This is a genomic window from Bacillus sp. ISL-34 (assembly GCF_018613325.1).
GTDB lineage: Bacteria > Bacillota > Bacilli > Bacillales > DSM-1321 > Peribacillus.
This window is the reverse complement of the sequence record NZ_JAGGQJ010000035.1, coordinates 1-56,980: the sequence shown is the minus strand read 5'-3', so window position 1 is coordinate 56,980 and position 56,980 is coordinate 1. Positions and strand designations below refer to the sequence as shown.

Annotated in this window: 61 protein-coding genes and 1 pseudogene (1 of these 62 cut by a window edge); 39 read left to right on the top strand and 23 right to left on the bottom strand. The window is 40.6% G+C overall.

Annotated features, from left to right (window positions below; translation table 11 throughout):
• On the top strand, positions 1-563 hold the 3' portion of the coding sequence (locus tag J7E52_RS22755) for a quinone oxidoreductase family protein (RefSeq protein ID WP_214750659.1). It extends 415 nt beyond the left edge of the window; 563 of the gene's 978 nt are visible here — the last part of the coding sequence; its start codon lies off the left edge, out of view; the stop codon is at positions 561-563.
• Between the two features lie 60 nt (positions 564-623).
• Here J7E52_RS22755 and J7E52_RS22750 read toward each other — a convergent pair whose 3' ends face one another.
• Positions 624-959, bottom strand: coding sequence for a DUF3905 domain-containing protein (locus J7E52_RS22750; protein WP_214750658.1), 336 nt, complete (start codon positions 957-959; stop codon positions 624-626).
• 124 nt (positions 960-1,083) lie between these two features.
• Between J7E52_RS22750 and J7E52_RS22745 the strand changes: the two genes are divergently transcribed.
• Together J7E52_RS22745 and J7E52_RS22740 are read left to right on the top strand one after the other, a co-directional pair.
• The gene (locus J7E52_RS22745) at positions 1,084-1,242 is read left to right on the top strand and encodes a hypothetical protein (protein WP_094246584.1); all 159 of its coding nucleotides are present in this window, start codon (positions 1,084-1,086) and stop codon (positions 1,240-1,242) included.
• Positions 1,242-1,388 carry a hypothetical protein gene (locus J7E52_RS22740; RefSeq protein ID WP_214750657.1) on the top strand — a complete coding sequence of 49 codons (147 nt, stop codon included), beginning with the start codon at positions 1,242-1,244 and terminating at the stop codon, positions 1,386-1,388. The genes J7E52_RS22745 and J7E52_RS22740 overlap by 1 nt, the downstream gene beginning before the upstream one ends.
• 44 nt (positions 1,389-1,432) lie before the next feature.
• On the opposite strand, the gene J7E52_RS22735 is transcribed toward J7E52_RS22740, so the two are convergent.
• Positions 1,433-3,193, bottom strand: a complete 1,761-nt coding sequence (locus tag J7E52_RS22735) for a B12-binding domain-containing radical SAM protein (protein ID WP_214750687.1) — start codon at positions 3,191-3,193, stop codon at positions 1,433-1,435.
• Positions 3,194-3,379: 186 nt separating this feature from the next.
• Positions 3,380-4,405 carry an acyltransferase family protein gene (locus tag J7E52_RS22730; RefSeq protein ID WP_214750656.1) on the bottom strand — a complete coding sequence of 342 codons (1,026 nt, stop codon included), beginning with the start codon at positions 4,403-4,405 and terminating at the stop codon, positions 3,380-3,382.
• Between the two features lie 280 nt (positions 4,406-4,685).
• On the opposite strand from J7E52_RS22730, the gene J7E52_RS22725 reads away from it, so the two are divergent.
• Both J7E52_RS22725 and J7E52_RS22720 read left to right on the top strand, forming a co-directional pair.
• Positions 4,686-6,845 (top strand): PAS domain-containing sensor histidine kinase, encoded by a 2,160-nt coding sequence (locus J7E52_RS22725; RefSeq protein ID WP_214750655.1) that lies wholly within the window; start codon positions 4,686-4,688, stop codon positions 6,843-6,845.
• Positions 6,846-7,369: 524 nt separating this feature from the next.
• Complete coding sequence (locus J7E52_RS22720) at positions 7,370-7,612, top strand: aspartyl-phosphate phosphatase Spo0E family protein (protein ID WP_286198030.1); 243 nt, start codon at positions 7,370-7,372, stop codon at positions 7,610-7,612.
• Between the two features lie 298 nt (positions 7,613-7,910).
• On the opposite strand, the gene J7E52_RS22715 is transcribed toward J7E52_RS22720, so the two are convergent.
• The 4 genes from J7E52_RS22715 to J7E52_RS22700 form a co-directional block, all read right to left on the bottom strand.
• On the bottom strand, positions 7,911-8,642 hold the full coding sequence (locus J7E52_RS22715; RefSeq protein WP_214750654.1) for a ZIP family metal transporter: 732 nt from the start codon (positions 8,640-8,642) through the stop codon (positions 7,911-7,913).
• 114 nt (positions 8,643-8,756) lie between these two features.
• Positions 8,757-9,980, bottom strand: a complete 1,224-nt coding sequence (locus tag J7E52_RS22710; RefSeq protein WP_214750653.1) for an MFS transporter — start codon at positions 9,978-9,980, stop codon at positions 8,757-8,759.
• Between the two features lie 142 nt (positions 9,981-10,122).
• Positions 10,123-10,392 (bottom strand): ATP-binding protein, encoded by a 270-nt coding sequence (locus tag J7E52_RS22705; protein WP_214750652.1) that lies wholly within the window; start codon positions 10,390-10,392, stop codon positions 10,123-10,125.
• Positions 10,371-11,612: a histidine kinase dimerization/phospho-acceptor domain-containing protein gene (locus tag J7E52_RS22700; RefSeq protein WP_214750651.1), complete on the bottom strand. Its 1,242-nt coding sequence runs from the start codon at positions 11,610-11,612 to the stop codon at positions 10,371-10,373. Before J7E52_RS22700 ends, J7E52_RS22705 begins: the two co-directional genes overlap by 22 nt.
• A 156-nt stretch (positions 11,613-11,768) precedes the next feature.
• On the opposite strand from J7E52_RS22700, the gene J7E52_RS22695 reads away from it, so the two are divergent.
• The 3 genes from J7E52_RS22695 to J7E52_RS22685 all read left to right on the top strand — a co-directional run bounded on the left by J7E52_RS22695 (position 11,769) and on the right by J7E52_RS22685 (position 15,413).
• Positions 11,769-12,206, top strand: coding sequence for a MarR family winged helix-turn-helix transcriptional regulator (locus J7E52_RS22695; RefSeq protein WP_034314147.1), 438 nt, complete (start codon positions 11,769-11,771; stop codon positions 12,204-12,206).
• A gap of 219 nt (positions 12,207-12,425) precedes the next feature.
• A complete protein-coding gene (locus J7E52_RS22690) occupies positions 12,426-14,120 on the top strand; it encodes a M3 family oligoendopeptidase (RefSeq protein ID WP_214750650.1) in 1,695 nt (564 codons plus the stop codon).
• Positions 14,121-14,372: 252 nt separating this feature from the next.
• Positions 14,373-15,413 carry a YkvI family membrane protein gene (locus J7E52_RS22685; RefSeq protein ID WP_214750649.1) on the top strand — a complete coding sequence of 347 codons (1,041 nt, stop codon included), beginning with the start codon at positions 14,373-14,375 and terminating at the stop codon, positions 15,411-15,413.
• Between the two features lie 52 nt (positions 15,414-15,465).
• Here the strand turns inward: J7E52_RS22685 and J7E52_RS22680 are convergent, their stop codons facing one another.
• Both J7E52_RS22680 and J7E52_RS22675 read right to left on the bottom strand, forming a co-directional pair.
• Entirely contained in the window at positions 15,466-16,080 is a 615-nt protein-coding gene (locus J7E52_RS22680; protein WP_214750648.1) for a hypothetical protein, read from the bottom strand.
• Positions 16,081-16,271: 191 nt separating this feature from the next.
• Entirely contained in the window at positions 16,272-16,448 is a 177-nt protein-coding gene (locus tag J7E52_RS22675) for a YkvS family protein (protein ID WP_064505160.1), read from the bottom strand.
• A 452-nt stretch (positions 16,449-16,900) separates the two neighbouring features.
• Here J7E52_RS22675 and J7E52_RS22670 point away from each other — a divergent pair, with 452 nt between their 5' ends.
• The gene (locus tag J7E52_RS22670) at positions 16,901-17,095 is read left to right on the top strand and encodes a hypothetical protein (protein WP_214750685.1); all 195 of its coding nucleotides are present in this window, start codon (positions 16,901-16,903) and stop codon (positions 17,093-17,095) included.
• A gap of 49 nt (positions 17,096-17,144) precedes the next feature.
• On the opposite strand, the gene J7E52_RS22665 is transcribed toward J7E52_RS22670, so the two are convergent.
• Positions 17,145-17,636: a sigma-70 family RNA polymerase sigma factor gene (locus tag J7E52_RS22665; RefSeq protein WP_214750647.1), complete on the bottom strand. Its 492-nt coding sequence runs from the start codon at positions 17,634-17,636 to the stop codon at positions 17,145-17,147.
• A gap of 113 nt (positions 17,637-17,749) precedes the next feature.
• On the opposite strand from J7E52_RS22665, the gene J7E52_RS22660 reads away from it, so the two are divergent.
• Positions 17,750-17,983: a hypothetical protein gene (locus J7E52_RS22660; protein WP_214750646.1), complete on the top strand. Its 234-nt coding sequence runs from the start codon at positions 17,750-17,752 to the stop codon at positions 17,981-17,983.
• 613 nt (positions 17,984-18,596) lie between these two features.
• On the opposite strand, the gene J7E52_RS22655 is transcribed toward J7E52_RS22660, so the two are convergent.
• Complete coding sequence (locus J7E52_RS22655; RefSeq protein ID WP_214750645.1) at positions 18,597-19,382, bottom strand: thermonuclease family protein; 786 nt, start codon at positions 19,380-19,382, stop codon at positions 18,597-18,599.
• A 184-nt stretch (positions 19,383-19,566) separates the two neighbouring features.
• On the opposite strand from J7E52_RS22655, the gene J7E52_RS22650 reads away from it, so the two are divergent.
• From J7E52_RS22650 to J7E52_RS22620, 7 genes are all read left to right on the top strand, one after another.
• Complete coding sequence (locus J7E52_RS22650) at positions 19,567-20,199, top strand: ABC transporter ATP-binding protein (protein WP_286198029.1); 633 nt, start codon at positions 19,567-19,569, stop codon at positions 20,197-20,199.
• Positions 20,199-20,984 carry an ABC transporter permease gene (locus J7E52_RS22645; protein WP_214750644.1) on the top strand — a complete coding sequence of 262 codons (786 nt, stop codon included), beginning with the start codon at positions 20,199-20,201 and terminating at the stop codon, positions 20,982-20,984. The genes J7E52_RS22650 and J7E52_RS22645 overlap by 1 nt, the downstream gene beginning before the upstream one ends.
• 215 nt (positions 20,985-21,199) lie before the next feature.
• A complete protein-coding gene (locus J7E52_RS22640) occupies positions 21,200-21,466 on the top strand; it encodes a phosphocarrier protein HPr (RefSeq protein WP_034314127.1) in 267 nt (88 codons plus the stop codon).
• Positions 21,466-23,184, top strand: coding sequence for a phosphoenolpyruvate--protein phosphotransferase (gene ptsP / locus J7E52_RS22635; RefSeq protein WP_214750643.1), 1,719 nt, complete (start codon positions 21,466-21,468; stop codon positions 23,182-23,184). Before J7E52_RS22640 ends, ptsP begins: the two co-directional genes overlap by 1 nt.
• Positions 23,185-23,496: 312 nt before the next feature.
• Positions 23,497-24,282 (top strand): SDR family oxidoreductase, encoded by a 786-nt coding sequence (locus tag J7E52_RS22630; RefSeq protein WP_214750642.1) that lies wholly within the window; start codon positions 23,497-23,499, stop codon positions 24,280-24,282.
• Between the two features lie 38 nt (positions 24,283-24,320).
• Positions 24,321-25,190 carry an NAD(P)-dependent oxidoreductase gene (locus tag J7E52_RS22625; protein ID WP_214750641.1) on the top strand — a complete coding sequence of 290 codons (870 nt, stop codon included), beginning with the start codon at positions 24,321-24,323 and terminating at the stop codon, positions 25,188-25,190.
• Positions 25,191-25,255: 65 nt separating this feature from the next.
• Complete coding sequence (locus J7E52_RS22620) at positions 25,256-25,621, top strand: hypothetical protein (protein WP_034314117.1); 366 nt, start codon at positions 25,256-25,258, stop codon at positions 25,619-25,621.
• A 99-nt stretch (positions 25,622-25,720) separates the two neighbouring features.
• Here J7E52_RS22620 and J7E52_RS22615 read toward each other — a convergent pair whose 3' ends face one another.
• Positions 25,721-26,869 (bottom strand): aminotransferase A, encoded by a 1,149-nt coding sequence (locus J7E52_RS22615; protein WP_214750640.1) that lies wholly within the window; start codon positions 26,867-26,869, stop codon positions 25,721-25,723.
• 156 nt (positions 26,870-27,025) lie between these two features.
• Here J7E52_RS22615 and corA point away from each other — a divergent pair, with 156 nt between their 5' ends.
• On the top strand, positions 27,026-28,000 hold the full coding sequence (gene corA / locus J7E52_RS22610; RefSeq protein WP_214750639.1) for a magnesium/cobalt transporter CorA: 975 nt from the start codon (positions 27,026-27,028) through the stop codon (positions 27,998-28,000).
• 356 nt (positions 28,001-28,356) lie between these two features.
• The gene (locus tag J7E52_RS22605) at positions 28,357-29,262 is read left to right on the top strand and encodes a chemotaxis protein (protein ID WP_214750638.1); all 906 of its coding nucleotides are present in this window, start codon (positions 28,357-28,359) and stop codon (positions 29,260-29,262) included.
• 54 nt (positions 29,263-29,316) lie between these two features.
• Here J7E52_RS22605 and J7E52_RS22600 read toward each other — a convergent pair whose 3' ends face one another.
• Positions 29,317-29,823 carry a YkyB family protein gene (locus J7E52_RS22600; protein WP_214750637.1) on the bottom strand — a complete coding sequence of 169 codons (507 nt, stop codon included), beginning with the start codon at positions 29,821-29,823 and terminating at the stop codon, positions 29,317-29,319.
• A gap of 291 nt (positions 29,824-30,114) precedes the next feature.
• Positions 30,115-30,411 carry a penicillin-binding protein gene (locus J7E52_RS22595; RefSeq protein ID WP_396020307.1) on the bottom strand — a complete coding sequence of 99 codons (297 nt, stop codon included), beginning with the start codon at positions 30,409-30,411 and terminating at the stop codon, positions 30,115-30,117.
• Positions 30,412-30,573: 162 nt separating this feature from the next.
• Between J7E52_RS22595 and J7E52_RS22590 the strand changes: the two genes are divergently transcribed.
• The gene (locus J7E52_RS22590; RefSeq protein ID WP_214750635.1) at positions 30,574-30,954 is read left to right on the top strand and encodes a fluoride efflux transporter FluC; all 381 of its coding nucleotides are present in this window, start codon (positions 30,574-30,576) and stop codon (positions 30,952-30,954) included.
• Positions 30,951-31,313 carry a fluoride efflux transporter CrcB gene (crcB, locus tag J7E52_RS22585; protein WP_214750634.1) on the top strand — a complete coding sequence of 121 codons (363 nt, stop codon included), beginning with the start codon at positions 30,951-30,953 and terminating at the stop codon, positions 31,311-31,313. Before J7E52_RS22590 ends, crcB begins: the two co-directional genes overlap by 4 nt.
• Before the next feature lie 171 nt (positions 31,314-31,484).
• Here the strand turns inward: crcB and J7E52_RS22580 are convergent, their stop codons facing one another.
• Entirely contained in the window at positions 31,485-32,348 is an 864-nt protein-coding gene (locus tag J7E52_RS22580) for a metallophosphoesterase (RefSeq protein WP_214750633.1), read from the bottom strand.
• Positions 32,349-32,508: 160 nt separating this feature from the next.
• Between J7E52_RS22580 and J7E52_RS22575 the strand changes: the two genes are divergently transcribed.
• The 4 genes from J7E52_RS22575 (at position 32,509) to J7E52_RS22560 (ending at position 36,751) form a co-directional block, all read left to right on the top strand.
• Complete coding sequence (locus J7E52_RS22575; RefSeq protein WP_214750632.1) at positions 32,509-34,368, top strand: SLC13 family permease; 1,860 nt, start codon at positions 32,509-32,511, stop codon at positions 34,366-34,368.
• Positions 34,369-34,567: 199 nt separating this feature from the next.
• The gene (locus J7E52_RS22570; RefSeq protein WP_214750631.1) at positions 34,568-35,773 is read left to right on the top strand and encodes an EAL domain-containing protein; all 1,206 of its coding nucleotides are present in this window, start codon (positions 34,568-34,570) and stop codon (positions 35,771-35,773) included.
• Between the two features lie 74 nt (positions 35,774-35,847).
• Complete coding sequence (locus J7E52_RS22565; RefSeq protein ID WP_137018849.1) at positions 35,848-36,075, top strand: hypothetical protein; 228 nt, start codon at positions 35,848-35,850, stop codon at positions 36,073-36,075.
• A gap of 181 nt (positions 36,076-36,256) precedes the next feature.
• Positions 36,257-36,751 carry a DUF3993 domain-containing protein gene (locus J7E52_RS22560; protein WP_214750630.1) on the top strand — a complete coding sequence of 165 codons (495 nt, stop codon included), beginning with the start codon at positions 36,257-36,259 and terminating at the stop codon, positions 36,749-36,751.
• A gap of 81 nt (positions 36,752-36,832) precedes the next feature.
• On the opposite strand, the gene J7E52_RS22555 is transcribed toward J7E52_RS22560, so the two are convergent.
• Entirely contained in the window at positions 36,833-37,066 is a 234-nt protein-coding gene (locus tag J7E52_RS22555; RefSeq protein WP_214750629.1) for a glutaredoxin family protein, read from the bottom strand.
• 91 nt (positions 37,067-37,157) lie between these two features.
• Entirely contained in the window at positions 37,158-38,117 is a 960-nt protein-coding gene (locus J7E52_RS22550) for an MBL fold metallo-hydrolase (RefSeq protein WP_214750628.1), read from the bottom strand.
• 183 nt (positions 38,118-38,300) lie between these two features.
• Between J7E52_RS22550 and J7E52_RS22545 the strand changes: the two genes are divergently transcribed.
• From J7E52_RS22545 to J7E52_RS22530, 4 genes are all read left to right on the top strand, one after another.
• Positions 38,301-38,540: a YkuJ family protein gene (locus tag J7E52_RS22545; RefSeq protein WP_034314086.1), complete on the top strand. Its 240-nt coding sequence runs from the start codon at positions 38,301-38,303 to the stop codon at positions 38,538-38,540.
• 117 nt (positions 38,541-38,657) lie between these two features.
• Positions 38,658-38,804, top strand: coding sequence for a hypothetical protein (locus J7E52_RS22540; protein WP_094246583.1), 147 nt, complete (start codon positions 38,658-38,660; stop codon positions 38,802-38,804).
• Between the two features lie 122 nt (positions 38,805-38,926).
• Entirely contained in the window at positions 38,927-39,367 is a 441-nt protein-coding gene (cbpB, locus tag J7E52_RS22535) for a cyclic-di-AMP-binding protein CbpB (protein WP_063232001.1), read from the top strand.
• A gap of 119 nt (positions 39,368-39,486) precedes the next feature.
• Positions 39,487-40,995 carry an MDR family MFS transporter gene (locus tag J7E52_RS22530; RefSeq protein ID WP_214750627.1) on the top strand — a complete coding sequence of 503 codons (1,509 nt, stop codon included), beginning with the start codon at positions 39,487-39,489 and terminating at the stop codon, positions 40,993-40,995.
• Positions 40,996-41,041: 46 nt separating this feature from the next.
• On the opposite strand, the gene J7E52_RS22525 is transcribed toward J7E52_RS22530, so the two are convergent.
• Entirely contained in the window at positions 41,042-41,623 is a 582-nt protein-coding gene (locus J7E52_RS22525; RefSeq protein WP_286198025.1) for a sulfite exporter TauE/SafE family protein, read from the bottom strand.
• A gap of 259 nt (positions 41,624-41,882) precedes the next feature.
• On the opposite strand from J7E52_RS22525, the gene J7E52_RS22520 reads away from it, so the two are divergent.
• The 4 genes from J7E52_RS22520 (at position 41,883) to J7E52_RS22505 (ending at position 45,523) form a co-directional block, all read left to right on the top strand.
• Entirely contained in the window at positions 41,883-42,767 is an 885-nt protein-coding gene (locus tag J7E52_RS22520; protein ID WP_063231999.1) for a transcriptional regulator CcpC, read from the top strand.
• A 124-nt stretch (positions 42,768-42,891) separates the two neighbouring features.
• A complete protein-coding gene (gene dapD / locus J7E52_RS22515) occupies positions 42,892-43,602 on the top strand; it encodes a 2,3,4,5-tetrahydropyridine-2,6-dicarboxylate N-acetyltransferase (protein WP_214750626.1) in 711 nt (236 codons plus the stop codon).
• Positions 43,603-43,671: 69 nt separating this feature from the next.
• The gene (locus J7E52_RS22510) at positions 43,672-44,802 is read left to right on the top strand and encodes an N-acetyldiaminopimelate deacetylase (protein WP_396020306.1); all 1,131 of its coding nucleotides are present in this window, start codon (positions 43,672-43,674) and stop codon (positions 44,800-44,802) included.
• Between the two features lie 58 nt (positions 44,803-44,860).
• Positions 44,861-45,523, top strand: coding sequence for a potassium channel family protein (locus J7E52_RS22505; RefSeq protein WP_284702805.1), 663 nt, complete (start codon positions 44,861-44,863; stop codon positions 45,521-45,523).
• A 67-nt stretch (positions 45,524-45,590) separates the two neighbouring features.
• On the opposite strand, the gene rnjA is transcribed toward J7E52_RS22505, so the two are convergent.
• Both rnjA and J7E52_RS22495 read right to left on the bottom strand, forming a co-directional pair.
• Positions 45,591-47,261 carry a ribonuclease J1 gene (gene rnjA, locus J7E52_RS22500; RefSeq protein WP_214750625.1) on the bottom strand — a complete coding sequence of 557 codons (1,671 nt, stop codon included), beginning with the start codon at positions 47,259-47,261 and terminating at the stop codon, positions 45,591-45,593.
• A gap of 3 nt (positions 47,262-47,264) precedes the next feature.
• Positions 47,265-47,474, bottom strand: coding sequence for a DNA-dependent RNA polymerase subunit epsilon (locus tag J7E52_RS22495; protein WP_214750624.1), 210 nt, complete (start codon positions 47,472-47,474; stop codon positions 47,265-47,267).
• A gap of 889 nt (positions 47,475-48,363) precedes the next feature.
• Between J7E52_RS22495 and J7E52_RS22490 the strand changes: the two genes are divergently transcribed.
• Positions 48,364-49,131: a Cof-type HAD-IIB family hydrolase gene (locus J7E52_RS22490; protein WP_309476929.1), complete on the top strand. Its 768-nt coding sequence runs from the start codon at positions 48,364-48,366 to the stop codon at positions 49,129-49,131.
• Between the two features lie 47 nt (positions 49,132-49,178).
• Here the strand turns inward: J7E52_RS22490 and def are convergent, their stop codons facing one another.
• Together def and J7E52_RS22480 are read right to left on the bottom strand one after the other, a co-directional pair.
• Positions 49,179-49,730, bottom strand: a complete 552-nt coding sequence (gene def / locus J7E52_RS22485) for a peptide deformylase (RefSeq protein ID WP_214750623.1) — start codon at positions 49,728-49,730, stop codon at positions 49,179-49,181.
• Between the two features lie 239 nt (positions 49,731-49,969).
• Complete coding sequence (locus J7E52_RS22480) at positions 49,970-50,125, bottom strand: YjcZ family sporulation protein (protein WP_214750622.1); 156 nt, start codon at positions 50,123-50,125, stop codon at positions 49,970-49,972.
• A 210-nt stretch (positions 50,126-50,335) separates the two neighbouring features.
• On the opposite strand from J7E52_RS22480, the gene J7E52_RS22475 reads away from it, so the two are divergent.
• From J7E52_RS22475 to lpdA, 5 genes are all read left to right on the top strand, one after another.
• Positions 50,336-50,995 (top strand): YkyA family protein, encoded by a 660-nt coding sequence (locus J7E52_RS22475; RefSeq protein WP_214750621.1) that lies wholly within the window; start codon positions 50,336-50,338, stop codon positions 50,993-50,995.
• Between the two features lie 646 nt (positions 50,996-51,641).
• Positions 51,642-52,757, top strand: a complete 1,116-nt coding sequence (gene pdhA, locus J7E52_RS22470; protein WP_214750620.1) for a pyruvate dehydrogenase (acetyl-transferring) E1 component subunit alpha — start codon at positions 51,642-51,644, stop codon at positions 52,755-52,757.
• 3 nt (positions 52,758-52,760) lie between these two features.
• Entirely contained in the window at positions 52,761-53,738 is a 978-nt protein-coding gene (locus J7E52_RS22465; protein WP_034314063.1) for an alpha-ketoacid dehydrogenase subunit beta, read from the top strand.
• A 120-nt stretch (positions 53,739-53,858) separates the two neighbouring features.
• Positions 53,859-55,217 carry a dihydrolipoamide acetyltransferase family protein gene (locus J7E52_RS22460; RefSeq protein WP_214750619.1) on the top strand — a complete coding sequence of 453 codons (1,359 nt, stop codon included), beginning with the start codon at positions 53,859-53,861 and terminating at the stop codon, positions 55,215-55,217.
• 3 nt (positions 55,218-55,220) lie between these two features.
• Positions 55,221-56,633 carry a dihydrolipoyl dehydrogenase gene (gene lpdA, locus J7E52_RS22455; RefSeq protein WP_133348424.1) on the top strand — a complete coding sequence of 471 codons (1,413 nt, stop codon included), beginning with the start codon at positions 55,221-55,223 and terminating at the stop codon, positions 56,631-56,633.
• 150 nt (positions 56,634-56,783) lie between these two features.
• Here lpdA and J7E52_RS22450 read toward each other — a convergent pair.
• Positions 56,784-56,980: pseudogene (locus J7E52_RS22450) on the bottom strand (transposase); the annotation flags it as partial.

Here is a 56,980-nt window from a genome sequence, read left to right as displayed (position 1 = left end):
AGGGGGATACGGTATTGGTCCATGCTGCTGCAGGTGGAGTGGGAACGATTGCAGTCCAGCTAGCCAAAATCTTCGGGGCTGGAAAAGTGATTGCCACCGCCAGCACAGTGGAAAAGTTGGAACTGGCTAAAGAGATGGGGGCAGATGAACTCATCGATTACACGAAAGAAGGATGGGAAATGGAAGTACGAGAGGTCACTGGAGGAAAGGGAGTCGACGTGGCGCTTGAAATGGCTGGAGGGGATATTTTCAATAAAACATTGAAATGTTTGGCACCATTTGGACGTCTTGTTGTTTTTGGTAATGCCAGTCGTAAGCCTTACACGATGAACCCGCAGCAATTAATGAGGCGCAATCAATCCGTCGTAGGTTTTTTCCTGCCACAGATCATGAAACGCCCAGAGTTACTGTTGCCTAGCATTCAAGCCCTTTTTGCATACGTCGAGTCTGGGGAGCTTAAGCTAACCATCGGCGGCATCTATCCGATTGAAAAGGCAGCAGCCGTCCATGAGGAAATGAACGCCCGTCAAACGAAAGGGAAGTTGATTTTGCAGGTTAAATGAGAAGAAGGGGTGTCATGCACCCCTTGAATGATAATGGGATTTTTGACCTTCTGGAACGACTCAATCCGTATCAGTGCTAACATCTTTATCGGGATGCATGAAAGGCGGCTGCGGCGCTCTTTTAGCCTCTAACAGTTCACGGTTCTCAGTAGAATTCCAGCCTATATCATTGGTGGGGTGTATCCATTCATCTCCAGCCATGATTTCCGGGTCTGTATCTTCACTCCAATTTTCGAGTGGTGAGTTTTCGGATGCATATTTACTGTCGCCGATGACGACTCCATAATCATTCACGAATGGAGCCTGTGGTTTTATGCCCGTTCCTTTAAAGCTTGGTGCGTTAATTTGGTGTGGTTGTGTATCGTCGATGACTGGTGAATCCAATTTCTTTTTCATATAGTGTCTCCCTTTCCGTCTTTACGGTTATTTTTCTCGTCTGTCCCTATATTATCCCTGAATAATTTCCGGCATTTTTACCCCATTCTAAAAATGTAAACTATATTAAAAAGGGTGGATGAAAATGAAACGGAAAGCCAATGTGGATGGTGCTGTTAAAGCAAGCAAAACACCAAAAAGAAACCAAGCTGAAAATGAATTTTCCAATGAGTTCGCAATGGAGGAAAACGCAATGAAAGGTGCCAACCGCAATTCAAAGCAAGGCAGAAAAGGAAGAAGTTAATGGATAAAGAAAAATGGAACAGCGAGGACAAGATGGGAGAGCATGTACGAACTGAATTTGGAATTGAATTCAGCGGCGATATGAACGCAACCAAAATTTATGAAATATTGGCAAAAGAAAATAAAAAACGTGAAAGTGATAAGTAAATAAGTAAATAAGGACGGACCCAATCTTGGGTCCGTCCTTATTCTTAAAGCATGATGCTGCCAGATTTTGAGAGAGGGAAAATCGTTGATCCCTTACCACTCGGATCAAAATAGGCAAGCATGATCGATGGTTTATCGACGATTGTTCCCTCGGCTAAATACGTTTCCAAATCAAAGGGAAGTGCCTCGAGTAATGTGTGTTTGTGTATTTCTTTTTCATTAAGAGCCAAAGCTGTGAAAGAGGAACCAAGCTGTTCAGGCTTATTCAGAATATCTTCATATATCTCTTTCCGCCCATTTTTATCTAATGAAGCTTCCCACCAGGGTTTACGTGGTTTGTATTTTTGATTCATGAAATAATCCAATTTCATGAGTCCGGTAATGTTTTTCAGTTCGGCAGATTCCCGGGAAGCCAAAAACTGCTGTAAACGTCTGAACAAGTCTTCAAGCTGATGTCCGATTCGTGACCACCCTTGTTCATCCCAATAGGTACCGAAATCTTGGAAGAAGTCGAATGGTGATTGAAATACCGTTTTGACAAGATATTCCGTGGTATGATCCATTCTATGATCGTTCCAGTATTTTTCAAGGACATCTTCAACTTGTTTGATGCGGACAATGTCATCAAAGGATAAAACATTATTCCCCAGGATTTCATAGGGAGCATGTTCGCTGTATATATATTGGTGTTCATCGGCACGTATCCGTAAGCCAGTGCCACGAAGCATCTTTAAGAAACCAAGCTGCATCTCTTCGGGTCTGAGCTCGAAAACATCATTGAAAGTCTTTCTGAAAGAATGATAATCTTCTTCTGGTAAACCGGCAATAAGGTCTAAATGCTGATCAATTTTCTGCCCTTCTTTTACCATGGTTACGGTCCTTGTCAGTTTTTCGAAATTCTGCCTTCTCATAACTAGATCATTCGTATGATCATTCGTCGATTGTACCCCTATTTCAAAGCGGAACAATCCTGCAGGGGCATTATCGTTCAAGAACTGGATAACTTCCGGACGCATGATGTCCGCCGTGATCTCGAATTGGAAAACCACACCGGGAAGATGTTCATCGATTAAGAATTGAAACATTTCCATGGCATAGCTTCGGCTGATATTGAAGGTTCGGTCAACGAACTTAATCGTCTTTGCACCATTAGCCATAAGGTACCTGATATCTTCTTTAATCTTTTCACGATCAAAATACCTGACACCCACTTCAATCGATGAAAGGCAAAATTGGCAGCTAAACGGGCACCCTCGGCTAGTTTCGATATAGGTGACACGTTTAGATAGGTCGCCACGGTCTTCCTCCAAACGATATGGAGTAGGGAGGGATTTCAAATCAACCTTGCCGTTCTGAGGCTGGATGATTTTTTTCCCATCCTGTCGATATGCAATGCCGCCGACCTTCTTATAGTCATTCGAACCTTCAATTTCAGATAAAAGTGCCTTAAAGGTGACTTCACCTTCGCCAATTACGATGAAATCAGCCCCGGGAATCTGATCAAGCCATTCCCCAACATCATAGGTGACTTCAGGTCCGCCCAGGATGATAACCAATTCTGGATTGATCTTCTTCAGCATGGCCACGACTTTCATTGTTTCCTCGATGTTCCAAATATAGCAGCTGAACCCTATGACATCAGGTTTTTTGGAATGAAGGTCACCAACTATGTTCATAATCGGATCTTTTATCGTATATTCTGCCAGCTGTACATCATAATCTGGCTGGGCATAAGCTTTTAAATATCGGATGGATAGCGATGTATGGATATATTTTGCATTAAGAGTACTGATTATTATATTCATGTTAAAGGGCGTAAAATAAACGCCTGGCTCCTTTCGTGTACATGTCTTTTTAAGCCAACAAGCACTAACGAGTAATTTTACCATAGCGTGCTTCATTTGAAAAATGAGTTATTGTATTGGGGAATCTTTACAGCTTGAAAGTCGATTGAAAAAACGGATAAAGCAGGAATGCTTCATCCGTTTTATTTAAAAAGCTTGTTTAATATACTCTTTTGTTTTAGTCATGAAACGTTTTGTTTTGGTCGCCTTCAATTCGATGATCGGCTGCGCCATGGTAGCGATCATTTCACTTGATAATAACACGGTAATCAAGAAAGAGAGACCGGCGAGCATGATAAAGCTCTCTGTATTGCTGAAGTATTCCTGTATGGTGCTTTCACGGAAGAACCGAATGAAGAAACCATGCAGCAGATAGACATAAAGGGTTTGTTTACCCCAATTCGTAAAGAAATATTGTCCGCGTGGGATGAATGAAAGGAAGCTAAACACAGAAATTATGCCCAATCCATAAAATCCCAGGCGTTTAAACATGGACACGATTGTCGCATCTTCAAGTTCGGCATATGGTTTCGAACCGAGCAGCCATTTATAATTGATGTCGGTATTTAAATAAAAACCTATAAAAATCACTAACATGACACTAAGTGATGCCAAACGAACTTTGGGAGTGAATAGTTTTTTTAAATGGTCCTTGCTTAAATGGTACCCGATCAAGAACATCGGGAAAAAAACGAATGTCCTGGAGAGACTAAGGTAATTGGAGATATTGTCAATATATCCAATCAATAATGCGATTAAAAAAGATAAACCTATGCCTACTGATGGCTTTAGCTTTGAGAAACCAAGCAGCATGATGTTCCAGCAGAATAAACTGATCAAGAACCACAGCGACCATTGGGGATCAAGCAGGTCTACAGTGATGGCAGAACGTTCATATAAGAAATAATAGTAAACGGTATATATCAATTGGAAAATGATGTAGGGTAAAATCAGTTTTTTAGTAATTTTACCTAAATACCCTTTTTGATAAAAACCTTTCGCAAAGAAGCCTGAAACAAGGATAAAGGCAGGCATGTGAAAGGAATAAATGGTTTTATATAAAGCATAAATCGTTTCACTGTCATGTATATACGTATTCAGCAAATGCCCAAAGACGACAAAAGCCATAAGAATGAACTTGGCGTTATCGAAGAAAAAATCACGTTGTTTCATTGTTGCCTCCATTTAATAAATTTTTAAGGTAGCTAGAAAGAAAGCATTGTTATTTCTTATACCCTAAATACCTTGTACGAAATCAATATTTATTAAATTTATTATAAAAATCTTAAATTAAGCTTAACGCTAAGTTTTATAGGATTCAATATACTATCATTTGATTTGTAGGATAATTTTGGGATTGGATGTTTGCGCCGATTTTCGAAAATACCGAGGAAAATCAAGATGGATGTCGAATAAAGTTTGGTAAGCAGGGGTTTTGATGAGGGGGGTTAATATGAATATCGGTTATGAGAATGAAACGGGATATAAACAGGAAATTTTAAAATTGAATAAACAGATCGAAGGGTTTTTGAATATTTTCAATTCAATGTCAGAGCCTTATATTAGGGTTGATGAGGAACTGAAAATCACTTATGCCAATGATGCCGCTTGTGCCCTGCTGGAATCATCGAAAGATCAGCTGGAGTCCATGAAGATAACTGATTTTCTCGATGTCATCCCTTTAAATGATCAGGAAGTGTCAAGTTCCCTAAAAACCTCGAATGAATCTGAAAGGCAAATTATCCAGCTTCATACAGGAGCCCTTAAGCAAATAGAGTTTATACGTATAGGCGATCTTTCCGAAGGACAGCAGTTCTATCGTTTGGGGGATGTGACATTGGATGTTTCTTCGTCAAGGGAAACAAGGATGTCAAGGCAGATGTTTTTGGACATTTTTGATACAGCCACAGAAAGCATCGTTCTATTCGACAGTTCAGGAATAATCATGGAAGTGAACCATGCCTTTATCCATGTCATGGGCATCCCGAAAAAAGAGATTGTCGGTAAGAATATGAGGGACCTCATATCCCCTGATTATCGGGGGTATTGGGATGAGAGCATACAAAAAGCCTTTGATGAGTCGAACTTCAAAGGGGAGGTAGAGATAAAGGTTGGGGATGAACTGCATCATTTTACTTTTTCCATAAGTTCAACGGTAGGAAATGAATTATATATGTCGGTGCTTCGAAGAATTACAGAATCAAATATAATAGAAAAAAAGTTAGAGACGAGCGAACGGATTTTTGCGGAATTATTCGACCAGTCCATGGATGCAATCATATTCTGGAATGATGATGGAATCATTTTTCGGGTCAATCATTCAGCATGTAAAATATTCGAATCCAGCAGGGAGGATTTGATAGGCAGTTATATCTGGAAATACGTGTACAGCAATAATCATCATTTTGGTCAGATGATGGAAACGTTTGAAAGAGACACCCAAGTTCGGGGTGAGCTGATTTATAAAATGCCTAATAACCAAATTAAATTGCTTGAATTGACTGCCAAAAAACATGAAGGTGACGGGTATAACGTAACGATATTTCGAAATGTCAGTGAGCGCTGGCTGATTGAGAAGGAATTAAGGGATAGTGAGAAGAAGTTCAGGAAGATTTTTGAGGGAACATTAGACGGCTTGATTTTATGGAATCATGAAGGGTTCACGGATATTAATGAAGCGGGACAAAAAATATTGGAGATCTCAAAGCACAAACTGCTTTCGTTATCCGTTAAGGGATTCATTAAAAAAATCCCTGAAAATGCTCCTGTCTTGAACGCTCACATTGAAAATGTTTATAAGCATGAGGTCTACTCATCCATCATTCCAATAACATTCGAAGATGGAAGAGTTAAGCATATTGAATTTTTGACAAGGAAAAATTTATATTCGAACCTGAATTTAAGCATTTTCCGAGATGTGAGTAAAAATCTCGAAATGCAGGAACAGATCAGGAAATCGGATACTTTGAATGTCGTTGGTGAACTGGCGGCCGGAATTGCTCACGAAATCAGGAATCCAATGACAGCCTTAAAAGGTTTTATCCAGTTGCTTGAGGATGGTGTTAAGGGGGAGTTTTCCACATATTTTCATGTGATTACATCCGAAATTAAGCGAATCGAAACGATTATCACGGAATTTTTGGTACTGGCAAAGCCGCAGGCGCTAAAAATTTTCAAACAGGATGTTCATACCATATTGAGAGAGACACTAGAATTACTGGCCGCTCAGGCACTGTTGGAAAATATTCAATTCGAGACAGACTTTGAAGAAGATGAATTTAAGGTTTTATGTGAAGCGAACCAGTTAAAGCAAGTGTTCATTAACATCATCAAAAATGCTTTGGAAGTCATGCCGGATGGCGGATCTGTTCAAATTAAAACAAGCCGGTTTTCAGAGAAATACGGCTGCATTTCAATTACCGATAAAGGCATGGGGATTTCAACGGAAATGCTAAAAAAATTGGGTGAGCCTTTTTATACGACGAAGGATAGGGGAACTGGACTCGGGCTCATGGTCAGCTATAAAATCATTGAAGAACACAATGGCTATATAGAAGTGGAAAGCGAAGTGGGAAAAGGGACGAGCTTTCATATTTATTTGCCTTTTGAGTAGAAGAAAGTTGGGACACTCCTGCCGAATAACTGGCTGGCAGAGAAACCGCCGGATGCTTGCTTTGATGAGGCTTGGCAGACAATCGGCGGAAAGGGAGCGGCTTTCTGAAATCTACTGAAACGGTTATAAAGAAAAAATTTGTAGGTAAACAGGCTTTTCTTTGAGTTCATCTACAGTCTGGGGAATCCTTTATTGGATTCCTTTTTTTTGTTCCATCATTATTATCTTGAAACCACAATTGAGGTCATTAAAAATATTGTGCTTTCATTAAAGGGAAGCGGCCGGATTAATTTGGAACTTTCGAATCATTTTTTCGGAGCTTGCTTCATATGAATTCTACCTGATCATTATAAGCGTTTTATGGTTAGAAATTTCCGTCATATCCTGTCTGCTGGTGGGTGAAGCTTTATCGCAATTTAAGAAGTTTTGTCTTTTTTTGCGAATCTATTTACATATAAGGCATATTTTGTAATACTTCTTTATTATAATGTAACTTTAAAAGGGCAGGAGTAGTGAATGTAGTTATGAATTCTAGGTGTGCAACGGAAATTTGTTCTGAGATTCGAATGAAGCGTTGGGAAATGATGGAGTTGGCCAAAATGTATGGTCTAGGTCATGAGTATACCCTTCGCCAAAGCGAGGAGCTTGATAAACTTATAAATGAGTATTTGATCCTTCAACATCATTCATCAGTGGAAGTGAGAAATAAGCGGGAAGAGATGGTTGTTATTGTGCAGCAGCCCTTTAATGATGACATTACCTTTTAGAGGGAACTAAAATGCATGCATGACTTTTTAAATTGGCAGGCAGGGAGACAATCCCCTTTTTGCGATTTCTGGTGTCTTTATGAACATATCAAATAATTAAAGAAAGACTCATATACACAAGAATATATCTCTGGAATTTCCATGGGTTTGAGGTATATATCGAGGGGAGGCCACCAGAAGGTGTCCTTCATGCATCGGGATTGGTTTAGAGATCTTACTTTTTCTGAATGGATTACACTGTTAAATAAAAAGTAAGGGCTGACTCACTTGAGGGAGCCAGCCATGGAAGTTGAGGGAATTACAAAATTTCCAATAATAGTACCATGAACAAAAGGCCGACAATGAAGGAATAGGTAGATGTGCGTTCATTGCCATCCCCATGGCTTTCAGGAATCAATTCCTTATAAACGATGAAAAGCATGGCCCCGGCGGCGAAAGCTAGGCCGTATGGAACCAGGAACCCAATGTAAGAGGTTAAATAATAACCCAATAAGCCCGTAATTATTTCGATGGTACCGGTTAAGGTTGCTATCAGAAACGCTGTGAGTTTACCGATTTTTTGATTGATTAAAAACAAGGCTACCAGTAAGCCTTCCGGAGCATTTTGAAGGCCAATGGCAAAAGCGATCAAGTTACCTGTATCAGCTGTATCAGAGGCATAACTGACCCCGACAGAAAGACCCTCAGGAATATTATGGAGTGTAATGGCAGTAATGATGAGCAAAGCCTTTTCATCGAACTTAATGCCACTTTTCGTATGGCTGAGATCGATATGAGGAATGTTTTTTTCCATGATCGTTAATGTCAATACCCCGAGAAAAACTCCAATGACTAGCTGAATATACCCTCCGGTGGCCAGAGACTCCGGGATCAGGCTCAATAACGAAGCAGCCATCATGATTCCAGCGGTGAATGCCAGAAGCGTGTCTCTGAATCGATGTGTGATTGAACCTTGAATGAACAAGATTGGTAACGCACCAAACCCTGTAGACATAGCAGATAGGATGCTGCCTAATAAAACTCCACTCATAAATTTCTCCTTTGTATGGTACTTATCGTTGCTTATTTGTAAACTTTTGGGTGAAACAATAATTTATTGTATTTAGACACAAAAAATATGTTCCAGGAAATAACAATTTTGCAGTTATTCTTCTGCATACCATTTTTTCAATGTTTGATCAGTCGGTAGCAATATGCTGATGATCCCCAGCAATGGCAGGAATCCGACTAGCTTAATCATGGATTCGATTCCAATTATATCGGCAATGGCTCCCAATGAAACGGATCCAATGGCACCCATTCCAAAGGCTAACCCTACAGTCAAGCCTGCCATCGTTCCGACTTTCCCCGGGACCAATTCCTGTGCGTATATTACAGTGACGGAAAAACTGCTCATTATAATGAAGCCCGCCATCAATAATAAGATAAAAGCGGCTGTAGGAGGTACAAATGGTAAAAGTGCGGTTATTGGCATGCTGGCAGCGAATGAAAAGAAAATGACATTTTTGCGCCCGAATCTATCAGCAAACGGACCTCCGAAAAACGTACCTACAGCACCAGCGGCTAAAAAGGCAAATAGGAAAAATTGTGCGGATTTTATCGTGAATGAATACTGCTCGATCAAATAAAAACTATAAAAGTTCGTCATGCAAGATACATACCAGGAACGGGCAAAAATTATGAATAAAATCAATACCAGGGCTTTGGCCACTTTATGGGACCGCTCTTTATTAATTACTTTTGCAGCAAGCTTTTTAGGCTGGAAGTGAACTAATTTTTGGGAATACCACTTGGCAATATACAGCAATAGGATAACGGCCATTAAGGCAACCAGGGCAAACCAGAGTGCGCCTTTTTGCCCAAAAGGAACAAGTACGATGGCTGTGATGAGTGGGGCAAGTGCCTGCCCGCTATTCCCTCCGACCTGATAAATTGATTGTGCCAGGCCTCTCTTTGGTCCGCCAGCCATGTAGGCAACCCTGGAGCCTTCCGGATGGAATATGGCTGACCCTAAGCCCATCAAGATGACTGCACCAAGGATAATGGTATAGTTTGGGGCAATTGCAAGAATGATGACCCCGATTAAAGTACTGGTCAACCCAATGGGCAATGCATATGGAAAGGGCTTTTTATCCGTATAGAACCCAACTGCCGGTTGCAGAAGCGATGAGACGATATTCAGGCAGAATGCAATCATCCCCAGCTGTGTATACGTTAACGACATTGATTTTTCGAGGATTGGGAACATGGCCGGTACGACGGCCTGTAGAGAATCATTCATTAAATGGCATATGCCTATGATGATCATGATTTTAAGAGTCATATCCTGTTTTTGCGGTTTTGTTTTAATGGCAGCGATACTTCCCATCTGTTTATTTCCTTCTTCCTGATTAAGATTTTTACCTATTCCATAAATAGATTCAGAAGGCATGCACCGTATGCATGACATCTTAAAATAAACCGGAATCATTACTAGTCTTCATAAAAAAATGAAACTCTTCAAAGTATTGCTATGAATGTTCTATCAGCGGTAAGCTGATTGTAACGGTTGTACCGTTCAGAGGTTTACTTGAAAACTCGATGGTACCGTTAAAAGATTCAATTATTCGTTTACACACAAATAGCCCTAATCCGGTTCCTTCCTTTTTCGATGTATAGAAGGGATCGAACACTTTACCTATATCTTTTTCATTCAGTCCTTGCCCGGTGTCGATTATCATGATTTTAGCCCATTCATTTTCATGGTGAATTCGAACCCTTAACTTTTTCCCAACTTCCATGGCCTCGAAACCGTTTTGGCAATGTTGAGAATGACTTGTTTGAGTTGGTCCTTTGTACAATGAACCCGGATCGGCTCCTTTATGATATTCCATTCCACTTCAATATTGAAGTGACGTGCTTCTGATTCTATTATTGGTCTCAATTCAGCAATGATACTGCGAATATCATATAAGGATAAAGTCTGGGTCATCGGCTTCTCTAAAATCAAAAATTCGCTGACGATACTATTGATCCTTTCAATCTCCTTCATGATGACAGAGTAATAGAACTGATCTTGTTCTTCAGGATGTTTTTCAACCAATAACTGTACAAGCCCCTTTATGCCGGTAAGTGGGTTTTTTATTTCATGTGCAGTACTGGCAGCCAATGTACCGACAAAATCTATTTTTTGCCTTTCGATTAGTAACTTTTGGTTTTTTGCATTTCTGCGAGCGATCAGTTCCTCCACGATGATATAGATCATGTGAGTAAAAAAGAAGGTGAAAAAGACAAGCATTATAAAAACATTCATGTTATTTGTGTTAATCTTGTCGGGTACTTTGACGGACAGTGTCCAATCGACTTCGGTCAAAGGAACATCCACCCATGTTGAATTTCGAGATCTTTCGGCATTTATATCTAAAATTCGGGTTTTGTCCTTTGTTTTCAATATAAAGGCATGGCCAGGGCTGAGCATCTTCAATCTTTTTTTCATATGATCCAGCCTGATATGTGCCAATAAAAACCCTTGCACTTTTTTATCGCGATCCAGAATGGGAGCAAAAATGGAAAAATAATTAAAATCACGGTTATGTAGCTCTTTTGTTCCTGCAACGACCGCTTTTTGAGTTTTTACTGCACGCTCAATATCATTCTGTTCAATTAAATAGTAATGATTGAAATTCTTATTCGTCCCTGAAATGGATACACCGTCGCGATTTAGCCAATACACTCCTGCATATCTGGAATCTGTATCTTTGATCCATTTCAAAAGAAGTTCGGTTTTTTTGTCATCCATATAAAGCACGGAACTGCTAAGGCTAAGCAGCTCAAGGTTTTTCTTCGTTTCACTGATAACTTGATCTATGTATTCTTGATAAACCGTTCCTGCCCATTTAGCTTGTTCCTGTCTTTCTTTTTGAATGGAACGTTCTAAATGCATCCAATAAATGATAGAGAGAAAAATTAATGGTAAAATAACAATAAGTAGATATGTGGTGAATTTATGCCTTGTTTTCATGTTTGTCACTACTTTAGCTTTTTTTTCAAGTATATCAAAATGATTGATTAAACAATAGTGCATACTAACAGGGCAGATTGACAAAAAAGTCTTTATGTCATATAATAACTTTTAATTCAAGATATTTTAATTAAAAATTTTTAAGGTTGTGAAGTTATGGAGAATAATAACATCCAACAGTCTTTGAAGCTGTTCATTGTGATGTCTAGAGCTCATCGATCCATTAATGATGTGGTAAATAAACATATAGCTGAAGAGGGCTTGAATCCAACTGAATTTGCAGTACTGGAATTACTTTATCATAAAGGGGATCAGCCTCTTCAGCAAATAGGCGGAAAGATCCTGCTGGCGAGCGGCAGCATTACCTATGTCGTGGATAAACTTGAACAGAAGGAATATCTACAGCGAATAGCATGTAAAGAGGATCGCCGTGTAACATTTGCAAAAATAACGGATAAAGGAAAGGCCTTCATTGAAGGAGTATTTCCTGAGCATGAAAAAAGAATCGATGATATCATGAGTGTACTTACGCAAGATGAAAAGGCCACCGTGATCGAATTGCTTAAAAAGATTGGGTATTCCGCTCAAAATTAGCTAAAGAACCAGCACCCGGATTTGACTGCGGGTGCTGGTTTTTTTATGTCTGATAAAACCTGAATTTGTTTCGTGGACATAAAGGTTTTTAATAATGCTGTGGCGAATTAAATTATATTACGATAACCGCGATACTGGTGAATGTGACTTGGAATTGGAAAACGTTACTCTGGTTTACACAGGAAAAAATATTTTTATATCGTGAAAAGGAGCGTACATATGAAATTTAATGAGTATGAATATAAACGTCCTGAAATGGATGAAATTAAAACCCGGTTCATGAGAGCTTTGGAAAAGTTTACTGCCGCTGTTAATGCCGATGCACAAATGAAAGCCATGGAAGAAATAAATGAAATTCGAAATTATGTAGGTACGATGTTTAATTTGGTCTATATACGGCATTCCATTGATACCAATGATGATTTTTATAAAGCGGAGAATGATTATTTAGATGACTTCTCTCCTGAAATGGAAGAGTTAACCTCAAAATTTTACAGTGAACTCGTTCGCTCGAAATATCGTAAGGAGCTTGAGTTGAAATGGGGAACTCAACTATTTGACCTGGCAGAGGCCCAACTCAAAACTTTTTCGCCCGAAATCATACCACAGCTGCAAAAAGAAAATAAATTATCCAGTGAATATTCACAATTGATTGCCTCTGCAAAAATTCACTTTGATGGAAAAGAATTAACACTAGCGCAGCTTCAGCCTTTTATGGAGTCCTCGGACCGTGAGTTAAGGAAAAATGCAAGTGAGGCATATTACGGTTTCTTTGAAGAAGAGCAGGAGGAATTGGATCGTATATTCGACGAACTTGTCAAAGTGAGGCATGGGATTTCGACAGCGCTGGGTTATGGGAATTTCGTGGAACTTGGGTATTATCGAATGACAAGGACTGATTATGATGCTGAAATGGTTGCTGCATTCCGCAAGCAGGTGAAAGAGGAAGTGGTACCGCTTGTCACCCGGCTGAAGGGACGTCAGCGCGAACGTCTTGGATTGGAGAACCTGAACTATTATGATGAGAATTTTCATTTCAGAACGGGTAATGCCATTCCAAAAGGTGATGCTGAGTGGATCATCGAAAATGGGAAAAAGATGTATCAGGAGCTCTCGCCTGAAACGAATCAGTTTTTCAACTATATGATAGATAATGACCTGATGGACCTTGTTGCGAAGAAAGGAAAAGAAAGCGGAGGCTATTGTACGTTTATAGAAGACTATAAAGCTCCATTCATCTTTTCCAATTTCAACGGTACTTCCGGGGATATAGATGTTTTGACACATGAGGCAGGTCATGCATTCCAAGTTTTTCGCAGCCGTGATCTTGACATTCCTGAGTATTATTGGCCTACATATGAAGCATGTGAAATCCATTCGATGAGCATGGAATTTTTAACTTGGCCATGGATGGAGCTATTTTTCAAGGAAGATACGGAAAAGTATAAGTTTTCCCATTTAAGCGGTTCCCTCATATTCCTCCCGTATGGGGTAGCTGTTGATGAATTTCAGCATTTTGTCTATGAAAATCCTGATGCCTCCCCCGTTGAAAGAAAGCAGGCTTGGCGTAAGATCGAGATGGAATATTTGCCGCATCGCGATTATGAAGGAAATGAATTTTTGGAGAATGGCGGGTATTGGCAGCGGCAAAGCCACATTTATCAATCACCTTTTTATTATATCGACTATACATTGGCCCAGATTTGTGCTTTCCAATTCTGGAAAAGGTCGACTGAAAAAGATGAAACGGCTTGGGAGGATTATTTGAATCTGTGCCAACTTGGAGGCAGCAAGTCCTTCCTTGATCTCGTTGAATCTGCGAATCTGAAATCCCCATTTGTTGACGGTACTGTACAGTCCGTTGTGAAGGTGATAGATGAATGGCTCTCCACTGTAGATGATAAGGCATTGTGAAATATAAGGGAACTGGATGCTTGAAAGAACGCTTGGAGATTATTCCAAGCGTTTTTTTTTAATCTTTCATGCGTTTTAAATGTTGGGCATGAAAAGTGCTGTTTTAAGCCTCACGGAGAAATGCAAAGGGAGTTTCAGACTACATAATGAGAGAATGTAAGCAGAGTAAAAAAACAGCCGACGAAAGGAATATTGCTCGGCTTGTCTTAAATGTCTCTTCCTTACATATAAATGTAGGGAGGAGGGGAGAGTATGCTGTCAAGGTGGTCAGGGAGTTTTCAGATTGCAGCGGTATATGTAGGCACGGTCGTCGGTGCAGGTTTTGCAACTGGAAAAGAGATTGTCGAGTTTTTTACCCGTTATGGCTTTTATGGCTTTATCGGGATTTTAATAGCAGGTTATATTTTCATTTTCACTGGAACGAAAATCATGCTCATTTCCGCAAGGATCAGAGCATCTTCTTATGAGGAGTTCAATCAATATCTTTTTGGCAGGAAAATAGCAGGAATCATCAACATCTTCTTCCTTATCATGCTGTTAGGGGTGACGGCTGTCATGATTTCGGGTTCAGGAGCCGTTTTCGAAGAACAACTCGGCGTGCCTAAAAGTATAGGAAGTTGGTCTACGATCATACTGGCATCCTTGGTCCTGTTGATGGGCATGCGCGGTGTTTTCACTGTGAACTCGTTTGTTGTACCAATCATGATCTGTTTTAGTTTGATCCTTTTTTTCTCGACCCTGGGTAATGGGGATTTCTTTAAGACCCTTACAAAAGTTCCTGATGAAGTGATCACCGTGAAAATGATTTTGTCTCCATTTGCCTATACAGCCTTTAACCTTGCTTTGGCCCAGGCTGTGCTGGTACCGGTTGCGTATGAAGTTCGAGATGAGAAGGTCATTAAACATGGTGCAATCCTTGGAGGGATATTCCTGACGATCATTTTATTGACGGGGCATTTTTCACTTATGACACTTCCTGACGTGAAAAGTTTTGAAATTCCTTCAGCAGTTATTATGAGAACGGCAGCCAGTCAGTTATATTGGATGTTCATTTTGGTGATTTACGGGGAGATATTCACTTCGGTCATCGGAAACATATATGGATTACAGAGGCAAATCAGCAGTTATATTAAATTGCCAAGCATGCTGATCATAGCGGTCATTTTTTCAATAGCTTTGATCATTAGCGAATTCGGATATGGAAGGTTACTAGGATATATTTATCCGGTTTTTGGATACATAAGCCTCCTTTTTTTAATACTGGTCTGGAAAAGCAAGGCGGGGAAGGAGTGATGAAGAACGGAGGGCCTGTCCTTAGCCCTCCGTATCAGGGGAAAATGGATGTTCATCCTTTCATCAGCGTCTTAGCCATCTCTAGAAAAGCATCCCGGTAATCTCTATCTTTTTTTGTGAATATAGTTAAGCGGACGGGTGCTTTTTCATCCTTGAGCAATATGGATGTGATCACATCATCGCCACTTTCCACTTCAAATCCCGTGCCGCTCTCAATATCAAGTGAAGGATCCCTAATCGTTTCTGAAATGCTTTCCAGCTGGGCTTGAACATTTTTTTCCACCTCATCCCAACTGACATCCGCCTTCAATAATTCGATTCTCATATAAATGGAGTCATCTTCAGTCAGGAATACAATATCCTTTCCTGGTTCTTCGGCACTTAATCTGAATTGTTGTAAAACATAAAGGCTGAACGGTTGATTATCACTTTTTTTTAGGAACGCTGTTTTTTCTTTTACTTTCCCGTTAATTGAATATTGCAGGTTTTGCTCCATCAGTCTTACTTTGTTATTGCGATTATCGCTCTGAGAAGTATTGCCTTCGTTTCCCTCTTTTACTGAATCTTCCTGTGGCTCATCTGCATTTTCGTCTGTGGTCGTACCGCAGCCAGTCAGCAGAAAAGCGGCGAATGTGACACAGCCAATATAACGTGTCCAACGAGTCATGTGTTTCCCTCATCTTTCTGATAGAAATTCCAATCTGAGTTTGGATCTTCCTGCATCACATACAGGTGTTTTGCCCTTTAATTAATTAGACGGCGTAAAATGAAAATGGTTACAAAAAACTGGAGAATCAATTGGCACGATTGCTAAAAAGTGAAAAACGGAATGGTATTGAGAAACCATCCCGTTTTGAATTAACCTATGATTTTATAATTTTTATGGTTGACGACGGTTTTTTGTTCAAGTTCCAAATCACGATAATTTTCCATATACGTGACGTCCACGATTACTGAGTTCTCGTTCACTTTCTCGACGATTCCTTTTAAGCCTTCTCTAAATTCAATGATATTTCCAACTTCCGCTTTCTTCATGGTAATCATCCTTTCCCATTTTGTTTCCAATGATCAAAAAGTAACTATGGAGTAATTGGATTATTCGAACATCTTGCCGTTTAGATTTTGACGTGGGAAGTGCCAGTAAGAGAATTAGTTATCTCTTATGTCGGTACAGTAAGCTAAACTTTTAAAGAGAGGTGCAGATTCTAGTAATGGAGCAGTTGTAATGATGTGGCATAATTTGGTATATCTTGCAAACGCAGTTATGCGTACCAGTATGTAATTCTATGTACAAATAATGCCAATCATTTTACATTATGATATTTTACTATACAGTTTGCACTATTTTAAAGCATTCGTAAAGAATAATGTAGCAGTGGGCCTCAAAAAGTTCTGATTTATATTAAGTGGCAAGCTTATGTTAAAATGAAAACGGAATTTCTCCTGTAGATATGATAGAACATTTGATAATTAAGGGGGATAATATGATGAATGCAGAAGAAGCAAAAGATGTACTCGATAAACTGGCAAATCGGGAAATGGATGAATTAAGGATAACAAAAGAAGAATTTTTAGCTTTTCGTGAGGTTCTTGTTAAAAGGGAAGACTTTAAACATTTTCGGGGGAATGCTCAACATAACGGTGTGATAATTTATACGTATTTAGAAGAAGCGAGAAGTTAATCGATGTAAATAATTTGGGGTGGCTCATGATTGAGCCACCCCAAATTATTTATAATGGGAAAATCACTTGTTTCCTTAATTTATTTAAAGCGGACTTTCTCCATGATTTGACGGCTGCTGCAGTAACTTGATGGACCTCAGCGATTTCAGACACCGTTTTATTTTCGAGGTATGTCTGTAAAAGCCAGCGTTGCTGATTCAGTGTCAATCCTTCCGTGTAAGTTAAGATATTATCGATGGCAAAGGCCTCTTCATGCATCGAAAAAGGATCCTTAATCTCTAATATGAAGGAATCAAAGGGTTCCGTGCGGATTTCATATTTATGATGATGCTTTAATTCGTTCAGAATTTTGCCTTTGATTATCGTATAGGCATAGTTGGAGAATTGTCCGTATTCCTCATTGAAATTCCCTAATGACTCCCATAAAGCAATCAAGCCTACTTGAAAATATTCCTCCTTATTTTTATAGATGGAAAGTGAGCGGATAATATGATGGATCATCGGGGTGAATTCCTTCGTTAGTGCTGAGAAATCTTCCATTAAGCAAGTCACCTTTAGAAAGTGCACTTTCCTGTATTCCCGGGTGCTTCTACCATAAATAAATCGATCATATATAGCCAAATGGCAAAATGGAAAAATGGAGGGAATAAAAAGTGGGTTTTAAGGGAGCTAAAGAGAAACTTATTGAAGGAAAAAACGGAGATTCAGAGAATCTTGAAAGAGCTGACCAAAAGAAAAAACACATCCTGATATCGGGTGTGCCGAAACAATTCATTACTTCTTCTTTTAGTTTTTCCTTTTCATTCAATGTAAAGCCATATACGCATGAAGATGTGTTCCGTTTGTTGGCAAAAGGGAGTTCGGAACGGATCTCATCCGAACCTTGATTATAAAAATCAGACTAGAACACTCAAACGATTATTTGAGGGTTTGTAAAAGGAACGTTGATTTCCACTCCAGGCACTCGCTTTCCGCGGGCGTTCCGGGAGCCTCCTCGGCGCTATTGCGCCTGTGGGGTCTCCCTTGGACGCGCTTTTCCCGCAGGAGTCTCGTACACCCGCTCCAATCAACTGGACTTATCCCAAACCAAGTTTGAGACTAGCTTATCTTCAATGGTTTTTTCCTGTGATCCTCATTGGATTGAAGAAATTTGCGACATTCCTACCGAATAACTGGCTAGCCGAGATCCGCTGATGCTTGCAGTGAGATGGCTTGGCAGTCAGTTGGCTGAAGGGGAGCGGATTCCTGAAATCAAGCTGGAACTTTTTTAAATAAAAAACTGCAGGCAAACTGATCTTCTTTAATTTGTTTACAGTGTACATATAAAGATGTGTTTTTCGTATTCCAGATGAAATTTCCAATTTATCATTTAGCTTTTGAAAAACCAGGAAGTGGGGGAGAAAAGCAATAACGAAATTCTTCATACCTGTTATATAACACATTATGTAACACCCCTGAAAATTTCCAAATGCGAGTTCGGAAGCGGGCACATTGAATTTGTTAACTTTGCGATTTTCGGAATCCGGCATCCTGTGCGTCTTGTTCGGTACAAAACATTTCTTCTGGTTTAGTTATTTCGTAATATTGGCCCGAAGGAATGTGATATATTTTATTGCCTTTAGAGTTTATATTCCCTTTAATTTGCGGGTTACTGCAAGACCCAGTCGGCTTTTCCACTGATACTTCTTTTGACTTCGAATCATCAAACCCTCTTGAAGTTGCATAGTTTTCAATTGACCATATACCGATTTCATCTTTTTGGGCTTGTTTCTGAATATTTTCCAATTCATCAAGATATTTCGTGTTCGGTGCATAAACATAAGCTACCCTTGCCAGTCCTTTTTCCAGCAGGAGTTTATTCACCATTTTACCATCAACATAAAAATAGGCCAGCAGCCGGCCGTATTTATCTCTTTCCCCTATGCCGGTTTCTACTTCCACTTTAGAGCCTGCAGGCATCAGTTCCTTGGCGAACTTGCTTGCTTCAGGTCCAAAAGGCTGAACGGGCTTGGATGGGTGCACGGTTTCTGGAGTATCTACCAAAAGGAGCCTGACCGTTTCTTCATTTCCATTAGCCATTTTGATTTTTACTGTATCTCCGTCAACAACTTTAATGATTTCGGCTGTGAATGTCTTGCCTTTTTCTTCATTTGAAATTGAATCTTCCTGTTTGGATTGATTAATCAGGTTATCTGATGCTGCCTGGCAGCCAGACAACGTGATCAGGCAAAGTGCAGTCAGGAGAAAAACATTCAGATAAGAATGTAAAAAGGAATTTCTGTTCATGATAAGTCCTCCATTTATTAAGGTGTTTTCCACGTCCATCATGGATATATTCGGCAGGAATAATACTAACCTATAAAAAAGCGAAAGAAAATGAAAATCATTTAAATTTTTACATGCATCGCTACCCCATATCATGATAGTTCCTTATAATAATATGGTGGAGTAAGGGAGGCAGGCGTGTAAAATGATATTTAGGCTTGAAAATATTAGGTATAAAGGGATTTTGAAAATTGATGATTTGAAAATACCCGCTTGTATGGTCACTTGCTTGACAGGGGAAAGCGGTGCAGGAAAAACCTCGCTGCTCCGATTATTGAACAGGATGGATGACCCGGATAGCGGTTCGATCTATTATCAGGATCAGTTGCTGGATAAATTCAACCCGATTGAGCTCCGGCGTAAAGTAACAATGCTTTCCCAGGCACCGTTCACTTTACCGGGTACGATTGAAGAAAATCTTCAGATTGGCCTGGAATTGACAGAACGTGAAAAAAAGGATAAAGCCGAATTGGTTAAAGCACTTGGAACCGTCCAGTTGCAGAAGTCTTTAGACGAGGGGGCGGAGAATCTTTCTGGCGGGGAGAAACAGAGGCTGGGACTTGCGAGGTTACTTTTATTGAAACCCGAAGTGTATTTACTGGATGAGCCGACTTCAGCTCTTGATGAGGAAGCCGAGCTGACGGTCATGAGCCGTTTTTTAGAAGAAGTAAAGCGGGAAAAAGGAACGGTCATCATGATAACCCATTCAAAACAGCTTGCGGATACCTATGCTGAAAAGAGGATCGTTCTGAAAAAAGCGAAGGAGGGTGACTATTAATGGAGGCGAATGGGATAATAGATATTGAGTTCTGGCGTCTTTGTGCGGCCTACGTATTTGTAGTAATCCTGCTTATAATCGTGAAATGGCGGGGGATTTCACGGGAAAAGCAAATCATGCTCGCTACGGTACGGATGACGGTCCAACTCGTTCTCGCCGGATATGTATTGACATATATCTTTGAAAATCCCCACCCTTTACTTTCTTTAGGATTTTTATGTGCGATGGCCCTGTTTTCCATCCATAATATTTTTAAGCAAGTGTCCTATACACTTAATAAAAAAATCAAAAGGATGGTTATCCTAAGTATGTTGTCAGGCCCGATGGCTGCCTTGTTTTATTTTAATGTGGTCGTGATCCATTTCACGCCATGGTATGAGCCGAGGTATTTCATTCCAATTGCAGGGATGATCGTGGGGAATGCCATGACTGGAGTGACATTGGCTCTTAAAAACCTCCATGATGGGATTAGCAGTAATCGTGAAAAGGTAGAAGCGATGTTGATGCTTGGAGCGACTCCAGCGAGGGCTGTGAAGAAATATGTGGATGCTGCATTCGACTCGGCAGTGCTCCCGACTTTGAACAATATGCTCGGGATGGGGATTATCTTCCTTCCAGGAATGATGACAGGGCAAATCCTGTCGGGAATAAGCCCGCTCATCGCCATTGAGTACCAGATTGCGATATTAATCGGGATTCTCGGAAGTGTTTCATTAACGGTAGTCCTTTTCATCATGCTGAGTTTCAGGGCCTTTTTTACCAAAAATGCTCAGCTGTCCATTTAATCATTGAAGAATCTGAAAAGTAATAGTTGCAGTTCCATCTATATTTTTGTACTATTTTGTAGGTACCAATAGTTTTGGTTTGTTTGTTGGGAATGATAATGCTATCCTGATAAGGGAAAAGGGCATTTCTATTTTTCATTTCTTTTCTGATTGGATGGAGAAAACCCCTTACATAACCTATTTTTGTTAAATTATCTTAAAGGAGATTGATTTATATGGTAGAAAAAACATTTACAGTAACTGCAGAAACAGGAATTCACGCTCGTCCGGCTACATTGCTTGTACAAGCTGCAGGAAAATTTGATTCAGAAATAAACCTTGCTTATAAAGAGAAAAAAGTGAACCTTAAGTCCATTATGGGTGTAATGTCACTAGGAATTGGCAAAGGGGCGGAAATTACGATTTCTGCTGAAGGAAGCGATGAAAATGATGCACTAAACACACTTGCTGAAACGTTAAACAGAGAAGGATTAGCAGAATAATGTCCACTTTGATTAGTGGAATAGCAGCTTCAAACGGAATAGCCATCGCTAAAGCCTATCGACTGACTGAGCCAGATTTATCGATCGAAAAAAGAAGCATAGAAGATGTCGGGGCTGAAATATCCCGTTTTAAGGAAGCTATTCAAAAGTCAACAAATGAATTGGAGATAATCAGGGATAAAGCTGAAAAGGATTTAGGGGCGGATAAGGCCGCTATCTTTGACGCACACCTGCTTGTTTTGGCTGATCCGGAACTTATCACTCCAATTCAGGATAAAATTCAATCAGAAAGCGTCAACGCTGAGTTTTCCTTAAATGAAACCGCAAGCATGTTCATTACGATGTTTGAACAAATGGATAATGAATACATGAAGGAACGTGCAGCGGATATCCGTGACGTCACGAAACGGGTGCTGTCACATCTTTTAGGTGTTCATATTCCAAATCCGAGCATGATTGCTGAAGAAGTGATCATCATTGCGGAGGATTTGACTCCATCCGATACAGCACAGTTGAATCCGGCATATGTCAAAGGATTTACGACCGATATCGGTGGACGTACATCCCATTCAGCCATAATGGCACGTTCTTTGGAAATTCCAGCAGTCGTTGGAGCGAAGTCAGTGACCTCGTCCATTGAAAATGGAGACTTGGTCATAATTGACGGGTTAAATGGTGAAGTTCACATCAATCCTACTCCTGAACTCGTGAAACGCTACGAAGAGGAGCAGGAAGCCTATGCTATGCAAAAGGCTGAGTGGGCGAAGCTGGTTCATGAAAAAACCGTTACACATGATGGCCATCATGTGGAATTGGCAGCCAATATTGGTACGCCGAAAGATCTGGAGGGCGTACATCAAAATGGCGGTGAAGGCATCGGGTTATATCGTACGGAATTTCTTTATATGGGCAGAAATGACTTTCCAAGTGAAGAAGAACAGTTCGAGGCATACAAAGCGGTGCTGGAAGGAATGTCAGGTAAGCCTGTAGTCGTCAGAACGCTTGATATAGGCGGGGACAAGGAGTTGCCTTACTTAGAGCTTCCTAAGGAAATGAATCCTTTCCTTGGATACCGTGCGATTCGCCTTTGCTTAAATGAGCAGGAGATTTTCCGGACTCAGCTCCGTGCCCTGCTTCGTGCAAGCATTTACGGAGATTTGAAAATCATGTTCCCGATGATTGCCACACTAGCTGAATTCCGCGAAGCTAAGGCCGTCTTGGCTGAAGTTAGGCAGGAATTGCTTGACAATGGTGTTCAAGTTGCCGAAAAAATTGAAGTCGGAATCATGGTTGAAATCCCTTCAACTGCAGTGATGGCGGATATATTTGCTAAGGAAGTCGATTTCTTCAGCATAGGCACTAATGACTTGATTCAATATACGATGGCCGCTGACCGAATGAATGAGAGGGTATCTTATTTATATCAACCATACAATCCAGCGATTTTACGCCTGGTTAAAATGGTCATAGATGCTGCTCATAAAGAAGGGAAATGGGCCGGAATGTGCGGTGAAATGGCTGGAGATGAAGTGGCCATCCCGATTTTGATCGGATTGGGCCTTGATGAATTCTCAATGAGTGCCACTTCGATTTTAAAAGCACGTTCTTTAATTAGCCAACTTTCGCTTGAAGAGATGAAAAAACTATCTCAAGAAGTTTTAGGGCTGGATACGAATGATAATGTGAAAGAAGCGGTAGTAAACGCTTTGAAGAAATAATTAAATCAGGAAAAACGCACCCCATCCACAAAACCTTCGGATGGGGTGCTGTGCTGTCCTGTAATTTTTGCTTGATCATTTGAGAAAAAATGTTTATTGCTCAAAAATGGGGGTAAATAAAAAGCAAGCACAGTTGTTTAGCTCTATTAGGGCAGCTGACATTCTCATTTCCCCCTTTGACGCCGGTTGGGTTATCCAACCGGCTATTTTTTTTGCAAATAAAAATCATGAGAATGATTATTCAGATTTTTCACTTTACGGTTATGACGATATAATGGAATTATAATTTTAAAAATGGAGGTTAAATAGTATATGGAGTTACATTTGGTAAAGAAAAATGCCTTGATTTTAGCTTCAAGTCAAGGTTTGGGGAAGGCTATGGCAGCTGAATTGGTTAAGGAAGGAGCAAATGTCATGCTAGCCAGCCGTGATGGAGAAAAGCTTGCCTCCGTACAAAGGGAATTATCGCAGCTTGGGACGGGTAAAGTTTCTTATATGGTAACGGATATAACAAAAGCTGAAGATATTAAAAGCCTGGTTGGGAAAACTGCTGAGGAATTCGGCGGTATCGACATTCTTATTAATAACGCAGGAGGTCCTCCAGGGGGTTCATTTACAGATTTCAATGATGAAGAATGGCAACAATCCTTCGAACTTAATTTACTAAGTTTCATAAGGACGATACGTGAAAGCTTGCCGCATTTAAAAAAACAGGGTGGGAAAATCGTTAATATTGCTTCTTCATCCATTAAGGAACCGATTCCAGGCTTGATATTATCGAATACATTCCGGACGGCAATCGTTGGATTGTCAAAGACGTTAGCTTCAGAATTAGCAACGGACCGGATTTTGGTCAATACAGTCGGTCCGGGAAGGATAGCAACGGACCGCGTTCAGCACCTTGATGGACTGAATGCGGAGAAACAAGGAGTCACTCCTGAGGAGATGACTGAACAATCGATTAAAAAAATCCCTCTTGGCCGTTATGGGGAACCCGAGGAATTTGCAAAGTTCGTTACTTTCCTTGTTTCAGGTGCCAATACATATTTAACGGGCCAGTCGTATTTAGTTGACGGAGGAATGATAAAGTCCATTTAAGGATTTTTGAAACAAAATGATTGGGAGGAATCTGCAGTATGCAATCGAACAAAGTGATCGGCTTCATAGGTTTAGGAGTTATGGGAAAAAGCATGGCCGCAAATCTACTTAAGGCGGGATTTGAGGTATTTGTTTATACAAGGACGAAAGATAAGGCAAGTGAACTGCTCTCACAGGGTGCGAAGTGGGCATCTGCACCAAAGGAAATTGCGCAGAAAGCTAGTGTGATCATTTCCATGGTAGGATACCCTAGTGATGTGGAAGAAATCTATCTTGGGGAAAATGGGCTTATCGAGAACGGGAAACAAGGAACCCATTTAATCGATATGACGACCTCCACTCCATCTTTGGCAGTGAAAATAGCAGAGGAAGCAAAGAAAAGAGGCATGGAATCATTGGATGCACCGGTTTCCGGAGGAGATATCGGTGCTCGTGATGCAAAGCTTACGATCATGGTCGGCGGGTCTAGTGAGGCATTTGAAGCGGTCCGGCCCATTTTTGATATCATTGGCAGCAATATTGTCCATCAAGGTCCGGCTGGCTCAGGACAGCATACGAAAATGTGCAATCAAATCGCCATTGCATCCAATATGATCGGAGTGACTGAAGCGATTTCCTACGCCAAAAAGGCGGGGTTGGATCCGGACCGGGTTTTAAGGAGTATATCATCGGGTTCTGCCGGAAGCTGGTCACTGTCCAATCTTGTGCCGCGGATGGTTGAAGGGGATTTTGAACCTGGTTTTTATATCAAGCATTTTATCAAGGATATGAAGATTGCCCTTGATGAAGCGGAAAGAATGGGAATGGACGCTCCTGGATTAAGCCTGAGCAAATCCCTATATGAGGGGCTGGCAGAAGCTGGCGAGGAAAATAGCGGTACACAGGCATTATATAAACATTATAATTAAGTGCTAGCATTTCTATATCATGAATAAGCTGATAGCGACAGCCTTTACAAAAAGGAGTGAAAGCTATGGGCGAATTCGATGATATCAATATGAAATTCCAGGAATTAGAAGATGGTCGATATATTGTAAGGATTGAAGGTTTTAAACGGGAAAAAACCATTCATCAAACAAAGCCCATTCGTTGGGATTTGAAATTAATGAACGAAAGTCCGCTGATACTGCCGGTGAAATTCAGTCATATCGAAACGAATGCCGGTTTTCAAATCCTGATGCGCGAATTGAAGAGTTTAGGTTTTTCAAAGCCGCGCTCCGCAAAGGAATTTGAAGAAGTGATGGCTGATTTACTTGGGTCAATCGTTGAAGTGAGCCTTACCACGACAAATAAGGAAGAGGGATATCGGGAAATCCGTTTTTTACGGAGATTGTATTAGTTGTCTGGCTTCGTGAAAAACCTTCGGTAGCCTGACATCTTTGAAAATAGGAAAATGGCCTTCAATTGTTCATTCAATTGAAGGCCACTTTTTTTTCGGTCAACTTATAGCTAAAAAAGCCTCAATACGGTCCAAAGCCTTTTCCAGGGTTTCCATGGAATAGGCATAAGATATCCTGAAGTACCCTTCACCAAGGGGAGAGAATGCATCTCCAGGGACCACTGCCACTTTTTCCTGCTGAACAAGCTTAAGGCAAAAATCCAGCGAAGAGGCATAGCCTTCAGGCAGCTTTATAAAGAAGTAAAAGGCACCATTTGGTTTGACTATTTCCAGATTCATCGCTTGTAAGCGACTGTATACGTATTCCCGTCTCCGTGCATACTCAGTCTTCATGGGAATGGCATCATCTCTGCCTGCCGTCAATGCTGCCAAGGCAGCTCTCTGCGATATGGAGGCGGCACAGGTCACATTGTATTGATGTACCTTCAGTAGATGCTGAGAGATGGCTGCAGGCGCAAACAGAAGGCCGATCCTCCAGCCGGTCATGGAATGGGACTTGGACAACCCATTCAGGACGATGGTTTGTTCTTTCAAGAAAGTGGCAATCGAAACATGCTCCTGATCGAATACCAGTTCACTGTATATCTCATCAGCCAATATGAAGATGTCCTTGCCCCTTACAAGTTCGGCAATGTCCAATAATTCTTCGGCAGATAATGTAACCCCGGTCGGATTCGATGGATAGGGCAGAACGATGCACCGAGTATGTTCAGTTATGTACTTTTCAAGTATATCTGCAGTCAAACGAAATCCATTTTTTGTTGTATCGGCATAAACAGGTGTTGCACCGCACATCTTAATGATGGGTTCGTATCCCGGATATACAGGACCCGGTAATATTACTTCGTTCCCTGGGATGAGGATCGTCCTGAAGGTAATGTCTATGCCTTCGCTGGCACCAGAGGTCACTATCACTTCATTCGCCGGATCATAGCTAAGCTTGTATTTATCCTTTACATAATTTGAAGCGGCGTCCCTTAATTCCAAATAGCCTGCATTGTGAGTATAAACGGTATGGTCATTATCAATGGCTTGTTTTGCGGCTTCCTTAATATGCATCGGAGTAGGAAAGTCAGGCTGTCCTATCGTTAAGGAAATGGTGCCTTCGATATCAGCGACCATATTGTAGAATTTACGAATTCCTGATATTTGAACGTCTTTTACTAGAGGGTTTATTAAATGTTCCATCTATGAATATCCTCCCTTTTCTAACTACATGAATTATGTACTATGTTTGACTCATTCATTCTATTTTATCATTTAGTTTGGAGGGGGAGAAAACTTTTTGAGATTAATGAATTAAAGGTATAATGTATGATAAGAAAATTTTGAGGGTTGATACATATGATAAGGACTTGCGCAATTACTTCTAATCATGAAGTCAGTTTTGGTTTACCGCTAACGGAAATGAATAATCCGGATATCGAGTGGTACTGGGTGGATTTTTCCAACCCCACAAACGAGGAAATCGAACTTTTATCCACTCATTTTCATTTTCATCCGCTGGCAATTGAAGACTGCCTGGATGATTTTAACCAACGTCCCAAAATGGATTTTTATGAGGGTTACCAATTTCTTGTGATTCATGCTCTAAGGGAGAAGGTATTTAAAGCAGTGGAATTGGATATGTTTGTTGGTGAAAAATGGATAGTCAGTTTTCATAAGGAAGATTTGCTTGAACTGGAAAAGGTATGGGAAGAAATTGCTGGTAATAAAATGTTGAAGCAAAGTCCCTTTTTCTTGATGCATAGGATAATTGACAGGATCGTCGATGAATTTTTCCCGCCTGTTTATAAAATTGAAAGCGAATTGGGCAGCATTGAGGAAAATACTGAAAATGACACGATTAACGAACTGATGGATCAGCTTTTCGATTTACGTACAGATATGTCCAGGCTCCGACGGACCATATTGCCGATGCGTGATTTATTGTACAGAATGATTTCATCAGAGCGTCTGAATTACTTGAAAGATCAGCATCTTTATTTTAATGATGTGTACGATCATCTTCTTAAATTGACTGAAATGCTTGAATCGTATCGGGATTTTTCGTCCGATATCCGTGATAGTTATTTGTCTGTGAACTCCAATAATATGAATTCAACGATGATGACATTGACTGTCATCACTACCATATTCATGCCGCTGACCTTCATAGTGGGCGTATATGGGATGAATTTTGAATATATGCCGGAATTAAATTGGCATTATGGCTATTTCCTCATTCTTGGAATGATGGGCGGAATTGCCTTGATGATGTTTTTATTCTTTGTTAAAAAAGGTTGGCTCAATCCAAAGAAAAGGTCGCGAAGGAGATGAAAAGACCCAACTGACCTGTTATTCCAAGTGGGTTTGGAAGGGCTGCAGGGTGTTATTTGCGACCATCCAATCATGGAGGGGGTTTATCGAAGAGACAGGCCTTACGTTCGATATGATGGCTGGAATGAGTGGTGAAAAATGTGCATGGAAAAAGGGGGACCCTGATGGGTCCCTTTTTAGTTTGGTATTAATAAATGATCACTTCTTGATTCTTTTTTTATTCTGTGCTCTAAACAAAAGAAATATTTAACCGAATTATTAGGTATGAGTTCATTGATGAAACCATGATATTTTTCCTGGCGGTTAAATGATTTATGGAATTATGAAATGAAAAGATAGAAGGGCGAGATGAAACAATGGAAGCAAATAAAGGAATATTACTGGAAAGTGGAACGAATGAGCTTGAGATAGTGGAATTCGGTCTCGGAAAGAATAAATTCGGCATTAACGTAATTAAGGTGAAGGAAATCATTAATCCTGTCTCCATCACGCTTGTCCCGCATTCGCATCCAAATGTGGAGGGGATCATTGAGCTTCGCGGAGAAGTCCTGCCAGTTGTGAATGTGGCGGATGCTTTAGGATTTCCGCCATCAGAAACTCCTGAGCAGGATAAATTCATAGTGGCTGAATTCAATCAGCAAAAAGTGGTTTTCCATGTCCATACCGTAACACAGATCCACCGTATTTCCTGGTCACAAATCGAAAAGCCTTCGGATATGTATCAAGGCCTTGAAAGTCAGATTATCGGAGTAATAAAATTAAATAGTGAAATGTTACTGTTACTCGATTTTGAAAAAATAGTGGTCGAAATCAATCCAGAATCAGGAATAAACATCCAACAGGTTAAAAAGCTTGGTATCCGGCAAAATTCAGACAAGAGAATCCTGATTGCAGAGGATTCTCCATTACTGAGAAAGCTGCTGTTTGATACATTGTCAGAAGCTGGATTCAAGTACTTGGAGTTTTATGAAAATGGACTTGATGCATTTAATTATCTGGAGAATTTAATTGAATCCGGGAAAGTGGTTGAAGAAGAAGTGCAACTGGTGATTACCGATATTGAGATGCCTCAAATGGATGGGCATCATTTAACTAGAAGAATAAAGGAAAACGGGGAACTCGCTGGATTGCCGGTGATCATCTTCTCTTCTTTGATAACGGACAGCCTGCGTCATAAAGGTCAGGTCGTAGGGGCTGACGCACAAATCAGCAAGCCTGAAATTGCGGAGCTAATAAAGTTGATAGACAGATTGGTATTATGAATGTGAAACGGGCCTATGAGGCATTGCCTCACGGCCCGTTTGGTTTATCAATAATTAATACTTGGAACCTTTTCCTAAAAAGGAGGATGGGAATGGATTGTGAAAAGGTTGTTTGACCGACCCACGCCCGTGAGCCCTTTTCTCGGTGTTGGTAGGGTTAGGTTGTTTTTCACCTGCTTGTCCAACGTATGATTGCAGGATTTGTTTTGCCTTGGATAATGACAATGCGGCTTTAGGGTTCCGTATGGAGGCTGCCCGGCTGCCGAGGTGGGGTAGTTTTTTCAAATCTTCCTTAGTGGGAGGTAAATGAAAAACATATGATCCGCATTCGACAATGACGTCGGATTGTTGTGCTGCAAAGCGAGGGTTATCAGAGAAATGAAGTCCAATCTTCTTCGCTTTTCCTTCTTGCATAAGCTTGCTTAAAGCGAGCCGTTTTAAATTATATAAATTCTTGGGCTCCAATGCAGTCTTTGCATGTTTATTGACAATAAACACGGCTTGGGCAAGGGAGTTAATCGAAAACTCATCCCTTTCAGAATGTCCTTTCGTTTGGGTCATCATGGAAACTCCTTTTCTTAATAAGGTTAGAAGGACGTTAAAAACAGAAGTCCTTCAATCAAAACCTGTTCTTATATATTGGTTGAAATAGAGACGTGTGCGCAACAAGGCAGAAAATAGTGAAAAAATAATGCATGTACATCTCCAGGGTATGACCATCATTTCCTAACACTTTACCATCTATTCATTTTCATATTATACCACTTCAAAATATATAGGGAAGTAAAATTCAATCGGACGCCTCTTGGTCCAAGAAAAAGAAGGCGTTCAATATCGCCTTCTGTACAATCCTTATTGAGTGTATATATTGATGTTTTCAGATACCCCAGCCTGTGCGCCGAATTGTTGCTGGTAACCCTGAAAGCCTTGATAAGCAGGGTAAGCTGGATAAGCAGGGTAAGGAGGGTAAGCGGGCGGGTATGGAGGAGGATATGGAGGATAGACAGGTGGACGGTTATTGAATAGCAACGGTCCAATTGCCAATCCTGCAACAAAAGCTACAGGCGCCAATAGAGGAAAGAAAGGAAAGAAGCGCTCGTCATTCCAATATTCAGGTCCATATTCATTCCTGTATTCGTTCTGTAGCATTATGGTCTGTGGATAGTGATAGTAAGGAAAATACTGTGTTTGCATAATAAGCCTCCTTTTCTCAAATTCTTTACATAGTATGGATTTTTTTAAGAAAAGAGCCTGTTTCATCTTAATCTGTTATAATGAGTCTACTTATGAGAAAAATTTGGGGGGACCTTAATGGATCGGTTTAAAAACATTTTTGCGGTCGGTTTTGGAGGAGCGGCTGGAGCGATATTGCGTTATTGCGTAATCTTGACTGCTGGTCATTCCTTCTTCCCGTTTGGAACCTTCTTAATAAATATAGTAGGCAGCTTTTTACTTGGAATGATCAATGGCTATTTCGCCTCGAAAAAGAAATCGCTTGTTTTTTTAGCACTGGGCAGCGGGTTTTGCGGCGGTTTCACCACGATGTCCACATTTTCCCAAGAAGTGGTGAATCTGCTGCAGACTTCTCTGCCATTGGCGGGACTGTATCTTGGAGCTACGCTTTTATTTGGTTTGGTCGCTGGTTTCCTCGGACTGGGCCTTTTTAATAGACAGAGAGGTGACTCCCTTTGATTGATGTTCTTTCAGTTTTTATAGGAGGCTTTTTTGGGGCGGTCTCTAGATATGTCTTGCAGATTATTTTTAATAGGCTATTGCCAGCCGTCTCGATACCCATTAGCATTTTACTTATTAACCTTATAGGTTCCTATGGGCTGGGAATGGCGTTGCCACAGAAAGAGAGCTGGGCTTTATCTTTGCAGGTTTTTCTGACGATAGGTTTCCTGGGTGCTTTTACGACATTTTCGACATTCAGTATGGAAACGCTTGAACTTATTAGAAAACACCGTTATATAGATAGCCTTATCTATATAACGGTGTCTGTTTTAGGTTGTATCGGCACTTTCCTGTGTGGATATTTAAGTATGGTATAACCTTTATGGCAATTACCATTGATACTGGTAAAAAAAACCTGGTTTTCTCAGATATACTTCTAATGCTATAATTCATAGGAGTCCATTACAGATGATTCATGGCAACAAGTTGTTCTATCCGCACAGGTTTTGTTAATAAGTCTGGCGGTTTTCTCCTGTGTTCTTTTTCTATCATTCTTCGGCTTGCAATTCGTAAACAGTCAACTCCGGACGTGAAAGAAAACGATAGGGGAGACGCGTGGTGCCAAGCCCTCTATTAACATGTAACGTTAATGAATCGATTTCATAAGTGCCTTCCCGGTACTTTTCCGCGTATGGAGGAGTTACAAGGGCACCGGCAAACGGAATTTGCACTTGGCCTCCATGACTGTGACCGCTTATTTGATACTGGATGTCGTAAGTCCTTGATATGTCGGCAAGGTCAGGGGCATGCGAAAGCATAATGGTGAACATTTCTTCAGGGATGCCAGAAAGGGCTTTTTCAAAATCCGGCTTTCCAAGCATGGCATCATCAACCCCGGCAATGATTATCTCTTCAGCCGTTAATAAGGTTATCTTAGTTGAGGTATTTTGCAACATGGTAAAATCGGATTTTTCCATGATGTCGCTGTAAATTTCTGAGCCATATCCTCCATGATCATGGTTACCGTAGATGCTGAATTTACCAAGCGGCGCTTTGAGCTGATTCAGAACGAGAGGGATTTTCTGGTGAGCCTTGTATTTATTAGGCTGGTCCATTAAATCTCCGGTAAATAAAATAACATCAGGGTCCAGTTGGTTTATCTTATTGACAATTGCTTGTAAATCTTTAAGCTGAAATTGAAAGCCTAAATGCGTATCACTGAATTGGATCATTTTCATGCCATGAAAACCTTTTGGGATAAGCGGATGACTGATGATTTTATGCTTGGTTTCTAACCATTTTGGCTCCAAATTATGGGCATAATAGTTTCCGCCAATACCTAAACCGGTTAAGGTAGCCAATGTACCAAGACTTTTCTTTAAGAATGTTCTTCTTGATATGGGTTTTTTCAAATTAATCAACCTATCTAATATAAAAATGTTACTTCCTCATACTAACAAACAATATACATAAATTGAAGAAAATATCTTCTATAAGCATATGAAAAACATGTAAACTGGGGTTTGATGAAACCGTATCCGGTTTGAAATTGAACATCTATACGGAGGTAACATGATGACCGAACCAATGTTTATTACACTGATTATACTTCTATGCGCGATTGCGCTTTTTATACAAGGAAAATTTCGAGCTGATTTAATTGCACTTAGTGCACTATCCATACTGGGTTTATTGGGGATTCTTACATTGGATGAACTGGTGGCCGGGTTTGCGAATCAAGTGGTCATCATGCTGGCTGGGCTATTTATCGTCGGCGCCGGCCTGTTAAATACAGGAATCGTGGAAAAGGCAGGAAATAAGTTGTTGGATTTATGTGGGGGCAGTGAATGGAAATCGCTGCTTATCGTCATGCTGACAGCAGGAATATTAAGTGCGTTTTTAAGCGGAACAGGAATTGTTTCCATACTGCTTCCGCTCGTTATGAGCATGGCCTTAAAACAAAAAACAAGTCCGACAAGGTATTTATTGCCCCTTGCTTATGCAAGCAGTATTGGGGGGCTTTTAACGCTTACCGGTACTCCCTCCAATATGATCGTTGCGGATGTATTACGGCAAAACGGAATAGGGACCTTAGAATTTTTTGACTTTACACCTGTGGGCTTAATCGCCTTTGCAGCAGGGTTATTCTTCATGTTGACACTCGGGCGCCTGTTGCTTCCCGAGAAGACGATTGCCGCGAACAATAGTGTCAAGGGACTGTCGGCAGGGGAGCTTGCCGGCATGTACAAAGTATATGACCGATTGCATTATCTGCATATACCCGCTACTTCCGATATTGTTGGCGAAAGGCTGTCAGACCTCCAGCTTCCTATTCAGTATGAATTGACTTTGATTGAAATCCAGCGGAAGCCAAAGGATAAGCAATTGCCGCTGTTGCAAAGACAGCTGACGATTTCAGCCAGGGCCGATGAAGTTCTTCATCCTGAAGATGTCATTTTGGTGTTTGGAGAAGAAGAAGCAGTTGAGAGATTGGCACTTAACTATGAACTGGAGTTTAAACATTTCAATACCGAACAAATAAAGAAACATTTTCTTAGCAGTAGATTTGGATTGACGGAAATATTGATCGTCCCGAACTCGGATTATGAAAATCAAACATTGATAGATGTGCATTTTCGTGAGAAATACCAATGTAATGTGCTGGCAATCAATCGGAATGGCGAATATATTCAAGCGGATGTCGGAACGGAACGCTTGAAACCGGGGGATGCAATCCTGATACATGGAGAATGGGAGAACATTGAGAGGATTTCCTCGGATTTACAAGATGTCATCGTTATTGGAAGTACCTCGGAAGATGGCTCTCCGGTCAACTCCAAGGGCAAAGCATGGATTGCTTTGGGAATCACTGCATTGATGGTCATTCTTTTATCGATGGAGTCCGTCCCTGCTGTTCTATCGGTATTGACGGCAGCATTGTTGATGGTGATAACTGGCTGTGTCCGGTCGATGGAGGATGCATACCAAAAGATTAACTGGGAACCTGTTCTCTTGATTGCTGCCATGTTCGGAATAACGGCTGCATTGGATAATACGGGTGGTGTGAGAATGATAAGTGATTGGCTGGCCGTTTTATTCAGTAATATCGGGGCACACGGCATATTGGCGGTCTTTTACCTCCTGACACTGATACTGAGCCAATTCATCCCGTATGGAGCCGCGACGGTAATCATGACGCCCATTGCCCTGACTTCTGCGGTGAATCAAGGAATCGATCCTCTTCCTGTGTTTCTATGCCTTGCCGTTGCTGGCAGTTTGGCGTTATCCACTCCAAGGGTTGCCACTACCAACGCACTTGTCATGACGGCGGGTGATTACAAGCATAAAGATTTTATCATGATCGGGATATCCATACAGATCTTCATTGGTGTTATCATGGTGATCACGATTCCGTGGTTCTTCCCTTTTTGACCAGACTTAAGGCATTGTTCCATTTATGGACAATGCCTTTTCAATGTGTTTCTTTTCAAAACGATAGGATGAACGGGTATATTATGTTCTGAAAAAAGAGTTGTTCAGTAGGAATTAAAAATTATTTATTATCAATGCCAGAAACTAATGGTATAATTTTGGCATATTGGTGTTTTCGTAATTAGGGGGAAGATGCATCATGGATACAGATAAGATATTAAAGAATTTAGACAAGGTGACACCATTCTTTCAACCGATTTTCAGTGCAGATCAACATCAGGTGATCGGGTATGAAATTCTGGGGCGCTATGAGGAACAAGCGGAATATAAAAGCCTTGGCCCATTTTTTCACGATTCTGGAGTGCCTGAAGAGTATAGGGTGGAAGTGGATAATTACGTACTTGAAATAGCCTTGGAGAGAATAAAAGACTATGGTGAAGATTTTCTTATCTTTATCAACAGAGATCCTAATTTGCTTATGCTGGATCATGGCGAAGAATTCATGGAGATTTTACATCGTCATTTTCAACCGGAGGAAATGCACCGGATCGTGCTGGAATTATCAGACACGATCAGTCCGGAAAACTTAGATCCTCTGCAGCATGTGCTTGCTTACTTTAGAACATATGGGATTAAGATAGCTTTAGATCATTTAGGGCAAGATACGCAATTGGACCGAATCGCACAGATTTCTCCGAATATTTTAAAAGTTAACCTGGACCAGCTTCGCATTTCAGGTGGAGATGCCTATCAGGTCATCCTGTTTTCTCTAAGCATGCTTGCACGAAAAATCGGCGCCAATTTACTTTTTGAGAACATTGAGTCCGAGTACCAGCTTCGCTTTGCATGGAAAAATGGGGGACGATATTATCAAGGGTATTTTTTGGCGAAACCGGAAGGCGAGTTCATTAATAAAGATTTACTTCGTGAAAAATTCCATCAAGAATGCCAGTCCTTCATTTCTTTAGAGACCAAGAAGCTTGAAGCCGTTTATCAAAAGACTTTGCAATTCAACGAGAATATGCAAAACTTCTTAAAACAGCAAAAGCGGGCCGGCTCCCATGAAGAGTTTCTTGGAGTTTTGGCGAAAAAGTTGGATTCCGTATGTTTCCGGCTTTATATTTGTGATGAAGAGGGGTATCAAAAATCTCCCAATATCCTCCATAAGGACGGGCAATGGTTAGTCCAACCCGGTTATATGAATAAAAATTGGAGCTGGAGACCTTATTTCCTCGAAAATATCGTAAAGATGCGTAATGGGAAAACAGGAATACTATCCGATTTATACAGTGATATCGAAACGGGAGAAACCATACGGACCTTTTCATATCCCCTGAATAATAAGGAATACATTTTCTGTGATCTTTCTTATAGTTATTTATATGAAAATGAAGCACTATTATAAAAAACGATTCATGAATATAATCGCTTTAAATGTGTAACGATAAGCAGAAATGATGCGCTTGGAGGAGACATATTTTGAGCACGTACATCTGGATTCTAATCATAATCGTTACAGTCATGGCGTTATATCTGCTCTTTTATACTTATTCTGTGGCAAGGGCACAGAAAGTGAAAGCCAGATATGATTCGACTATCGATGATTCAGTCAAAGAACATCCTTATTTAAAGAACCCGATATTCGTCTCTCTTTTAGTTGGGACGATTTTGGTTGCCGGTTTTATTTTTTACTATGCTTTCCGATAATTGTGAGAAGGAGATTTCGATATTATGAAATCTTCTTTTTTATTGTGAAGAATGGGCAATGGCATCAAGGTCTCACGGAGAATGTGATTTTGTAGTTTGGCTTTGATCTGGACGGGTAATGAAAGGCATAGGCAAAAATCCGAATCATTAGGAGAAATTCTATAACTAGGAGATGATTGTAATGAGAAAATATTTAGTTGCATGTCTTGCAAGTGTCCTTATATTTTTAACTGGAGGGTTCACTGCTTCAGCGGAGGGCTTACATAGAGAGGAAGTACTATCCTTAGTACAGGATGCCATGGAGAACCAAGGTTCGATCAGTGAGGAAGTACGTACTAAGGAAGCGATTGAAAGGAAGTTGGAAAAACATTTTACAGGTGAATTCATCGAGAAGTTCGTCCAAGCGAATGTAGTGAAAGTCGATGGCGGTTATACTGCATTAGGATCAGATTTCGCACCTTATTATATCCCATTTTTCAGTTACGACAGAAATACGGAAATCGTTTATGGGAAAAACGGTGATTTCATTTATGTTCAGGAGGAATTCCAGGACACGGGGGACGGACCCGTATCGATGGAAAAACATGTTGAATCAGTTACTTTGAAAAAGGAAAATGACATTTGGAAGATAATGGACGTAAAGTATGGAAGTGAAAAAATAAAAAAAGGGATTTAAAGGAAGGTACTTCAAAGCTGAAAGTTTGGAGGCTATAATGAAAAAGTCTAGGGAAGGGTACAGCCTTCCCTAGACTTTTTGTTATATATTCAGTTCTTTCTTTATTTCGTCCAATTCAAAACCAATAATGGCTTTCCCGTCGATGACGACCGTTGGTGTGGAAAAGGCGCCATATTTATTCATTAGTTCTTTTCGGGCATGTCCATCCGCTTTAATATCTTTTTCTTTGTATACGACATTATTATCATCAAAGAACATTTTCATGATTCTGCAGGGAGGGCAATCAGGTTGTGTATAGAGCGTAACGTCTTTCATTTCATTCCTCCAAGTATGCTTTAGGTAAGGTTACTTTTTCATTATAGAGAATGCCAGGGCATTTGAATAGGAAAAAACCTTAAGGACCGTTCTACCGTTCTTTTTCCTGTTTTACCAGGTAGTCTATCAATCCCATGGAACAAACGTTCAGGTCCATGGCGATGATTTCAAAAACAGGATGATCAGCGGTGATTCCTTTTTCGCCTAAATGAACAGCGACCTCCGTGAGAATATTTTTACTGGTCGCTGTCACTTGTTCCTCAAAGCTAGCATATTCCTTATATGCCGATTTGGCAGTTTCCACGAATTTAGGCAGCCAGTAATGAAGTTGTTTATATACTTCCTTAGGATTTTCCGATACCCCGTAATGACCAAAATATATACGTTCGACGCCGATGCTTTCATACAAGTCCGCTGCAGCAAGCATCGCATCGGGATTAAATTGGTTTGGCGATGTGGACGGTAAGTAAAATTCCAAACCTTCTTCATCAAGTTCACGATAATAGATGCCTATGGTGTCACCTGAGAACATCCCTTTTGAAACCGAATCGTAAATGCTTAAATGATGGTTTGCGTGTCCTGGTGTGTCATAAAAGGTCAACTTGGAATTTCCGCTTGTTTTTAGGGATTCCCTATCATGTTTAGTCAGAATTCTATCTATTGGATTAGGTAATATCGGATCGAAAAGCTTGTTGAATTCTTCACCATAGACTGCTTTAGCCCCAGCGATCAAACGTGTTGGATCTTCTAGATGCCGTGCACCTTTTGGGTGGACGATCACTTTCGCATTCGGACAATGCTGTAAAAAAAGTCCAGCTCCACCTGCATGGTCCAAATGAATATGGGTAAGAATGATATATGTAATATCCTGGAGGGCAATTCCCAAATGTTCGAGCCCCTTCATTAAGTGGGGGATGGAAGGGCTGGCAGAAGTTTCGACTAAAGTGATGTCTTCATCGGCAATTACATATGTTCCTGTACGATTTCTTCTATCCAAATCAAAACCATCAATCAATGAAATGCGATATCCAAGCTCACTAATGTTTTGCAACAGAATCTACCCCCAGAAAATTTTTCATGTACAAAATCCATTCCTTATTTTATTCTGTTAATAGTGCCATGTAAAGAATGAAGTTTTAAATAATTCTGAATTTATTTCAGCGTGGCTACTGGATAGAAAAGTATGGTATAGTGAAACCTATCGAAAAGGTTTTATTCAGAAAGGAGAGGGAGTATGTCTCAATTACAGGGCATCCTTACCAGATTGAAAAGTCTTCAAGAGCAAGCGAAGGAATCTGAATCTGCTCAACGTTTTTTTGAAATAGATGGTGTGAAAAAGTGCCAGGTTACATATTTCAGCAAAACAGAAATGTTCGAGCTTGAAGTATACAGTGATAAAGGGAAATCATCAAAATATCAATTCGATAATATTGATATGATTACCATTGAAATCTTTGATCTTCTTCAATCTTAAAAAAATCACAAAAAGCCGCCTTCCTTTGGAAGCGGCTTTTTTATTGTGAATCGGCAATTTTCACTTTTTGAATGAAGTGGTGATTTTTACGACATCTTATTAATTGGAGGGATGTAAATGAAAAATCCAATGGTAATATGCCCAGAATGCGGTGAGGAAAGGGAAATGGAAAATGTATTAACGGCACAATCCAACCAAAATGTGATTTACCAATGCCCGGAATGCGGTTTTAAACAGGTTAACATCAAAACCAGTAAGGGCTAAGGGTTTATTGCGGAAATCCCGCCGTTTGGGATTTTATTGGTTTAGGAATGAGCCTTTTCCGCTTACATATGTTAAACTATAGAAAGAGCTGTATATAAAAACATATGGTAAGGGGTTTTAACATGATCGGTACTCATGATGGGGATTTATTGGAATCCAGCGTTAAAGACTTAATGATTTCTTCTGAACGCGTGGCCCACGTGCAGGTAACCAATAATTTAGAACATGCACTATTGGTATTAACAAAGAGCGGTTATACGGCCATTCCTGTGTTAGATCCGATGTATAAATTGCATGGTTTAATTAGCACACCAGTCATTCTTGATTCAATCTTGGGACTGGAACGAATTGAATTTGATAATCTTGAGAATAAAAAAGTTTCCGAAATAATGAATATAGAAATACCTCGCCTGCATATTGAAGATACATTGACCAAGGGTGTGGAATTGTTGATTGATCATCCGTTTGTCTGTGTAGAGAATGACGAACATGTATTTGAAGGTATCTTAACGAGAAGGGCAATCTTGAAAAAAGTATTTAAACAAAATACACCTGATAAATAAGTAAGGCATAAAATGATGGTTAACCTCAAGACTCGCCAGTTGGCGAGTTTTCTTGTTTTTACATATTTGAACCTGCTAGTGGTAAAGTCTATAAAAACAATAAGGGTCTATGGGGGAGGATGCGGAAATTGGGCCAAGCAGTGGATAGTGCAAAAGTGCAGAATAAAAAATTGAAACGTCCCTTCATATTAGCTGCCATCATGTTGGCTATGTTTATGAATGCTATTGAAGGAACGATCGTTTCGACGGCAATGCCAGCCATTGTAAGTGATTTAGGTGGTTTTTCACTTTACAGCTGGGTGTTTTCAAGTTACTTGCTAATGAACGCCGTAACAGTCTTGATTTATGGAAAGCTCTCGGATATTCTCGGGAGAAAACCTGTCTTATTATTTGGAATCGTTGTCTTTTTACTTGGCTCCCTTCTTTGCGGCTTTGCCGATTCCATGACGGAACTCATCATTTATCGCTTTGTACAAGGTTTCGGGGCGGGGGCTGTAGCTCCTGTGGCTTCGACGATTGTTGGTGATATCTATAAAAATGAAGAGAGGGCACGCGTTCAAGGGTATCTATCGAGCGTTTGGGGCATTTCAGCGGTCATGGGGCCCGCTTTGGGCGGCCTACTCGTTGAATCCCTGACTTGGAAGCTTGTCTTCTGGGTTAATGTTCCTTTGGGCTTACTATCTTTTATTGGGATTTGGTTTTTCCTTCATGAAAATATCGAAAGGAAAAAACGTGATATCGATTACCTGGGTGCAGCGCTATTGACGTTATCCATATCCACTCTTATGGTGATACTCGTAGAAGGAGGGGTGAAATGGTCATGGGCTTCAGCTCCGGTCATATCCTTGGCATTAGTGGCCATCATCGCCTTTATCTTATTCATCCTTCAGGAAAAGAAAGCGGCCGAACCGATGATGCCATTTGAAATTTGGCAGGAGCGTTCGATTCTGATTGCGAACCTTGTGTCCCTGACGACAGGGGTGATGATGATCGGATTATCAAGTTTCCTCCCGACATTCGTTCAGGGCGTCATGGAGCGCTCGCCTACGGTAGCTGGTTTTACATTGACAGCCATGTCGATCGGCTGGCCGATCGCATCAATGGTCTCAGGCAGGTTATTGATGAAAATAGGATTCAAATCAACCTCCCTCCTTGGAGGATGTTCATTGATCCTAGGGAGTTTGATCTTAGTATGGATGAAGCCGGAAGCTGGGCCCCTGATTGCTGCCATGGGATCCTTCTTTGTCGGTGTAGGCATGGGTTTGACTTCTACCTCATTCATTGTCGTCATTCAAAAAACAGTCAGCTGGGAACGCAGGGGTATTGCGACGGCTTCGAATATGTTCATGCGTAATTTAGGAAATACGGTAGGTGCCGCATTACTTGGAGGAATCATGAATATGAGACTTCAAGCCTATTTGAACGAGCATGCGCCAGCCGGATCGGGAGTGACGATAAATACGGCAAATAAACTGTTGAACAGTGAAGAACGCATGTCGCTTCCTGAAAATGTGGTGAAGGTTTTACAGGAAGGACTTACATTGTCTTTACAGACGATTTATCTCATCGTTCTGGTCTTCTCTATAATCAGCTTCCTGTTACTTACGAGACTAAGAAAGAATAAGTAGGCATAGGAAAAAAGGCAGACTCTTTAAATGGAGTTTGCCTTTGTATTTAAGGAAACGCGACTCTGATGACCAATTGAATCAATAATGCGATCGTGACCGAATGTAAAATGAATTTCAACTGTCGAGTGGAGATTTTTTGAGCCACCCGCAAGGCCAGCTGTGATCCGATAAGGGAACCGGTCGTGTAATAAATGGCAATCTCCCATGCAATGTTACCGGAAAGGAAATAGGTGATGAATGCAGCTGTAAAAGTTTGAAATCTAGTAAAGGCCAGGGCTTGAAGGTAGGTGGCTCCGTTTATAAAAAAGGTATACATGAGCATGGTTGCCTGTCCTGGTCCGAACCTTCCGTCATAGACACTGATTCCGAATAGTGATGGATAAACTTTTTTTGGGAGATGCCAATCCGATTCATCGGAAGGTTTCGGTTTTTTTATGAAATTCATGATCAAAGCGACAGTCAAAAGACAGATGGCTAACAAATTCATCGCCTTTTCAGAGAATGAATTAGCAAGCAGCCCGCCGCAAAAGCCACCGAAAAGGGATAAAGGAATTAACTGGAGGGCATCCTTCAATTTTAGCTGTTTTTTCTTGAATAGAATATAAAAACTGGAAAAAGAAGAAAACATATTGGGAAATTTGACTGAACCTATAACCTGGTGAATGGTAAACCTATCAAAAGAAGGGAAGGCATGCCGATAAGACCGCCGCTCCCAGCCAATGTGCCGACAAAGGATGCTGCAAAACTGATGACAAGCAATAAAATGATCGTCAAAGGATATTCATTCCGTTTCTTTTCTCTTGTATTATAAGCCGACTTTGTTGATAATAAAATTTAAATAATTTAATTCATCATGATAAGATTTGATTATCAAGAGGTTGGTGTGTATGTCATTTTCAGAATTTCATTTATTATCCGTGCTTGCTCAGGAAATGAATATGAGAAAAGCGGCTGAGCGGCTGTTCGTCTCCCAGCCGGCTTTATCACAGCGTTTACAATCAATAGAAAAGGATTGGGGTTCGAAACTGTTTTTGCGTTCACAAAAAGGGCTGTCACTGACGCCTGCAGGCGAAGCGGTAATTCGTTTGGCCAATGAGGTTATAGAAAAAGAAGAAAAGGTCAGGGAAAGTATCCAAGCCATGGACCATGAAGTATATGGCACTTTGAAAATAGCCTGTGCCTCGATTGTCGGTCAAAATTGGCTGCCGCAAGTATTGAAAAAGTTCGTCCAAAAATACCCGTATGCCAAAATTTCCTTGATCACTGGCTGGAGCAGTGAGATTTTAAAGTCTTTGTATGAAGGGCAAGTGCATATTGGCATCATAAGGGGAGCCCCGGATTGGAAAGGGGTAAAACAGCATTTATTCACAGATATGCTTTATTTGGTGGATACTGAAATGAAGGAGCTGAATCAAGTGTTCGAAACGGACCGGCCATTCATTCAGTTTAAAAGCGATTCGAATTATTACCAGGAAATCCAGGACTGGTGGCATCGGCAATTTAAAACGACACCAAAAAACACCATAGTCGTGGACCAAATCGAAACATGCAAACAAATGGTGTTTAATGGCATAGGATATGCGATCCTGCCAGCCATCACTTTACATGATAAAGATACGAATGTTTTTAAAATCCCTCTTCTCGATGGGCATAACCACTCAATCGAACGTGATACATGGCTTTGCGGCTATGAATCTGCCTTCCAGTTAAAGCAAGTCCAGGCATTCACGGAAGTGGTGAAAGAGCATATTCGCGACCAAGGAATGTTATAGGTCCGCCTACGAAAATGTCAATAGGGCAGAATAATATATAGAATTGACATTCAACTTGTCTTGCCGGCAGTTGTCTGGTAAATTTAAAACGAGTAATGATACATATTTAGGAGGTTTAACCGGAATGAATAAAATGGATGCAAACGAAATTATTTCTTTTATCTCAAATAGTAAAAAATCTACACCTGTAAAGGTATATGTCAAAGGCGATTTAGAAGGCATGGATTTTGGATCAGCTTCTAAAACTTTCATAACAGGAAATACAGGTGTTGTATTCGGTGAGTGGTCTGAAGTCGAAGAAGCAATCAAGGCAGCAGGTACAAAAATCGAGGATTATGTCGTTGAAAATGATCGCCGTAACTCTGCCATTCCTTTATTGGACCTAAAAGGCATCAAAGCCCGTATCGAGCCTGGCGCAATAATCCGTGACCAAGTATCCATCGGGGACAACGCAGTCATCATGATGGGTGCATCAATCAATATTGGTTCTGTCATCGGTGAAGGCACAATGATCGACATGAACGCAATACTGGGCGGACGTGCAACAGTGGGCAAAAACTGTCACGTAGGTGCAGGTGCCGTTTTAGCAGGTGTCATCGAGCCGCCTTCCGCACAACCGGTCATTTTGGAAGATGATGTGTTAATCGGAGCCAATGCGGTCGTATTAGAAGGTGTCAAAATCGGTGAAGGTTCCGTTGTGGCGGCTGGTGCAGTTGTAACGAAAGACGTTCCTCCATACTCCGTGGCTGCTGGTATCCCGGCGAGGGTCATTAAACAAATTGACGAAAAAACTAAATCAAAAACAGAAATCATGCAAGAACTTCGTCAACTTTAATTTCTTAAGTGAATATTGCCTGAAGCGTGGATAAATTTATCCACGCTTTCTGTATAGGGAGGGAATAATGTGAAAATACATACTTTTGCCGAGATCCGGCGTGATTTGCATCAAATTCCGGAAATAGGATTCAAGGAATTCAAGACACAGCAATACCTGCTGAATTACATAACGAATCTTGCCCAGGAGCGAATGGAAATCGAAACCTGGCGGACTGGGATATTCGTGAAAGTGAAGGGAAGGAATCCGCGAAAAACAATTGGCTACCGGGCTGATATTGACGGTCTGCCGATAAAAGAGGAAACCGGATTGCCGTTCGCATCCAACCACGAGGACTATATGCACGCCTGCGGTCATGATTTTCATATGAGCATAGGTTTGGGGTTATTGACATATTTCACCGAAAATCCGATCGATGATGACTTGCTATTCATCTTCCAGCCTGCAGAGGAGGGTCCTGGCGGGGCTGAACCAATGCTTAAATCGGAAACCATGAAAAAATGGAAGCCGGATATGATCCTTGCCTTACATATTGCTCCAGAGTATCCAGTTGGGACGATAGCCGTTAAAGAGGGGCTTCTATTTGCCAATACATCTGAATTATTCATCGATTTGAGGGGAAAAGGAGGACATGCAGCCTATCCGCATGAAACAAATGACATGGTCATTGCTGCCTGCTCGCTTGTAGGGCAGCTGCAAACAATCGTTTCAAGGAATGTCAATCCACTTGATTCAGCTGTCATTACAGTTGGGAAGATTACTGGAGGCACCGTTCAAAATATTATTGCGGAGACAGCGCGGCTAGAAGGCACAATACGCACCCTTAACCCCGAATCGATGGTAAAGGTCAAGTCAAGAATAAAAGCGCTTGTGGATGGTATACAAGTGGGATATGAGTGCTTGGCTGATATCGACTATGGTGCGATGTATCACCAGGTGTATAATGAAGAACGGTTGACCCGGGAATTCATGGAATTTACAGAGAAGTCAAATGCTGTTCATTTGCATTGTTGTACTGAAGCGATGACTGGTGAAGATTTTGGATATATGTTAAAGGAGATTCCAGGATTCATGTTCTGGCTGGGGGTTTCATCGGAATACGGATTGCACCACGCCAAGTTAAGTCCTGATGAAAAGGCGATTGAACTCGCGATCAATCACTTGACGGAATATATAACGTTTAAAGGAAGCGAAGCGTAAAAATGCTTTTCAGTACAGAACATGCTCTAAAGAGAGAACGAATCACGTTGGAGGGCTTATTGTGAAAAAAGAATTTGCGGTGATTGGACTTGGCCGTTTTGGCGGCAGCATAGTCAGGACATTAGCTGAAGAAGGATTAGGGGTTCTGGCCATCGATGCTGACGAAGATCGAGTGAATGAATTCGCCAGGATAGCTTCTCATGCTGTTGTAGGTGATACGACGGATGAAAATGTGCTGAGAAACATAGGTATTCGTAATTTTGATCACGTCATTGTAGCGATTGGCGAGAATATTCAAGCTAGTATATTGACGACCCTTATGCTAAAGGAATTGGGTGTTGGAAATGTAACGGTTAAAGCGCAAAATGATTATCATGAGAAGGTTCTCCGGAAAATCGGGGCCGACTTTGTCGTGCACCCCGAACGAGATATGGGGAGAAGGATTGCCCATAATATCGTCTCCAATAATATTCTCGATTATTTGGAGCTTTCTGATGAACACTCCATCGTCGAAATTGTTGCAAGCCAAAAGATGAATGGAAACTCGATATTTGACCTTGATATCCGTGCTCATTATGGGCTGAATATCGTCGCGATCAAAAGAGGGAACGAAATAAATGTCTCCCCACAGGCGAGCGATTTAATCCATAAAGGTGATATATTGATCGTCATCGGCGCGGATTCGGACATCAATCGCTTTGAAAAAAAAATTGTGGAATAAGCAAGGCTTGCTCAATATCGGGCAGCACGCAAAAAAGCCCAGCCATCAATGGCTGGGCTTCTTTTATTTATTGGACTTCCATGATGATCGGTAGGATCATTGGACGGCGTTTAGTTTTTTCATATAGGAATGGAGATAAAGTGTCTGTAATTTCATTTTTAATTTCAGACCATTGTGTAGTTTTGCGCTCCATCACCTTATTTAAATGCTTGGTGATCAAGGATTGAGCATCGCTGATTAGGTCTCCTGATTCTCTCATGTAAACAAATCCGCGTGAGATGATGTCAGGACCGGATGCAATCTTGAATTCCTTCATATTGATGCTGACGACGACAACGACAAGACCTTCCTCGGAAAGAATCCGACGATCACGGAGAACGATATTACCGATATCCCCGATGCCGCTTCCATCGATATAAACAGAACCTGAAGGGATTTTACCAGCGATTTGTGCTGTGTTTTCGCTTAAGGAAAGAACTTCACCATTATCCATGATAAAGCAATTTTCTTCCGGAACTCCGCAATCGACTGCATGGCGGGCATGAAGTTTTTGCATACGGTATTCACCATGGATCGGCATGAAGAATTTTGGTTTTATCAAACGAAGCATCAGCTTTTGTTCCTGCTGTCCGCCATGTCCTGATGTATGAATGTCATTCAATGGACCTGAAATGACGTCTGCTCCTGCACGATATAATTGATTGATCGTTCTGGAAACGCTGATTGTGTTACCTGGGATAGGTGAAGAAGAAAATACGACAGTATCACCAGGGATGATTTGGATTTGACGGTGAGTGCCATTCGCTATGCGTGACAGGGCTGCCATTGGTTCACCTTGGCTGCCTGTACAAAGGATGGTTACTTTATTCGCAGGCATGCGATTCAATTGCTGTACATCAATAAATGTATCTTTAGGCGCTACGATATAACCAAGATCTTGTCCAATTGATATGGCTGAATCCATGCTCCGGCCAAAAACGGCTATTTTCCGGCCGTTAGCCACGGCTGCTTCCACAACTTGCTGAAGGCGATGGATGTTCGATGCAAACGTTGCAAAAATGATCCGGCCGTCAACCTTACGGAAAATGTCTTGAATGGTATCGCCGACACGGCTTTCTGACATCGTAAAGTTCTGCACTTCACTATTTGTGCTATCCGAGAGTAAGCACAATACGCCTTCTTTACCGATTTCCGCCATCTTGGTCAGGTTTGCAGGCTCGCCCACTGGTGTGAAGTCGAATTTAAAATCACCAGTATGGACAATTTGTCCAGGTGGCGTTTTAACGACAATCCCATAAGAATCAGGGATACTGTGAGTTGTGCGGAAGAAAGAAACGGACGTCTTCCGGAACTTGATCACTTCATCTTCACTGATTTCTATCATGGTTGTTTGACGTAAAAGGCCGTGTTCTTCCAATTTATTACGAAGCAGTCCAAGTGCCAGCTTCCCGCCGTATACAGGGACATTCACTTTTCTAAGTAAATAAGGAATCCCGCCAATATGGTCTTCATGGCCATGGGTAATGAAGACACCTTTAATTTTATCTACGTTTTTCTCTAAATAGCTGTAATCTGGAATCACATAGTCAATACCGAGAAGTTCATCTTCAGGAAATTTAATTCCAGCATCAATGATGATGATTTCATCTTGAAACTGAACAGCATATGTGTTCTTACCGATTTCGCCTAAACCGCCCAGGGCGAATACAGCTGTTTGATCGTTTTTTACAAATTTCATAAATTATAGCTCCAATACTTTGTAATCTTCATTTTGTTTTTCATATTCTAAATATGCTCCGGTTACGGGTAGTACGATTTCTACGTTATAAGGTTCTTTTTTTAATTTTAAACGGACGTCACGAACGGATTCACCTTCGATAAACATTGTTTTAGTATTCTCCCTGATGGGAACCTCTGATATGGTTGCTTGATAGTATACCTTAAAAACCATTTTAATCTCTCCTCACTTGTTTGCATTGCTTTTTTCATTATATATAAAAACAACAATTTTTTCATGTTTTTCAACATCATGTAAAAATAAACCCAGCTCCGCCATAAAAACGGAAGGGGTTTGATGAATTAAATATACCAATGTCTAAAAGTATATAAAAAAATAGATAGCAGATTCTGGTATCAACCCGATTGTAGCTTCCTCTATCTTATATCCTATCCGTTTTTGCCATGTGTAAAACTTAAATCATGGGATCTTTTTTTTTCGTAAACGATTTCTATCTAAATTAATATAGTATCACTGTGTACAGCGTTTCATGAAAAGACAACGACTCATATTTTGATTGAAATATGTATTCACCTGACCATATAATAGCCAAGATAGAAAGAATGCTTAACAAGAACTTTACAACAAGGAAGAAGCCCTCCGCAAGTTTTTGAAGGGCTGTCCGAAAAAAATTCGCATATGGATGACGGCCAAGGCAGGACTGAGTGGCAAATCATGCGATAGATTTTTTTCTTAAAAGATCATTCCACTGTTTAGCAAGCTTTTTACGAAGCTTTTTTAACATGGCGATCACGCTCCCTTAGTTATTATTGTATAGGATTATTCAATAATGTAAATACGTCTTTACAGGTACTTGGCCCATTTTTGAAAAAAAAGGCTCATTCAAACAAGCAACTGGGATTTTAGAGGCAAGAAGGATGGGAGAAGTGTAATCTGGAAAGCCTAAGTTGGTTTCTATTAAGAATAGTATATGCCCATTCCTGAATAAAAAACGTAACTTTGAATTGGATCCGGTAGAGTTACTTGACTTATCTTGATGACAATTATTAAATGGGTACATATTAAAAAAGGAAAAAATGAATGAATTGGAAGTGAATCGTTAGTGAAAATCGTATTCTTTGATATTGACGGAACATTGCTTGATCATGAAAAAAAGTTACCTGCTTCAACAAAAAAAGCCATTAAACAACTGCAGGATAGCGGGGTTTTTGTAGCGATAGCCACAGGGAGGGCTCCGTTCATGTTCGAGTCTTTAAGGGAAGAGCTTGGCATCGATACATTCGTAAGTTTCAATGGACAATACGTTGTTTTTGAAGGGAAAGTCGTTTATAAAAACCCTTTGAGCATACCTGAGATAAAACGGCTCCACGAACATGCTGAAAATAATGAAATACCGATCGTTTTCATGAATGAGGAGACAATGAAATCGAGTGTGCCACATCATAGCCGAATTGAAGAGGCATTAAGCAGCCTGAAGTTTCCCCACCCTGAACATGTGGCAGATTTTTATGAGGATCATGATATATACCAAGCCTTGTTATTCTGCTCGGAAGATGAAGAAGGGAACTTTGTTGGGAAATATGATGACTTTCACTTCATTAGATGGCATGAGTATTCGACGGATGTACTTCCATTCGGGGGTTCAAAAGCTGAAGGCATAAAAATATTAATGGAAAAAGTCGGGTTTGCTCTGGAGGATGTTTACGCCTTTGGAGATGGCTTAAATGATATAGAGATGTTAAAAGTAGCGGGATATGGCGTGGCAATGGGGAATGCCGGTCAACTGGTGAAGCAAGAGGCCGACTTTGTAACGAAGGATGTCGATGATGACGGCATACTTTTTGGTTTGAAGGAACTTGAACTGATATAAAAAACAAAACCCCCGTCAACCAACAGGCGGGGGTTTTGCTTATTACGTCACCTTTCCACGGCAATGGAATTTTCCGGAATGGCATAAGGGTCTTCCGGGTTGATATGATCATAGAACATGATTCCATTAAGGTGGTCGATTTCATGTTGAAAGCAAATGGCTGCGATGCCTTTCAGGCGGAGTTGAACCGAGTTTCCTTCCAGGTCCGTACCCACAACCGTTATTCGAGCATAACGGGGCACATAGCCGGAAACGGGACGATTTACGGAAAGGCAGCCTTCTCCGGATGTCAAGTATGCTTTTTCCACTGAATGGCTAATGAGTTTAGGGTTGAAAAGTGCATAGCTATATAGTTGATCATCTTCTTTCAAATGAACCGCAATCATCCTTTTTGAAACATTCACTTGCGGTGCAGCCAAGCCAATTCCTGCCCTTAACCCGTATAGAGCAGCAATATCGGGCTTCTGGCTGTTTTGGACATATTCCATCAGGCTGGCTAAAAGTTGTTTATCTTCATATGATGCCGGAAGCGGAACCTCTACCGCGACTTGCCTTAAGATTGGATCGTCTTCATTAACAAAATCATCCATGGTAAGCATAATCTTTCACCCCATAAAAATTCTAATAATATGTATAGGGTTATTTTAACAAAAAAAATACTGAAAGTTAATGGATGGTATAATGAAAGAAAAATGAAGGGATGGAATCCAGTCGATAAATTCCTATCCCAACCATTATTTTATTTGCCTGTTGAGGTCTATTTAAAAAAATAAATCATTTTTTGTGAATCAGGGTAAATAGTTAACATTTTCGGGTAAAGGTAATAGTAATTATCTGCTTAGCAAAAGCACGCGCCGACAATGATTAGCAGAATGAACAGGACGATGATCAGGGCGAAGCCGCTTCCAAAGCCGCAGCCTCCACCATCACCATAACCATAGCTGGGTGAAACGGAAACCGGATAACAACAATCCTGGTTGTAACCTCCATACATAATTTCATACCTCCGTTTTTGTATTATTAAAATGCTGACCACTCTGATTTGAAACGGTCCCTACAGCCTATGCAGTATGGTTTAAAGGGTGTAGGCTAGCGCCCATTAATGAAAAAAACCTGTTCGGAATATGCTTTAACAAGTGTCTGCGGCTTATAGGGGAATTTAGAATATGAATCTTCGAAGAATTATCAGAAGGAGCTGTCTATTTTGAATCGTATTGGCCCATATTTTATTTTACTTCTTTCTCTAGTGATCTTGACTGGTTGTTTCAATGGTTCACCGGAAGAAAGAATCCACAAAATCCTAGAGAAAACTGCAGAAAAGGAAAGTGATTTCACCGAGAATCAAGTGCCTCTTAATGATTTGGAGAAAAAAGAAAAAGAAAAATATGAGAAAATCATTAAACTTGGATTGGATGATTATGAACAGATCGTCGAGCTTTCAGGTGAAGCAACTAAGAATATCGACCAAAGGGAAGAAATAATTGAAAAGGAACAAAGCAGTATGCAATCCTCAAAAGAACAATTCAATCAGATTGACGAACAAATCGGGAAAATAGAGGATGAAAAGATAAAAAAAGAAGCTACTGAATTGAAAAAGGTGATGAGTGAGCGCTATAGCACCTACGATAATTTATATGATGCCTATCAACAAAGTCTGGCTTATGATCGTGAATTATATGAACTGTTTAAAAAAGAGGATTTGAAAATGGATGAATTACAAGGACAAATCGAGAAAATCAATACTTCTTATACAAAAGTTTTGAAAGCGAATGAGGAATTTAATGCATTAACGGAAAAATCAAATCAAAAAAAAGAAAGTTTTTATGATAGTTCCGGCATAGAAATGGCTGATTCAACAAAATAATATAAATAATGATGGGCTGTGATCCTCACTCACAGCCCATATTTTATTCCATCCAGTCCGTTTATGGACTGAAAATTTCTAGAATGATCCTTTTTTTGTGTAACCAGCTTGATGTGAAATTTTCATACCTGTACTAAAAAAAATCGATAATTAAAAATCTAACAGCAGCGATAATTGAAAGCGTTTGAATATTTTCCTGGAATATTATTCCGAAGGCTCAAATGCCTTTAGTTAAAGCAGTTTTGGAATCGATGGGATATGCGGGGGAATTGAAATGTTATCCTTCGCCATCCTTAAATCGATAAAGACGTGAATTTTAATAGTACAGTTGTAAAGTGGAAACTAATACAGTGGAGAAGTATGAGTGCTGGAAATTCTATTAAATCAAAATTATAAGGAACTCCAAGTGATTGACTTGATGTTAATTCATCTTGTAAACTTAATCTATAAAAATTCTTGTATCATTTTCCTTGATTTTTTTTATGGTACAGAATAAGATTGAGTCATATTAAGCATATCCACGTTTGAGGGATTGGTCTTAAGGGAAAAATAAAAGAATGAATTGTTGAAGAAACTAAAAAGCAAACTATTTTTGCTTTATAGAATAATAATAGCAAACCTTTTTAATGAAAGGATGAGGTGCCAAATGGCTCAAAAAACTAAACAAGCTAAAATTAATGTTCAAGATCAGCTTAAGAAAGTAGAAGAACAATTTGAAACTTTTCAAATTTTAAATGAAGAGGGAGAAGTCGTTAATGAAGCGGCTATGCCTGATTTAAGTGATGAACAATTGCAAGAATTAATGCGTCGTATGGTTTATACACGCATCTTGGATCAACGTTCTATATCACTTAACCGCCAAGGTAGATTAGGTTTCTATGCACCGACTGCCGGTCAAGAAGCTTCTCAAATCGCTTCCCAGTATGCTTTGGAAAAAGAAGATTTCATTCTTCCTGGTTACCGTGATGTTCCGCAAATCGTTTGGCATGGCCTGCCGCTTTGGCAAGCATTCTTATTCTCCCGGGGACATTTTAAAGGAAATCAAATTCCTGAAGACGTCAATGTAATTTCCCCTCAAATCATTATCGGCGCTCAATATGTCCAAGCTGCCGGAGTGGCTCTTGGGTTGAAGAAACGCGGAAAAAAAGCTGTTGCCATTACATATACGGGTGACGGTGGAACCTCACAAGGTGACTTCTATGAAGGAATTAACTTTGCAGGTGCATATAAAGCGCCAGCTATCTTCATCGTGCAAAATAACCGTTTCGCAATCTCGACACCGGTTGATTTGCAATCAGCAGCGAAAACATTGGCTCAAAAGGGTGTGGCTGCAGGTATTCCTGGAATCCAGGTTGATGGTATGGATGCGTTGGCCGTTTATACAGCCGTTAGAGAAGCACGTGAACGTGCAATTAATGGTGAAGGCCCTACATTGATTGAAACATTGACTTACCGTTATGGACCACATACGATGGCTGGGGATGACCCGACACGTTACCGTACTTCTGAAATGGATAACGAGTGGGAACTGAAAGATCCATTGGTTCGTTTCCGCAAGTTCTTGGAAAACAAAAAACTTTGGAATGAAGAGTTAGAAAACGAAACGATAGAAAAAGCAAAAGACGATATAAAAGAGGCAATCAAATTGGCTGATGCAGAACCTAAGCAAAAGGTTACAGACCTTATTGAAATCATGTATGAAGAAATGCCTTATAACCTAAAAGAACAATATGAAATTTATAAAGAGAAGGAGTCGAAGTAAGCCATGGCTCAATTGACGATGATTCAAGCAATTACAGAAGCATTACGTACAGAACTTAAAAATGACGAGAATGTACTCGTTTTTGGGGAAGATGTAGGTCTTAATGGAGGAGTTTTCCGTGCAACGGAAAATCTTCAAAAAGAATTCGGTGAAGATCGTGTATTCGATACACCTCTTGCTGAATCTGGAATCGGTGGATTAGCGGTCGGTCTTTCTTTACAAGGTTTCCGTCCTGTTCCTGAAATTCAATTCTTTGGGTTTGTATATGAAGTAATGGATTCCGTAAGCGGTCAGCTTGCTCGTATGCGCTACCGTTCAGGCGGACGTTACTCTGCACCGGTTACAATTCGCTCACCTTTTGGGGGCGGAGTGCATACTCCGGAAATGCATGCTGATAGCTTAGAAGGTTTAATGGCTCAGCAACCAGGATTAAAGGTAGTTATCCCTTCCACTCCTTACGATGCAAAAGGCTTATTGATTTCAGCTATTCGTGATAATGACCCTGTCATTTTCCTTGAGCACATGAAATTGTACCGCTCTTTCCGTCAGGAAGTTCCTGAAGAAGAATATACAATTCCATTAGGAAAAGCGGATGTGAAAAGAGAAGGAACAGATTTATCCATTATTACTTATGGTGCGATGGTACAGGAATCCATTAAGGCAGCTGAGGAATTGGCTAAGGATGGTCATTCCGTCGAAGTAGTCGATTTACGTACTGTTTCTCCATTGGATATCGATACAATCATTGCTTCTGTAGAAAAAACAGGACGCGCTATCGTTGTTCAAGAAGCACAAAAGCAAGCTGGTATAGCAGCGAATGTTGTAGCGGAAATTAACGAACGTGCCATTTTGAGCTTGGATGCTCCAGTACTGCGAGTGGCGGCTGCAGATACGGTATTCCCGTTTTCACAAGCTGAAACAGTATGGCTCCCTAATTATAAAGACATTATTGAAACGGCGACTAAAGTCTTGAAGTTTTAACAATCTTAAGTAATGGAATGAATGTCCTGCTTGGGAAAGTAATTTTGCATTAACGGTAATGCAAGATAAAGGACTTTATTCAAAGCACTAAGTATGATTTAATATAGGAGGTTGAACTCAGTGGCATTCCAATTTAGACTCCCTGATATCGGAGAAGGTATACACGAAGGTGAAATAGTGAAATGGTTTGTAAAACCAGGAGATAAGATTCAAGAAGATGACGTGCTTTGCGAGGTACAAAACGATAAGGCCGTTGTTGAAATCCCATCACCGGTGGAAGGTACCGTTGAAGAAATCCTTGTTCAAGAAGGAACGGTTGCCGTTGTTGGCGATGTGCTTGTAACATTCGATGCTCCAGGTTATGAAAATCTTCAGTTTAAAGGGGATCATGGAGAAGAAGCGAAGGCAGAAGGTGAGAAGAATACGGAGGCCCAGGTTCAAGCAACTGCCGAAGCTGGACAGGAAGTCAAGAAAGAGGCTGCTCCGGTTCAACAAAATAGCGGAGTAACGGGCGCGGGAGCACAGCCACAGGTTGAGGCAGATCCTTCACGACGTATTATCGCCATGCCTTCTGTCAGGAAATATGCACGCGAACAAGGGGTAAATATTCGTGAGATTTCTGGTTCTGGGGATAACGGCCGCATCATGAAAGAAGACATAGATGCTTTCAAAAACGGTAAAACCGCTCCACAGCAACCAGCAGCTCAAAGTGAAGCTTCACAACAAAATGATACGGAAACAACCGAAAAACAAAAAGTTTCAATTCCGGAAGGGCAATATCCTGAAACTCGCGAGAAAATGAGCGGTATGAGAAAAGCGATCGCAAAAGCAATGGTTAAATCCAAGCAGACAGCTCCGCATGTAACATTAATGGATGAAGTCGATGTGACGCTATTGGTTGCTCATCGTAAGAAATTCAAGGAAATTGCTGCACAAAAAGGAATCAAGCTTACATTCCTACCTTATGTTGTTAAAGCGTTAACAAGTGCATTACGTGAATTCCCTATGCTTAACACATCATTTGATGATGAGGCTAGTGAGATTATCCATAAACACTATTACAATATCGGAATTGCAGCAGACACAGACAAAGGACTGCTCGTTCCAGTTGTAAAAGATGCAGATCGTAAATCAACTTTTGCTATTTCACAAGAAATTAACGAATTAGCGACGAAAGCCCGTGACGGCAAATTGGCTCCTAACGAAATGAAAGGTGCTTCTTGCTCCATTACGAATATCGGTTCCGCAGGCGGTCAATGGTTCACACCTGTAATCAATCATCCAGAAGTTGCCATTCTAGGGATTGGACGCATTGCCGAAAAAGCAATTGTACGCGACGGGGAAATTATCGCCGCTCCAGTTCTGGCATTATCACTGAGCTTTGATCACCGCATGATTGATGGAGCAACAGCTCAACATGCATTGAATCATATCAAAAAGTTATTGAACGACCCAGAATTATTGTTAATGGAGGCGTAAACAATGGTAGTAGGAGATTTTCCAATCGAAACAGATACTTTAGTAATCGGTTCAGGCCCAGGGGGATATGTTGCCGCAATTCGCGCAGCACAGCTTGGACAGAAAGTAACGGTCGTTGAAAAAGGAACAATCGGCGGAGTTTGTTTAAATGTAGGCTGTATCCCATCGAAAGCTTTAATTTCGGCTGGACACCGTTTCCATGAAGCTCAGCATTCAGAAGATATGGGTATCTTTGCAGAAAAGGTTACTGTTGATTTTTCTAAAGTACAAGCTTGGAAAGGTTCTGTTGTAAAAAAATTAACAGGCGGTGTAAGCAGCCTGTTAAAAGGTAATAATGTTGATGTTGTAACTGGCGAAGCTTATTTCGTTGATGAAAACAGCATCCGTGTTATGAATGATGACTCAGCCCAAACATATACATTTAAAAACGCAATCATCGCCACTGGTTCATCGCCAATCGAGATTCCGTCATTTAAATATACGAAACGTGTACTTAATTCCACTGGTGCTCTTGCTTTGGAAGAAGTTCCAAGTTCGATCGTTGTAATCGGCGGAGGTTACATCGGAACTGAGCTTGGCGGAGCATTCGCAAGCTTTGGCACTAAAGTGACAATCCTTGAAGGTACGGAAGAAATTCTTTCAGCGGGCTTTGAAAAACAAATGGCTGCACTTGTTAAGCGTAACCTTAAAAACAAGGGTGCCGAAATTGTTACTAAAGCAAATGCTAAAGGCGTGGAAGAAACTGAAACAGGTGTAACCGTTACTTATGAAGTAAAAGGCGAAGAGAAAAAAGTTGAAGCCGATTACGTTTTAGTAACAGTTGGACGTCGTCCAAATACTGCAGAAATCGGTTTGGAGCAAGTCGGAATCAAAATGACTGACCGCGGTTTGATCGAAACGGATAAACAATGCCGTACAAGCGTGAAAAACATTTACGCAATCGGTGATATCGTTTCTGGACCTCAGTTGGCTCATAAAGCTTCTTATGAAGGTAAAATTGCAGCTGAAGCCATTGCAGGACATTCATCTGAAATCGACTATCTTGCCATTCCGGCTGTTGTATTCTCTGAACCGGAACTTGCTTCTGTCGGTTATAATGAAAAAGAAGCGAAGGAAGCTGGAATCGAAGCGCTTGCTTCTAAATTCCCATTCGCTGCAAATGGACGTGCTCTTTCCTTAAATAATACGGACGGATTTGTGAAGCTTATCACTCGCAAAGAAGACGGATTGGTTATTGGAGCACAAATTGCAGGACCAAACGCTTCTGATATGATTGCAGAACTTGGTTTAGCTATCGAAGCAGGAATGACTGCCGAAGATATTGCAATGACAATCCATGCACATCCAACTTTAGGGGAAATCACAATGGAAGCTGCTGAAGTTGCCCTTGGAACTCCTATTCACATCATTAAGTAATTGAGTTTTATAAAAGCGTACTGCATAATGCAGTACGCTTCAGTTTGTAGACAAAAGGGGTTCGGAATTAAAAAATTCCGAGCCCCTTTTGAAATTTCCTTTGAATTTTGGCCCAAGGTTGAGAGATTAGGGCTCTACGAGCCCTCTATGTTAGGCCATTTTTGGACCTTGCCATGTCCAATTGGCCATCTTCTTAAATTAATGGCAGCGAAAGTAAGCATCGCCTGCATCGACAATTTTTTAAGTCCCCTTAAAGTAGTCCAACGCATACCATGCTTTTCTTTTGCATCTGCGAATACACGCTCAATCGTTTCTCTACGTTTCGTATATATAGGTTTTACATCTTG

Excerpts from the sequence above, each read along its gene's own strand:
- J7E52_RS22540 (WP_094246583.1), top strand. The coding sequence starts at position 38,658 with ATGAAAAATCCAATGGTAATATGCCCAGAATGCGGTGAGGAAAGGGAA.
- ptsP (WP_214750643.1), top strand. The coding sequence starts at position 21,466 with ATGTCCACTTTGATTAGTGGAATAGCAGCTTCAAACGGAATAGCCATC.
- def (WP_214750623.1), bottom strand. The coding sequence starts at position 49,730 with ATGCTTACCATGGATGATTTTGTTAATGAAGACGATCCAATCTTAAGG.
- J7E52_RS22465 (WP_034314063.1), top strand. The coding sequence starts at position 52,761 with ATGGCTCAATTGACGATGATTCAAGCAATTACAGAAGCATTACGTACA.
- J7E52_RS22705 (WP_214750652.1), bottom strand. The coding sequence starts at position 10,392 with ATGGAAGTTGGGAAAAAGTTAAGGGTTCGAATTCACCATGAAAATGAA.
- J7E52_RS22560 (WP_214750630.1), top strand. The coding sequence starts at position 36,257 with ATGAGAAAATATTTAGTTGCATGTCTTGCAAGTGTCCTTATATTTTTA.
- J7E52_RS22600 (WP_214750637.1), bottom strand. The coding sequence starts at position 29,823 with ATGACCCAAACGAAAGGACATTCTGAAAGGGATGAGTTTTCGATTAAC.
- J7E52_RS22555 (WP_214750629.1), bottom strand. The coding sequence starts at position 37,066 with ATGAAAGACGTTACGCTCTATACACAACCTGATTGCCCTCCCTGCAGA.
- J7E52_RS22715 (WP_214750654.1), bottom strand. The coding sequence starts at position 8,642 with ATGAGTGGAGTTTTATTAGGCAGCATCCTATCTGCTATGTCTACAGGG.
- J7E52_RS22645 (WP_214750644.1), top strand. The coding sequence starts at position 20,199 with ATGGAGGCGAATGGGATAATAGATATTGAGTTCTGGCGTCTTTGTGCG.
- J7E52_RS22545 (WP_034314086.1), top strand. The coding sequence starts at position 38,301 with ATGTCTCAATTACAGGGCATCCTTACCAGATTGAAAAGTCTTCAAGAG.
- rnjA (WP_214750625.1), bottom strand. The coding sequence starts at position 47,261 with ATGAAATTTGTAAAAAACGATCAAACAGCTGTATTCGCCCTGGGCGGT.
- J7E52_RS22700 (WP_214750651.1), bottom strand. The coding sequence starts at position 11,612 with ATGAAAACAAGGCATAAATTCACCACATATCTACTTATTGTTATTTTA.
- dapD (WP_214750626.1), top strand. The coding sequence starts at position 42,892 with ATGAATAAAATGGATGCAAACGAAATTATTTCTTTTATCTCAAATAGT.
- J7E52_RS22650 (WP_286198029.1), top strand. The coding sequence starts at position 19,567 with ATGATATTTAGGCTTGAAAATATTAGGTATAAAGGGATTTTGAAAATT.
- J7E52_RS22655 (WP_214750645.1), bottom strand. The coding sequence starts at position 19,382 with ATGAACAGAAATTCCTTTTTACATTCTTATCTGAATGTTTTTCTCCTG.
- J7E52_RS22735 (WP_214750687.1), bottom strand. The coding sequence starts at position 3,193 with ATGAATATAATAATCAGTACTCTTAATGCAAAATATATCCATACATCG.
- J7E52_RS22690 (WP_214750650.1), top strand. The coding sequence starts at position 12,426 with ATGAAATTTAATGAGTATGAATATAAACGTCCTGAAATGGATGAAATT.
- J7E52_RS22685 (WP_214750649.1), top strand. The coding sequence starts at position 14,373 with ATGCTGTCAAGGTGGTCAGGGAGTTTTCAGATTGCAGCGGTATATGTA.
- J7E52_RS22720 (WP_286198030.1), top strand. The coding sequence starts at position 7,370 with ATGAATTCTAGGTGTGCAACGGAAATTTGTTCTGAGATTCGAATGAAG.
- J7E52_RS22495 (WP_214750624.1), bottom strand. The coding sequence starts at position 47,474 with ATGGTTTTTAAGGTATACTATCAAGCAACCATATCAGAGGTTCCCATC.
- J7E52_RS22575 (WP_214750632.1), top strand. The coding sequence starts at position 32,509 with ATGATGACCGAACCAATGTTTATTACACTGATTATACTTCTATGCGCG.
- J7E52_RS22625 (WP_214750641.1), top strand. The coding sequence starts at position 24,321 with ATGCAATCGAACAAAGTGATCGGCTTCATAGGTTTAGGAGTTATGGGA.
- cbpB (WP_063232001.1), top strand. The coding sequence starts at position 38,927 with ATGATCGGTACTCATGATGGGGATTTATTGGAATCCAGCGTTAAAGAC.
- J7E52_RS22595 (WP_396020307.1), bottom strand. The coding sequence starts at position 30,411 with ATGCTACAGAACGAATACAGGAATGAATATGGACCTGAATATTGGAAT.
- J7E52_RS22605 (WP_214750638.1), top strand. The coding sequence starts at position 28,357 with ATGGAAGCAAATAAAGGAATATTACTGGAAAGTGGAACGAATGAGCTT.
- lpdA (WP_133348424.1), top strand. The coding sequence starts at position 55,221 with ATGGTAGTAGGAGATTTTCCAATCGAAACAGATACTTTAGTAATCGGT.
- J7E52_RS22725 (WP_214750655.1), top strand. The coding sequence starts at position 4,686 with ATGAATATCGGTTATGAGAATGAAACGGGATATAAACAGGAAATTTTA.
- J7E52_RS22675 (WP_064505160.1), bottom strand. The coding sequence starts at position 16,448 with ATGAAGAAAGCGGAAGTTGGAAATATCATTGAATTTAGAGAAGGCTTA.
- J7E52_RS22695 (WP_034314147.1), top strand. The coding sequence starts at position 11,769 with ATGGAGAATAATAACATCCAACAGTCTTTGAAGCTGTTCATTGTGATG.
- J7E52_RS22640 (WP_034314127.1), top strand. The coding sequence starts at position 21,200 with ATGGTAGAAAAAACATTTACAGTAACTGCAGAAACAGGAATTCACGCT.
- J7E52_RS22620 (WP_034314117.1), top strand. The coding sequence starts at position 25,256 with ATGGGCGAATTCGATGATATCAATATGAAATTCCAGGAATTAGAAGAT.
- corA (WP_214750639.1), top strand. The coding sequence starts at position 27,026 with ATGATAAGGACTTGCGCAATTACTTCTAATCATGAAGTCAGTTTTGGT.
- J7E52_RS22480 (WP_214750622.1), bottom strand. The coding sequence starts at position 50,125 with ATGTATGGAGGTTACAACCAGGATTGTTGTTATCCGGTTTCCGTTTCA.
- J7E52_RS22745 (WP_094246584.1), top strand. The coding sequence starts at position 1,084 with ATGAAACGGAAAGCCAATGTGGATGGTGCTGTTAAAGCAAGCAAAACA.
- J7E52_RS22750 (WP_214750658.1), bottom strand. The coding sequence starts at position 959 with ATGAAAAAGAAATTGGATTCACCAGTCATCGACGATACACAACCACAC.
- J7E52_RS22730 (WP_214750656.1), bottom strand. The coding sequence starts at position 4,405 with ATGAAACAACGTGATTTTTTCTTCGATAACGCCAAGTTCATTCTTATG.
- J7E52_RS22680 (WP_214750648.1), bottom strand. The coding sequence starts at position 16,080 with ATGACTCGTTGGACACGTTATATTGGCTGTGTCACATTCGCCGCTTTT.
- J7E52_RS22740 (WP_214750657.1), top strand. The coding sequence starts at position 1,242 with ATGGATAAAGAAAAATGGAACAGCGAGGACAAGATGGGAGAGCATGTA.
- J7E52_RS22530 (WP_214750627.1), top strand. The coding sequence starts at position 39,487 with ATGCGGAAATTGGGCCAAGCAGTGGATAGTGCAAAAGTGCAGAATAAA.
- J7E52_RS22525 (WP_286198025.1), bottom strand. The coding sequence starts at position 41,623 with ATGTTTTCTTCTTTTTCCAGTTTTTATATTCTATTCAAGAAAAAACAG.
- J7E52_RS22570 (WP_214750631.1), top strand. The coding sequence starts at position 34,568 with ATGGATACAGATAAGATATTAAAGAATTTAGACAAGGTGACACCATTC.
- J7E52_RS22590 (WP_214750635.1), top strand. The coding sequence starts at position 30,574 with ATGGATCGGTTTAAAAACATTTTTGCGGTCGGTTTTGGAGGAGCGGCT.
- J7E52_RS22710 (WP_214750653.1), bottom strand. The coding sequence starts at position 9,980 with ATGGGAAGTATCGCTGCCATTAAAACAAAACCGCAAAAACAGGATATG.
- J7E52_RS22520 (WP_063231999.1), top strand. The coding sequence starts at position 41,883 with ATGTCATTTTCAGAATTTCATTTATTATCCGTGCTTGCTCAGGAAATG.
- J7E52_RS22665 (WP_214750647.1), bottom strand. The coding sequence starts at position 17,636 with ATGGAAGATTTCTCAGCACTAACGAAGGAATTCACCCCGATGATCCAT.
- J7E52_RS22615 (WP_214750640.1), bottom strand. The coding sequence starts at position 26,869 with ATGGAACATTTAATAAACCCTCTAGTAAAAGACGTTCAAATATCAGGA.
- pdhA (WP_214750620.1), top strand. The coding sequence starts at position 51,642 with ATGGCTCAAAAAACTAAACAAGCTAAAATTAATGTTCAAGATCAGCTT.
- J7E52_RS22630 (WP_214750642.1), top strand. The coding sequence starts at position 23,497 with ATGGAGTTACATTTGGTAAAGAAAAATGCCTTGATTTTAGCTTCAAGT.
- J7E52_RS22670 (WP_214750685.1), top strand. The coding sequence starts at position 16,901 with ATGAATGCAGAAGAAGCAAAAGATGTACTCGATAAACTGGCAAATCGG.